The 56,329-nt window shown below is 48.5% G+C and carries 46 protein-coding genes, 1 riboswitch and 1 other annotated feature (1 of these 48 running past the window's edge); of the genes, 35 read left to right on the top strand and 11 right to left on the bottom strand.

The features are described from left to right. Positions 1-236: 236 nt before the first annotated feature. Positions 237-1,256, bottom strand: a complete 1,020-nt coding sequence (locus ACTCCX_RS01635; protein ID WP_463274420.1) for an NAD(P)/FAD-dependent oxidoreductase — start codon at positions 1,254-1,256, stop codon at positions 237-239. A 167-nt stretch (positions 1,257-1,423) separates the two neighbouring features. On the opposite strand from ACTCCX_RS01635, the gene ACTCCX_RS01630 reads away from it, so the two are divergent. Genes ACTCCX_RS01630 through ACTCCX_RS01615 form a run of 4 tightly spaced genes read left to right on the top strand, consistent with a single transcriptional unit; the run spans position 1,424 to position 5,172 of the window. Then, the gene (locus ACTCCX_RS01630) at positions 1,424-2,236 is read left to right on the top strand and encodes an ABC transporter ATP-binding protein (protein WP_463274419.1); all 813 of its coding nucleotides are present in this window, start codon (positions 1,424-1,426) and stop codon (positions 2,234-2,236) included. Then, complete coding sequence (locus tag ACTCCX_RS01625; protein WP_463274418.1) at positions 2,220-3,155, top strand: ABC transporter substrate-binding protein; 936 nt, start codon at positions 2,220-2,222, stop codon at positions 3,153-3,155. The genes ACTCCX_RS01630 and ACTCCX_RS01625 overlap by 17 nt, the downstream gene beginning before the upstream one ends. Positions 3,156-3,170: 15 nt before the next feature. Next, on the top strand, positions 3,171-4,175 hold the full coding sequence (locus ACTCCX_RS01620) for a FecCD family ABC transporter permease (RefSeq protein WP_463274417.1): 1,005 nt from the start codon (positions 3,171-3,173) through the stop codon (positions 4,173-4,175). A gap of 49 nt (positions 4,176-4,224) precedes the next feature. Further along, positions 4,225-5,172: a FecCD family ABC transporter permease gene (locus ACTCCX_RS01615; RefSeq protein WP_463274424.1), complete on the top strand. Its 948-nt coding sequence runs from the start codon at positions 4,225-4,227 to the stop codon at positions 5,170-5,172. A 180-nt stretch (positions 5,173-5,352) separates the two neighbouring features. Here the strand turns inward: ACTCCX_RS01615 and ACTCCX_RS01610 are convergent, their stop codons facing one another. From ACTCCX_RS01610 to ACTCCX_RS01600, 3 genes are read right to left on the bottom strand one after another with little or no spacing between them, the layout of a single operon-like run. Continuing rightward, positions 5,353-6,117 (bottom strand): ABC transporter permease, encoded by a 765-nt coding sequence (locus ACTCCX_RS01610; RefSeq protein WP_463274416.1) that lies wholly within the window; start codon positions 6,115-6,117, stop codon positions 5,353-5,355. Beyond that, the gene (locus ACTCCX_RS01605; protein ID WP_463274415.1) at positions 6,114-7,031 is read right to left on the bottom strand and encodes an ABC transporter ATP-binding protein; all 918 of its coding nucleotides are present in this window, start codon (positions 7,029-7,031) and stop codon (positions 6,114-6,116) included. The genes ACTCCX_RS01610 and ACTCCX_RS01605 overlap by 4 nt, the downstream gene beginning before the upstream one ends. Beyond that, positions 7,031-7,234, bottom strand: coding sequence for a PLDc N-terminal domain-containing protein (locus ACTCCX_RS01600; RefSeq protein ID WP_463274414.1), 204 nt, complete (start codon positions 7,232-7,234; stop codon positions 7,031-7,033). Before ACTCCX_RS01600 ends, ACTCCX_RS01605 begins: the two co-directional genes overlap by 1 nt. Positions 7,235-7,499: 265 nt before the next feature. Between ACTCCX_RS01600 and ACTCCX_RS01595 the strand changes: the two genes are divergently transcribed. From ACTCCX_RS01595 to ACTCCX_RS01585, 3 genes are read left to right on the top strand one after another with little or no spacing between them, the layout of a single operon-like run. Beyond that, positions 7,500-8,420: an alpha/beta hydrolase gene (locus ACTCCX_RS01595; RefSeq protein ID WP_463274413.1), complete on the top strand. Its 921-nt coding sequence runs from the start codon at positions 7,500-7,502 to the stop codon at positions 8,418-8,420. A gap of 44 nt (positions 8,421-8,464) precedes the next feature. Beyond that, positions 8,465-9,841 (top strand): condensation domain-containing protein, encoded by a 1,377-nt coding sequence (locus tag ACTCCX_RS01590; RefSeq protein ID WP_463274412.1) that lies wholly within the window; start codon positions 8,465-8,467, stop codon positions 9,839-9,841. Next, positions 9,841-10,506 carry a DUF6320 domain-containing protein gene (locus ACTCCX_RS01585; protein WP_463274423.1) on the top strand — a complete coding sequence of 222 codons (666 nt, stop codon included), beginning with the start codon at positions 9,841-9,843 and terminating at the stop codon, positions 10,504-10,506. Before ACTCCX_RS01590 ends, ACTCCX_RS01585 begins: the two co-directional genes overlap by 1 nt. A 72-nt stretch (positions 10,507-10,578) precedes the next feature. Here ACTCCX_RS01585 and ACTCCX_RS01580 read toward each other — a convergent pair whose 3' ends face one another. Beyond that, positions 10,579-10,920, bottom strand: coding sequence for a hypothetical protein (locus tag ACTCCX_RS01580; RefSeq protein WP_463274411.1), 342 nt, complete (start codon positions 10,918-10,920; stop codon positions 10,579-10,581). Between the two features lie 168 nt (positions 10,921-11,088). Between ACTCCX_RS01580 and ACTCCX_RS01575 the strand changes: the two genes are divergently transcribed. Further along, complete coding sequence (locus ACTCCX_RS01575) at positions 11,089-11,853, top strand: SDR family NAD(P)-dependent oxidoreductase (RefSeq protein ID WP_463274410.1); 765 nt, start codon at positions 11,089-11,091, stop codon at positions 11,851-11,853. 101 nt (positions 11,854-11,954) lie between these two features. Here the strand turns inward: ACTCCX_RS01575 and ACTCCX_RS01570 are convergent, their stop codons facing one another. Next, positions 11,955-13,046 carry a DmpA family aminopeptidase gene (locus ACTCCX_RS01570; RefSeq protein WP_463274409.1) on the bottom strand — a complete coding sequence of 364 codons (1,092 nt, stop codon included), beginning with the start codon at positions 13,044-13,046 and terminating at the stop codon, positions 11,955-11,957. 265 nt (positions 13,047-13,311) lie between these two features. On the opposite strand from ACTCCX_RS01570, the gene ACTCCX_RS01565 reads away from it, so the two are divergent. The 5 genes from ACTCCX_RS01565 to ACTCCX_RS01545 all read left to right on the top strand — a co-directional run bounded on the left by ACTCCX_RS01565 (position 13,312) and on the right by ACTCCX_RS01545 (position 18,915). Beyond that, a complete protein-coding gene (locus tag ACTCCX_RS01565) occupies positions 13,312-14,952 on the top strand; it encodes a peptide ABC transporter substrate-binding protein (protein WP_463274408.1) in 1,641 nt (546 codons plus the stop codon). 132 nt (positions 14,953-15,084) lie between these two features. Then, entirely contained in the window at positions 15,085-15,906 is an 822-nt protein-coding gene (locus ACTCCX_RS01560) for a serine hydrolase (protein ID WP_463274407.1), read from the top strand. Beyond that, entirely contained in the window at positions 15,884-16,993 is a 1,110-nt protein-coding gene (locus tag ACTCCX_RS01555) for a dipeptide epimerase (protein ID WP_463274406.1), read from the top strand. The genes ACTCCX_RS01560 and ACTCCX_RS01555 overlap by 23 nt, the downstream gene beginning before the upstream one ends. Before the next feature lie 39 nt (positions 16,994-17,032). After that, entirely contained in the window at positions 17,033-17,935 is a 903-nt protein-coding gene (locus ACTCCX_RS01550) for a C40 family peptidase (RefSeq protein WP_463274405.1), read from the top strand. After that, positions 17,932-18,915 (top strand): dipeptidase, encoded by a 984-nt coding sequence (locus ACTCCX_RS01545; protein WP_463274404.1) that lies wholly within the window; start codon positions 17,932-17,934, stop codon positions 18,913-18,915. The genes ACTCCX_RS01550 and ACTCCX_RS01545 overlap by 4 nt, the downstream gene beginning before the upstream one ends. Positions 18,916-18,969: 54 nt before the next feature. Here ACTCCX_RS01545 and dapA read toward each other — a convergent pair whose 3' ends face one another. Next, entirely contained in the window at positions 18,970-19,857 is an 888-nt protein-coding gene (gene dapA, locus ACTCCX_RS01540) for a 4-hydroxy-tetrahydrodipicolinate synthase (protein ID WP_463274403.1), read from the bottom strand. Positions 19,858-19,998: 141 nt separating this feature from the next. Continuing rightward, positions 19,999-20,145: riboswitch (Lysine riboswitch) on the bottom strand. Positions 20,146-20,434: 289 nt separating this feature from the next. Here dapA and ACTCCX_RS01535 point away from each other — a divergent pair. From ACTCCX_RS01535 to ACTCCX_RS01510, 6 genes are all read left to right on the top strand, one after another. Then, the gene (locus tag ACTCCX_RS01535) at positions 20,435-20,815 is read left to right on the top strand and encodes a VOC family protein (protein ID WP_463274402.1); all 381 of its coding nucleotides are present in this window, start codon (positions 20,435-20,437) and stop codon (positions 20,813-20,815) included. A 93-nt stretch (positions 20,816-20,908) separates the two neighbouring features. Continuing rightward, positions 20,909-22,273 carry a rhodanese-like domain-containing protein gene (locus tag ACTCCX_RS01530; protein ID WP_463274401.1) on the top strand — a complete coding sequence of 455 codons (1,365 nt, stop codon included), beginning with the start codon at positions 20,909-20,911 and terminating at the stop codon, positions 22,271-22,273. A 235-nt stretch (positions 22,274-22,508) separates the two neighbouring features. Continuing rightward, entirely contained in the window at positions 22,509-24,752 is a 2,244-nt protein-coding gene (gene helD, locus ACTCCX_RS01525; protein ID WP_463274400.1) for an RNA polymerase recycling motor HelD, read from the top strand. 171 nt (positions 24,753-24,923) lie between these two features. Continuing rightward, on the top strand, positions 24,924-25,616 hold the full coding sequence (locus tag ACTCCX_RS01520) for a hypothetical protein (protein ID WP_463274399.1): 693 nt from the start codon (positions 24,924-24,926) through the stop codon (positions 25,614-25,616). Then, the gene (locus ACTCCX_RS01515) at positions 25,601-26,338 is read left to right on the top strand and encodes a cytochrome c biogenesis CcdA family protein (RefSeq protein WP_463274422.1); all 738 of its coding nucleotides are present in this window, start codon (positions 25,601-25,603) and stop codon (positions 26,336-26,338) included. The genes ACTCCX_RS01520 and ACTCCX_RS01515 overlap by 16 nt, the downstream gene beginning before the upstream one ends. A gap of 12 nt (positions 26,339-26,350) precedes the next feature. Then, positions 26,351-26,923 carry a TlpA family protein disulfide reductase gene (locus ACTCCX_RS01510; RefSeq protein ID WP_463274398.1) on the top strand — a complete coding sequence of 191 codons (573 nt, stop codon included), beginning with the start codon at positions 26,351-26,353 and terminating at the stop codon, positions 26,921-26,923. 66 nt (positions 26,924-26,989) lie between these two features. On the opposite strand, the gene ACTCCX_RS01505 is transcribed toward ACTCCX_RS01510, so the two are convergent. Further along, positions 26,990-28,423, bottom strand: a complete 1,434-nt coding sequence (locus ACTCCX_RS01505; protein ID WP_463274397.1) for a bifunctional metallophosphatase/5'-nucleotidase — start codon at positions 28,421-28,423, stop codon at positions 26,990-26,992. 214 nt (positions 28,424-28,637) lie between these two features. Between ACTCCX_RS01505 and ACTCCX_RS01500 the strand changes: the two genes are divergently transcribed. Next, a complete protein-coding gene (locus ACTCCX_RS01500; protein WP_463274396.1) occupies positions 28,638-29,561 on the top strand; it encodes an AEC family transporter in 924 nt (307 codons plus the stop codon). Positions 29,562-29,872: 311 nt separating this feature from the next. Here ACTCCX_RS01500 and ACTCCX_RS01495 read toward each other — a convergent pair whose 3' ends face one another. After that, positions 29,873-30,370, bottom strand: a complete 498-nt coding sequence (locus ACTCCX_RS01495; protein ID WP_463274395.1) for an ECF transporter S component — start codon at positions 30,368-30,370, stop codon at positions 29,873-29,875. A gap of 337 nt (positions 30,371-30,707) precedes the next feature. Then, positions 30,708-31,775 carry an IS30 family transposase gene (locus tag ACTCCX_RS01490; RefSeq protein ID WP_463274394.1) on the bottom strand — a complete coding sequence of 356 codons (1,068 nt, stop codon included), beginning with the start codon at positions 31,773-31,775 and terminating at the stop codon, positions 30,708-30,710. Between the two features lie 192 nt (positions 31,776-31,967). Here ACTCCX_RS01490 and ACTCCX_RS01485 point away from each other — a divergent pair, with 192 nt between their 5' ends. The 8 genes from ACTCCX_RS01485 to ACTCCX_RS01450 all read left to right on the top strand — a co-directional run bounded on the left by ACTCCX_RS01485 (position 31,968) and on the right by ACTCCX_RS01450 (position 39,850). Then, complete coding sequence (locus ACTCCX_RS01485; RefSeq protein ID WP_463274393.1) at positions 31,968-32,831, top strand: pyridoxamine kinase; 864 nt, start codon at positions 31,968-31,970, stop codon at positions 32,829-32,831. 45 nt (positions 32,832-32,876) lie between these two features. Next, a complete protein-coding gene (locus ACTCCX_RS01480; RefSeq protein WP_463274392.1) occupies positions 32,877-33,794 on the top strand; it encodes a ketopantoate reductase family protein in 918 nt (305 codons plus the stop codon). A gap of 415 nt (positions 33,795-34,209) precedes the next feature. Next, positions 34,210-36,018, top strand: coding sequence for an oligoendopeptidase F (gene pepF / locus ACTCCX_RS01475; RefSeq protein WP_463274391.1), 1,809 nt, complete (start codon positions 34,210-34,212; stop codon positions 36,016-36,018). A gap of 13 nt (positions 36,019-36,031) precedes the next feature. After that, on the top strand, positions 36,032-36,235 hold the full coding sequence (locus ACTCCX_RS01470) for a YwbE family protein (protein WP_463274390.1): 204 nt from the start codon (positions 36,032-36,034) through the stop codon (positions 36,233-36,235). Positions 36,236-36,377: 142 nt separating this feature from the next. Then, positions 36,378-36,608, top strand: a binding site (T-box leader). A 73-nt stretch (positions 36,609-36,681) separates the two neighbouring features. Continuing rightward, entirely contained in the window at positions 36,682-37,332 is a 651-nt protein-coding gene (locus ACTCCX_RS01465; RefSeq protein WP_463274389.1) for an amino acid ABC transporter permease, read from the top strand. Then, positions 37,325-38,047 carry an amino acid ABC transporter ATP-binding protein gene (locus tag ACTCCX_RS01460; RefSeq protein WP_463274388.1) on the top strand — a complete coding sequence of 241 codons (723 nt, stop codon included), beginning with the start codon at positions 37,325-37,327 and terminating at the stop codon, positions 38,045-38,047. The genes ACTCCX_RS01465 and ACTCCX_RS01460 overlap by 8 nt, the downstream gene beginning before the upstream one ends. Positions 38,048-38,075: 28 nt before the next feature. Continuing rightward, positions 38,076-38,924: a transporter substrate-binding domain-containing protein gene (locus ACTCCX_RS01455; RefSeq protein WP_463274387.1), complete on the top strand. Its 849-nt coding sequence runs from the start codon at positions 38,076-38,078 to the stop codon at positions 38,922-38,924. An 89-nt stretch (positions 38,925-39,013) separates the two neighbouring features. Continuing rightward, positions 39,014-39,850 (top strand): transporter substrate-binding domain-containing protein, encoded by an 837-nt coding sequence (locus tag ACTCCX_RS01450; RefSeq protein ID WP_463274386.1) that lies wholly within the window; start codon positions 39,014-39,016, stop codon positions 39,848-39,850. A 503-nt stretch (positions 39,851-40,353) separates the two neighbouring features. Here ACTCCX_RS01450 and ACTCCX_RS01445 read toward each other — a convergent pair. Further along, positions 40,354-41,358: a permease prefix domain 1-containing protein gene (locus ACTCCX_RS01445; protein ID WP_463274385.1), complete on the bottom strand. Its 1,005-nt coding sequence runs from the start codon at positions 41,356-41,358 to the stop codon at positions 40,354-40,356. A 248-nt stretch (positions 41,359-41,606) separates the two neighbouring features. On the opposite strand from ACTCCX_RS01445, the gene ACTCCX_RS01440 reads away from it, so the two are divergent. The 7 genes from ACTCCX_RS01440 to cas9 form a co-directional block, all read left to right on the top strand. After that, entirely contained in the window at positions 41,607-42,206 is a 600-nt protein-coding gene (locus tag ACTCCX_RS01440) for a DUF1819 family protein (protein WP_463274384.1), read from the top strand. Continuing rightward, a complete protein-coding gene (locus tag ACTCCX_RS01435) occupies positions 42,203-42,784 on the top strand; it encodes a DUF1788 domain-containing protein (protein ID WP_463274383.1) in 582 nt (193 codons plus the stop codon). Before ACTCCX_RS01440 ends, ACTCCX_RS01435 begins: the two co-directional genes overlap by 4 nt. Before the next feature lie 12 nt (positions 42,785-42,796). After that, on the top strand, positions 42,797-46,402 hold the full coding sequence (gene brxC, locus ACTCCX_RS01430; RefSeq protein ID WP_463274382.1) for a BREX system P-loop protein BrxC: 3,606 nt from the start codon (positions 42,797-42,799) through the stop codon (positions 46,400-46,402). Between the two features lie 33 nt (positions 46,403-46,435). After that, positions 46,436-49,915 (top strand): BREX-1 system adenine-specific DNA-methyltransferase PglX, encoded by a 3,480-nt coding sequence (gene pglX, locus ACTCCX_RS01425; protein ID WP_463274381.1) that lies wholly within the window; start codon positions 46,436-46,438, stop codon positions 49,913-49,915. A gap of 159 nt (positions 49,916-50,074) precedes the next feature. Further along, entirely contained in the window at positions 50,075-52,618 is a 2,544-nt protein-coding gene (pglZ, locus tag ACTCCX_RS01420) for a BREX-1 system phosphatase PglZ type A (RefSeq protein ID WP_463274380.1), read from the top strand. 236 nt (positions 52,619-52,854) lie between these two features. Next, positions 52,855-53,976, top strand: coding sequence for a Fic family protein (locus ACTCCX_RS01415; RefSeq protein ID WP_463274379.1), 1,122 nt, complete (start codon positions 52,855-52,857; stop codon positions 53,974-53,976). Positions 53,977-54,099: 123 nt separating this feature from the next. Next, positions 54,100-56,329, top strand: the 5' portion of a protein-coding gene (gene cas9, locus ACTCCX_RS01410; protein ID WP_463274378.1) for a type II CRISPR RNA-guided endonuclease Cas9. It continues 1,097 nt past the right edge of the window; only the first 2,230 of its 3,327 coding nucleotides appear in the window; its start codon is at positions 54,100-54,102; its stop codon lies beyond the right edge, outside the window.

Here is a 56,329-nt window from a genome sequence, read left to right as displayed (position 1 = left end):
GCAAATGTGTCGGTAGTTGTCGGATAACCGGAAAGAATCCGACAACCGGAAAGCAAATGTGTCGGTGGTTGTCGGATAACCGGAAAGAATCCGACAACCACAAGTAAAAACAGCAAGCAGCCGATGGGACGCCCCGCCGGCTGCTTTTCTACAAATCTACAAATCTACAAATCTACAAATCTACAAATCTACAAATCTACAAATCTACAAATCTACAAATCTACAAATCTACAAATCTACAGACTATACTGTTTATTCTTCTCTGCGAAGGCTTCGTTGTGCGAAGACACCATCGCCTGTTTTTCGGCGGTCGGGTTCAGGTATTGTTTGGCGCTGTTGACAGCGTTGACGGCGTCCTGGAAGGCGCCGACCAACAGATTGATTTTGCCTGTATAGGCGATGGCGTCCCCGGCCGCGAAAATGCCGGCGCACCCCAGCGTGCTGTCGGGGCTGCCTTCGATGAAATTATGCTCGTTGAACTGGAGCCTCAACGTATCCCCAAAAGCGATGGCCTGTTTGCTGGCGAAGCCGTGATTGACGATGACCGCATCCGCAGCGACAGTACGGTCCTCCCCGGCGACGGTTAAGGTCAAAGCTTCGATTTCGCCTTGGCGGTTGGAGCGGAAGGAGCGGATCTTTGTTTCCAGCAGCAGCTTTCCGCCGTTGTTGCGGAAAGTCTCTACACTGTGCTCATGCGCGCGCAGTTCATTGCTGCGGCATGCCAACGTCACACCGTCAGCGATGGCCAACAGTTCGTTCGCCTGTTCGATGGCTGTGTTTCCGCCTCCCGAAAGGAAAACGTTCTTGTTTCGGAATGCATGCAGGCTATTCGGGATGTAATGCAGGTTGGTCCGTTCAAATTGCTCAGCACCGGCGATATCCAGCTTGTTTGGCGTGATGATCCCACTGCCGTACGCCAGAATCACCGCTTTCGTGTAATGATGGTCGCCGTTGCTGGCGCGAATATCGAAAATGCCTGCCGTTTTGGTGATCTGGCTGACTTCGGTATTCAGGCAGACGGTTGGATGGAAGGTCAGTCCTTGCGTAATGCAATTGGAAAGGAACTTTTTGCCGGTGATCGGCGTCAGACCGCCGACATCCCACAAGATTTTGTCCGGGTAAAGATTGACTTTGCCGCCGAGAACGGACTGCGATTCGATCACTTTCGTCTTCAGATTGCGCAACCCGCTGTAAAAAGCACTGTAGAGACCGGAAGGGCCGCCACCGATTATCGTTACGTCATATACTTCGTTCAAAAGACCACCTCAATTTCTGTTGACTAATTGGTTGTTATGAATGATAATAGAATAAATTATAAATGAGAATGATTCTCATTATCAATTAAATAATTTTTATTCGGAAATGTCAAGAGCGATTCACAAACGGATCGCATCAGCAAGGATATAGAAAGGGGAATGAAGGCATGTGCAGCCTGAAAGTTGAGGAGGTGCAAATCAAATACGACAAGCAGATCATTGTGAAAAATATCTCAGTCACTATCGAGCCGCAAAAAATCACGACGATCATCGGGCCGAACGGGTGCGGCAAGTCGACCTTGTTGAAGGCGATGTCGCGCATCCTGACTTGCTCAAGCGGCGACATTCTGTTGGACGGGGTTTCAATTTTTACGATGGATACGAAACGGTTGGCGAAACGGATCGCGATTTTGCTGCAGCGTCAGGAAAACCTGTCCGGCATCACTGTGGAAGAAATCGTCTCTTACGGCCGCTTCCCGCATCGGAAAGGCTTAAGGGGACTGGGCAGCGAGGACAAGGAAATCATTGATTGGGCGATCAAGAAGACCCAAATCGACGAGTTGCGCTACCGTTTCATCGATGAACTGTCGGGTGGGCAGCGGCAACGGGTCTGGCTGGCGATGGCGTTGGCACAGAAGACGGACATCATCTTTTTGGATGAACCGACGACCTATCTGGACATCAGTTACCAGCTGGAGATTTTGGAACTGCTGAAGAAACTCAACGAAGAGGAAGGCTATACGATTGTAATGGTGCTGCATGACATCAATCAGGCTTCGCTCTATTCCGACCATATCGTTGCGCTTGCGGACGGAAAAGTCGTCTGCCAAGGTGGAGCGGAGGAAGTCGTCACCGAAGCGAATATCGCGTCCATCTTCAACATCCGTCCGACCATCCAGCCGGACGAAAAGACAAAAAAACCCGTCATCATCGGGTATGAACTGATAAAAAAGGAGAATGAATATGAAAAAAATGAATAAGCTATCACTGACAATGCTATTGAGTGCCGGATTGATCCTGGGAGCCTGCTCCGCAACGGATACATCTGATGAAACGAGCGAAAGCGCGGCAACTGAGACGGAAACAGTGACTTACACAACAGTCGACGGCGAGGAAATCGCGGTTCCGGCCGATCCGGAACGGGTAGTGGTGCTTTCTTCCTACGCGGGTGACCTCATCAACTTCGATGTCAACATCGTCGGCGTGGACGCTTGGTCTGCCGGCAACCCGAATTTCAGTGAAGGGCTCAGCGGAGTCGCAGTCGTATCGAATGCCGAAGTGGAAAAGATCCTCGAATTGGAGCCGGATCTGATCATCGGCTTGGACAACATCGAAAATGCTGACCAATTGTCGGAAATCGCGCCTACGGTATTATTCACATACGGAGAACTCTCCTATTTGGATCAGATTGTGGAAATCGGGAAAGTAGTCAACAAGGAAGAAGAAGCTGTCGCGTGGGTGGAGGAATTCCAGACCGAAGCGCAGGTTGTTGGAGAAGAAATCAAGGCAGCAATCGGCGAAGATGCAACAGTTACGGTTGCCGAGAACTTCGAAAAACAGATGTACATTTTCGGCGATAATTGGGCACGCGGCACGGAAATCCTTTATCAAGAAATGGGCCTGAATATGCCTGAAACGGTCAAAGAGAGCGCACTGGATGCAGGCTATTATGCTATTTCGGAAGAAGTGCTTGGTGATTACATCGGCGATTACTTGATCCTGAGTTTGGCTGCAACCGATCCGGAATCGAGCTTCCTGGATGCCGAATGGTTCCAGAATATTCCAGCTGTGCAAAACAACCAAGTTTTTGTGGCAGATGCCGAGACATTCTATTTCAATGATTCGCTATCGTTGGACTACCAACTGGACTTCTTCGAGGAATCCTTTTTAGCGGAATAAGAGGGGACGATTGCAGTGACTAAACGGAAACGAAATGCCTTCGGAATCTATCTGGCTGGCACGATCCTACTGGTGATCGCGGCAGCGATTCTGGCGCTTTACACAGGAGCGGCGGAAACCGATTGGTCGGACCTGATCGAGGCGATCATCGGGGAAGGCGGCGGAGATTATTACCTTGTCCTTAGGGGCATCCGTTTTCCGCGCATACTGGGTGCCTTCTTCGTGGGCAGTTCCTTGGCTGTAGCCGGAGCGATCATGCAGGCGCTGACGCGGAACCCGCTGGCCGATCCCGGGCTTTTGGGGCTGACCTCCGGAGCCAACATCGCGGTGGCCTTGGTCTATGCCTTGGCTCCGCAGAGTTCCTATCTGCTCGTTTCTGTTGCCTGTTTTATTGGAGCTGGTTTGGCGATGTTGTTCGTCTACGGCCTCAGCAATGCGACAAGGAGCGGGCAGTCGCCGTTGAATCTGATCCTGATCGGAGCGGCCGTCTCGTTCTTTTTCCAAGCCATCGCGGACGGCATCGCGATCTGGTTCCGCATCTCAAAAGACGTTTCGATGTGGACATCGGGCGGACTGATGGGCGTAGACTGGAATATTTTGAGCATCACACCAGTCGTCGGACTGGCGTTGCTTTTGAGCCTCGTCTTCAGCGGCCAGTTGACGGTGCTGAGTTTGGGCGAGGAAACGGCCATCAGCATGGGGCAACGGACCAATCTGATCCGGACTGTCCTGATCCTGTTGATCACCTTGCTTGCGGGCAGCGCGGTTGCCATCGCCGGCAACCTGGCCCTGATCGGTCTGATGATTCCACATGTCGTGCGCAAAATGGTCGGGCAGGATTACCGCAAAATCATCCCGTTGTGCATCACGGTCGGCGGGACCTTTATGATCATGGCTGACTATTTCGGCCGCACGATCGTCAGTCCCTTCGAAATTCCGGTAGTGGCGATCGTTTCCGTGATCGGCGTGCCTTTCTACGTGGCGATCGCCAGAAAAGGGGGGATCAAAGCTGTTCAATGAATGGAATCCGACTTATCGGAAAAAATTGTGGCTCTGTATCCTTTTGTTCGTGGCGGCTTTCCTCGGCGCTTTGTCCATGGGTTATTCCTCGCTCCCGGTGGACCGCATCCTGCAGGTGCTGTCAGGGAACGGGGCTTTCAAAGAAAACTACGTATTTTACCAGATCCGCTTGCCTAGGGCCCTGGTGTTGGCGATGGCCGGGGCCTGCCTGGCAGGAGCCGGCATCATTCTGCAGACACTGAGCAACAACGACCTGGCCGATTCGGGACTGCTGGGCATCAATTCCGGAGCCGGGCTGGGTGTGACGATTTTCTATCTGTTCGCGGGCGAAGGCATGTTGCAGTTTTCGGCTGTCTTGCCTCTTGTCGCTTTCTTGAGCGCGCTAGTGGCGGCCACCACTGTTTATCTGCTCAGTTACAGCCGCAGCCACAAGCAGCATGCGATGCAACTGGTCGTCATCGGAGCGGGGATCTCCTCCGCCTTTTCGGGGCTGATCGTTCTGCTGATGTCCTCCTCTGACCGAACCGACGTCAGCTTCATCACCGCTTGGATGTCGGGAAACATTTGGGGCTCGACCTGGCCGTTCGTGCTCACGATCCTGCCAGGCTGGCTGTTGGCGATGGGGATCCTTTTCCTGAAGGCACAGACGCTGAACATGCTTGCGCTGGGGGAGGAGACCGCTGTTGCGCTGGGATTGAAGCTCCGGAACGAAAAAATGATCCTGCTGCTTTGTGCGGTCGCCATTGCTTCAGCGGCAATTTCATTGACGGGCAACATCGGCTTTATTGGCCTGATGTCCCCGCACATCGCCAAAAAACTGGTCGGCAAACGGCATGAACGCTACAGTTGGATCGCTCTGCTGATCGGCAGCAGCATCCTGCTGGGCGCCGATGCGATCGGACGCACAGTGATGGATACAGCTTTTCCGACAGGTATCGTCGTTTCCCTAATTGGGGCGCCTTATTTCCTGTATTTGCTGTTGGGGAGGATGCGCTGAGAGGACGAATACATCCTCAGCGGGTTCGTCAGCTCCGGCGAGTTCCGGTTGTCGGGTTCTTTCGGGTAATCCGACAACACGGCCTTCGCCGGCACAAAACCACGAAACCGGACTCGAATCCATACGAAACACGCAAAGCCGCAAGGAGATGATTCTCCTTGCGGCTTTGCGTGTTTTTGACTATAATTTCGCTTTTTTAAAGATCTGCAACGCCACAATCAGAGCCAATCCGCTCATCAGCCCCGTTACCAACAGCGCATTCCGAAGGTCCTCAAGCAGCAGCGTCCCCTGCAACAAGTCCATGTTGCGTGAAGTCAGCATCAATGGATTCCATTCGGCTGCTTCCGGGAAGAGATTCCATAAAAACAGCACCATCAGGAAGGCGCCGGTGAACAACAGCGGTCCGTAGGCGTTTTTGAACAGAACAGCTCCGAGCAGCAGAACGGCGATCAAGAGGATACCGAACAGATAGAGGCTGATGACGGACAGCGACAAGTTTTCGGTCGTACCTTCAGGAAAGTAATAAAGCGTGTACCCCAAAGTGATGAAAAAACAGAGCCAAAAGCTGATCGTCCAAATCAGCAGCGCGCCGGTGAATTTTGAAAAGAGGATGGTCCGGCGCGGAAGACCTTTCGTAACCATATTGATGAGCGTGCCTTTTTCGTATTCCTTCGCCATCATGCCGCTCAAGAGGATGACGATGATGAACAGGCCGGTTTGGGTGCCGTTCTTGAAGAATTGGATCCAGGAATCGAGGTTTGTCGGCTCTGCAATCAGGATCGTGATCCCTTCTGGCATAAAATTACCCAGCAGATCAGGCAAAAATTTGGCCGTCAACGGATTCATGACGCCCAACAGCGCAAACAAGGCGATCGCCAGAAAAAGCTTGAAGTTGCGGACATACTCGGTCAGTTCCTTTTTGGTGAAGGCAAGATACGCTCTCATCGGACCACCTCCAGGAAGATATCCTCCAATTTGGGTTCGGCTGTTTCCAAGCGGAGCGGAACCAGTCCGGTCTCACCTAAAATCCGGATGATCAGCGCCATGGCCTGTTCCGGCTCATCGGCGTGGAGGGTGACGGAGAGATCTTTGGCATGCAAAACTGTATTCAGGGCACTCATCCGCGGATCTTTCCGGAATGCAACGGTATCCGCCGGCGTCCGGAAAGTGACCGTGCATGAATGTCTCGAGTGCGTGTTTTTCAGTTCGGATACCGATCCGGTCAGGACAATTTTCCCTCTATCAAGGATGCCCACCCGATCGCAGATGGCTTCCACATCCGTAAGCACATGCGTCGAAAAGAGCACAGTCGTCCGTTCCTTGACTTTCAGCAGGATATCCAGTATTTCCCTACGGCCGATCGGATCCAGAGCCGAAGTCGGTTCGTCGCAGATCAGCAATCGCGGTTCGTTCAGCAGAGCCTGGGCGATCCCCAGCCGCTGCTTCATGCCGCGGGAAAAGGTGCCGATGCGTTTTTTCACATCTGCCAGCCCGACCAGATCCAACAGTTCATCAATATTGGTTCGGATAAGCGCGGTCGGCATGCCGGTGATTTCGCCGCAGAACCGCAGATATTCCTTTGCAGTCATGAAGCTGTAGAATTCCGGGACATCGGGCAGATAGCCGATGAAGCGGTTCGTCCGGGTATCGCCGTAACGCACTTTTTGACCGCAAACGCTGATTTCACCGGAATCCGCCTGAAGCAAGCCCAAAATGATCTTCATGGTCGTCGTTTTTCCGGAGCCGTTTTTGCCGATGAAACCGTAGATCGAGCCTTCAGGTACGGAGAAGGACAGGTCATTGAGAACGCGTTGGCTCCCGAATGTTTTCCCCAAGCCGGCGATTGTGAGGATATCCATCACTCATCGCCCCTTCCGATCAGGAAATACAGGACCGGACCGACGATGTTCAGGAAGATGATGAGGAAGATCCACAGATTTTTGCTGCCTATTTTTACTTGGGGATGCTTGTTCAGATGGATCAGCGCCGTGATCAACAAAATGATCTGGATCACGACCAATGGAATCAGGATGGGTAAGTAGGGTTGCAGTTCTGCCATCATAAAAGTTCGCCTTCTTTCTTTGTTTACGCCTATTTTCTCATTTCTCCGTTTTGCGCGTTCAAAGGGTTATTCACAGTTTTGACCTCGCATTCGTTATATAACAAGTATAACAAAGAGCGCGGGATTTGCAAGCCGGAAGTGCGTCCAGACACTCTGGCAGGGAGGTCTCTCAAAGGTTCGCGGTGATATGGGACTGGCGCTGTCCTGTGTTATAATGAAGGAAACATACCAGAACAGCCACAGCTGTAAGAGGAAGGACAATCGGATGAATCCATTTTTTAAATTTGTGCTGAAGTTGATGTCGTCTCCAAAAATCAACATGCAGGAAGACTATGCCCGTGTCCGCAAAGTACAGCAGATATTGGCTCCCAAGCCGAAGAAGGGCTACATCATTATGGACCACAAAATCTATTCGGAAGACCGTTCCCATGATATCCCTGTGCGGGTCTTCTATCCGAAAGAGCGCCTGCACAAAGAGCCGTTGCTTTTTTTTCATGGCGGCGGGTGGGTCATCGGTGACATCGATACTTATACGAATGCCTGCATCAATATGGCGGATCTGACCGGCAGGACAGTCTATTCCGTCGATTATCGTTTGGCTCCGGAGCATCCGTATCCGGCCGGTCTTTACGATTGTTACCGGGTGGCGGAAGTGTTGCTGAAGCATCTGGAAATGAGCGGTCTATCAGATGAAACCGACTTGATCCTGATCGGCGATTCCGCGGGCGGCAACCTGGCTGCAGCCGTTTCTTTGCTGCTCCGCGATAGAGGCCAGGCGATTCCGCTCAAACAGATTTTGCTGTATCCTGTCACCAATTGGGATCATTCGGAAGCATCGCAGTTCGAATCGATCCGCACGAACGGGTATGATTATGGGCTGACTGCAAAAAAAATGGAGGAATACATGGCGCTGTACCAACCTGATCCCGAGCTGCGCAAGAATGGGTATGTTGCACCTTTGATGGCGGAAAATCTGTCGGACCAGCCGGAAACATTGGTGATTACGGCCGAATTCGATCCATTGCGGGATGAAGGCGAAGCCTACGCGGAAGCGTTGCGGAAAGCCGGCAACAAAGTGCAGGTCCATCGCGTGGACGGCATCGTTCATGGCTTCATCACCTATCCGAAGACGGCCGAATCGGTTGTGGAAGCCTACGAAGTCATCAATACGTTTCTGAATGCATAGACCAAGCGGACTGTTCGACAAAACGAGAGGAAGGGGGAGCAACAGTGAACCGAAAAAAGTGGGTGCGTTTGGACAATGCCTCCAATATATTTTTGGCAGCCATGACGAACAGCGATACGAAGGTCTTCCGCATGAGCGCGGAACTGACGGATGAAGTGGATCCGGTGCTGCTGCAGCGGGCGCTTGATGAAGTCTATGAGAATTACGTGCTGTATCACAGTGTGCTGCGGCGCGGATTTTTTTGGTACTATCTGGAAGAAAGCGAACTGAAGCCGAAAGTGACAGAGGACGTGTTGCCGCCTTGTGCGCAGATCTATCATTTTGACCGGAGAGAGCTTTTGTTCCGTGTTTTCTATAACCAAAATCGGATCCACCTGGAGCTGTTCCATGCCTTGTCGGATGGAACCGGTGCGCTCTGGTTTTTCGAAGACCTGCTGAAGGCCTACATCATGTTGCGCCATCCTGAAGCCTTTGAAGGACTGAAGGCCGCCGCGCATGATCGCTTGAACCACCAATTGGAGGACAGCTTTGCGCACTATTTCCGCAAGGGCAAGACTCAGAACTTTACGGATGCGGCGCAATCCGCCATTCGCTCTGTCGCGAAAGTCAGCCAATTGACTGGAAAAAGCCACTCGCAAAAAGGCTCTTTGTCTGAGGAAACTAAGCAGAAGCAGCGGGTGCATCAGTTCCGCGGCAATAAGACGCCGGATAACCGGCCGCATGTCATCGAGCTGGAAATGCCAGTCAAGGACGTGCTTGCCTTGGCCCGCGAACAACAAACTTCTTTGACCTTGTATCTGACTGCAGTTTTTATGCTGGCTGTGCGCAGAGCCAGTCCCGATTTTAAACCTGGATCGGCTATGGCCGTGTCTGTACCCGTCAATTTAAGGCAGTTCTTCCCATCCAATTCTGCCAGAAATTTTTTCAGCACGACCCGTCTGATCTATACGACAAATGAGAATCAAGAGGCGGATAATCTTGCCACGATCGGTCGCATGCTCAAGGAGCAGTTTCAACAACAGATTACGCCGGAAAGTCTGGAGGACAAGCTGAGGACGCTGATTGCCTTTGAATACAGCCCCTTCACGCGGATGGTATTCCGGCCGATAAAAGACTTCGTTCTGAAGCTCGTCAATTACATCAGCAACCGGAATTTGACGATCGCAATCTCCAATCTGGGCAAGGTTTCCTTTCCTGAACCGATCGACAGCTACATCGGGAAAATGTATTTCCATACTTCGGCCGTCCGCCCGCAATTTTGCGCCATCAGTCACGGGGAACAGCTGACTGTCAGTTTCACTTCTCCTTTTGTCGAGTCCACGATCGAGGAACAGTTCGTCAGGGTATTGACCGATGCGGGAGTGGCCGTCACCGTTGCGGCAAACAAAGTAACCAGTGAAGATTTGGAGGTGGAAGGGTGATGAGACACTGTCCGCATTGCAACGCGGCTATCAAGGGAGACTGGGAACAATGTCCCTTGTGCCAAACGACCTTGGATGAAGCCACCGAACCTGTGCTGGCGGATCCCTACCCTAAGATTCCGCTGCGGTTCAATAAGGAGGTTGTCTGGAAATATTTGACCTTGACTTCTTTTGTGCTGATCATCGCCTTTCTGCTGATCGAACTGATCTGGATAGGACGGATGGCAAATGTTCAGCTCGCCCTGTTCGGGATCATGAGCATGTGGCTTTCGGTTTTGATCCTGATCCGAAAAAGGCGGAACATCGCAAAAGGCATTGTTTATCTGATCGTCTCCTTATCGCTCCTGTGCATTTATTTGGATTATCTGTCCGGATGGAGCGGCTGGTCAACAACCTATGCCGTTCCGATCATCTGCAGTTTTGCGATCGTATCCTTGTACATCGCCGTGCGCCTCGTCAAATTGGGAGTCCGTGACTATGTATTGTACCTTTTGACGGCGGCCTTGCTGGGACTGTTGCCGGCGCTGTTCCTGACCTTGGATTGGGTCACGAATTCATTGCCTTCAAGCTTGTCTGTCATGATGAGCGCAGTCACCTTGGTCATCATCCTTCTTTATCATGGCGGAGAGATATGGCGCGAGTTGGAGAAACGAATGCATGTATGAAACAACAAAAAGCTCAAATATCCCGGCTGGAGCTAGCCGAGGCATTTGAGCTTTTTTTCATGGATGATAGGCTCATTCCGTTGCGTAGTATTCGTCCCAATAGCCATAAACGTAGGTGTTTTTGATGCGCCATTGCTGGAAGCGGATGGGCACGACAAAAGAATACAGTCCCAAAGTCAGGATCGAAAAGACAGTCCATTTCAGCAAGGAAAGCCACAGATCAAACGCCTTGCCGACAAAGTGCAGCTGGTGTCCTTCTATGTAGGTATGCTTGGCGACCCATCTTTCCCGATAACAGAAAGCCCAAGGAGCAGCCAATCCAAAAGTGAAAAAGCTTGCGAGAAAACTGATAAGAATAATACCGAAATACTCCAACAGCGTTCCGTTAAAATAAGAATCATTATGATGGCGCAAAATATCACTCCTTTATTTATGCTTACTGATATAATACGAAAATTGTTTTAAATTACTCCTATAAATATACTGATATCATTTCGCGGATATGCCTAATTATTGCCCTCGACGCGCAAATGCGATACGCTAAAGGCAGCAATCATTTTGACGAAACGCGAGGGAAAAATCATGACAAACAAACTAGCGCTCATCACAGGCGCAAGCTCCGGCATCGGCCAGGAGTTCGCCAAAAAGCTGAGCAAACAAGGGTACGATCTGATCCTGGTTGCGAGGCGCGAGGATCGGCTCATCCAAATCAGCAAACAGTTGCCAACCAAAAGCGAAATCATCACCGCGGATTTGGCAAAGGCGGAGGAATGCTTCCGCTTGTATGAGGAAACGAAGGACAGAAAGATTTCCATCCTGATCAACTGCGCCGGCTTCGGGGATTTCGGCGCCTTCACGACGACCAGTCTCGACAAGGAACTGGAGATGATTGACGTGAACATCAAGGCGGTGCACATCCTGACCAAGAAATTTCTGCCGGATATGCTGAAACGGGACGAAGGTTACATCCTGAATGTGGCTTCGGTTGCCGGACTGATGCCGGCCGGGCCTTATATGGCGACCTATTACGCGACCAAGGCCTACGTCACGAGCTTCACTTCCGCAATCGCCGAAGAGCTAGAAGAGAAGAAGAGCAACGTTTACGTCGGCTCGCTCTGCCCAGGACCGGTCGATACGGAGTTCAACCGGGTGGCGGATGTGAAGTTCAATCTGAAAGGGATCACCTCCGAATACTGCGTCCATTATGCCTTGGACAAAATGTATAAACGCAAGAAAATCATCGTCCCGACGATGCTGCTGAAGGGAGCGCTTTTTTCGTCGAAGTTGGTGCCGCGTAATTTGGTTGTGCGCCTGACCAGCAGGCAGCAAAAGAAAAAACAGGGCTGATGATTTTTAAAGGGGCGCCGCCGCAGCCCTGTGCACCAAAAAAAGAACGCTCAAGCGACCAGTTAAGTGTAACAACGCTGCTGGCAGCTTGGGCGTTTTATTTAATTGACGCCGAAATGCTCAAGCGCATCCGGGAGGGAAAAGACGTGGTGACCGTCCAGTCCGGTCAAGGATTCGGCATGGAAGAGGGAGCTGATGACCGATTCCTCCACGCAATCGATGACTGACCGGAAAGCGATGTCCAGATCATCTTCCGCGATGTAGTCGAACGTGATTTTGAAGGGTTCCGCCTGCCGATAATGTGGGATGCGGATGGCGTTGCTGAAGGCCAGCACGATTTCGCCGCTGCCGTTGCCGGAAATGCAGCCGGTTTTTGCCAATCCGGATTGGGCCCGTTTGGTCAGCCGTTTCAATTGCTTGGTCGTAAATGGGGCATTTGTCGCAATCACAACAATGGCGCTGCCGCGGTCATGCCTGTCGCTTGAGATTTTATTTTTTGGGTCGGTCGCATCGCACTGCTGATAATGCTGAAAAAGCTGATCGCCTATCGGGTTCCCTTGGATGATCAGATCCTCCAAGATGCCGAAATTGCTCAAGAGCAATGTGCCAAGGACATATTCTTTCCCGTTCAAAGGAAGGATGCGGGAGGCTGAACCGATGCCACCTTTCAAGGAATAACAGCACATGCCGGTCCCGGCACCGACACCTCCTTCTTCAAAAAAACCACCGTCAACTTTCGCCAAGGCTTCCGGAACCATCTCCTTCGTTATGGCCATGGCGCGGATGTCGGACAGAAAGCCGTCGTTGCATTCCATCACGATCGGGTTTACGGTGGAAGTGGTCCGCCCAATGTCGGTATGGCTGTCCAGCATATGCTTCACCAACCCGGTCATCATATCCCCGACCGAGAGGGTGTTGGTGAGCAAAATCGGCGTTTCGAGCGTACCCAATTCATCAATCTGGACCAATCCGGCGCTTTTCCCGAAACCGTTGATGACGTGGCTGGCGGCAAGGCATTTGTCATGGAAGACATCGCCGCTGCCCGGGATGATGCACGTGATGCCGGTATGCGACTTTCCCTCATGGAGCGTAAAATGGCCGACCTTCACTCCGGGTACATCAGTGATCAGATTCCGCTCCCCTTTTTTCAATTTGCCGAACCGCATTGCGGAGCCGGATGTTTCCATTCCCATAAGGTCACCAGCTTTCTATTTTTTTAATAATATAACACAATTTTCTGTCAGGTTGTGAATCATTTGTTATCAATTGCCTTTAGGCATATTAATCGTACCTATTGCCAAAAACGTGACATTTCTTGTCAGTATCGATTTGATACGACAGATTAAATATTATAAAATGATTAGAAATGGCAATCGATTTCTAATAATGCTAGCGATATTGCCGAAATATAGGTCGTTCGTCTGAAAGGATGCGCGGAAATGGAAAAGGGGAATTGCTATGATAAACAGCAAGAAACGATTACAGTCACTTATGGTTTTACCGTTGGCTGGATTGATGGTTGCCTGCGGAAGTGCGGCAGGCGACGGGGAATCTTCTGCAACGGTATCGGAACAGGTCCTTAGGCTGACTGCAACATCGGATATTCCGTCGATGGATATTACGGCAGCTACAGACTTGGTAAGTTTTACGGCCATGAACAACGCCTTCGAAGGGCTGTACACGCTGGATCTGGACGGTAAGGCCATCCCGGCGGCAGCTGCCGATATGCCGGAAATCAGCGAAGACGGTCTGGTCTATACGTTCACGATCCGCGATGATGCAGTTTGGTCGAATGGCGATCCGGTTACCAGCTCGGATTTTGTTTATGCTTGGCAAAAAATGGTCGATCCGATCGTAGCGGCCGGCTATGCCTATATGTATGACGGCCTGATCCAAAATGCCACCGAAATCATGGCAGGCGAATTGGATCCTGCCGAACTGGCCGTTGAATCCATCAGTGACAAAGAACTTCAGGTCACCTTGGTTCAGCCTGCCCCGTACTTTCTCGATATCCTGGCTATGCCATTCTTCTTTCCGCAGCATCAAGCCTATATGGAGGAGCAGGGCGATTCCTACGGTTCCGGTTCGGACCATCTGATCTATAATGGTCCTTTCGTGATGACTGACTGGGATCAGGCAGTCGGCGGCAGCTGGACATTTGTGAAAAATGATTCCTACTGGGACGAAGAGAATGTCCGGCTCGAAGAAGTGGATGTCCAGGTCATTAAGGAGACTTCGACAGCCGTAAATTTGTATGAAGCGGATGAACTTGAATTTGCGGCCTTATCAGGCGAGTATGTATCGGATCACAAGGAAGATGCAGATTTCCATTCGCAATTGAACACGGCGTCCAGCTTCATCGAAATGAACCAGGAAGTAGCCACTCTGGCAAACGAAAACATCCGTGAGGCCTTTACAAAAGCCATAAACAGCGCGGAATACACCGATAGTGTGCTCAAGAACGGCTCGATTCCGATCTATGGCTATGTGCCGAACGGATTGGCAACCAATCCGGCAACGGGAGCCGATTTCCGCGAGGATGCCGGCGATTTGACAAGCTTTAATATAGAAGAAGCGCAGGCGGCCTGGACTGAGGGCCTAGCGGAACTTGGTGTTGAGTCGGTTTCCTTGGAATTGATGACGTCTGATACCGAAGATGCTAAGAAGATGGCTGAATTTTTCCAAAGCCAGATGCAGGCAAATTTGCCGGGCTTGACGATCACCATCCGCCAAGTGCCATTCAGCGTAAAGCAGGACAGCCTGCGCAACGGCACTTATGAAATGGCAACATCCAACTGGATTGCCGATTTCGCCGATCCTGTCAATTATGTGGAACGTTTCCACACCGACATAAATCGAGGCAATTACTCTTTCGCGGATGTGGATGAACTGATCGACAGCGCCAAAGCGGCCTATAACGACGAAGAAGCACGTTGGGATTACCTTGTGGAAGCCGAGCAAACGGCCATCGGTGAACATTATGTGCAGATACCTACCTACCAGTCCGCGGGGACATACCTGCTGAAGGAAGATGTGAAGGATTTGTTCATCCCTGTGTTTGGGCCGGACAGCTATAAATATGCCTATATCGAGGAATGACAGTCCTGAAGCGCTCTGCCATTAAGGCGGAGCAGCAAAGCCGAGGAGGCGACGGCAAGACACCCTGCGGACTACGGTCCCGTTGGTGCCTTGCCGTTTTTATTGGTAAAATAGAACCAAGGGAGTGATGGAATGGAGCCAACACAAAAAGACGATCTTCTTTCCCGGCTGGAAAGCTTGCCGGGGAAAATCAGCTGCTACTACAAGGATCTCGTGGATGGGGATACGTTCAATTATAACAGCGTTGAACCGATGCATGCGGCGAGCATCATCAAGCTGTTCATCATGGTGGAGGCGTTCCGGCGTTTCGAGGAAAAGAGCCTTGATCCGAAGCAAAAGATAGCCATCCGGGATCATGATCGGGTGCCATCCTGCGGTGCGCTGACCTATCTCCATGACGGCATCGAAGTGACTCTGATTGACTTGGTCACACTGATGATCATCTTGAGCGACAATACCGCCACAAATGTGTTGATCGATCTTTTGGGGTTCGCCGCCATCAACACGACCATCCATCAGTTGGGGTACAGTAAAACCGGCCTTCTCCGAAAAATGTACGATAGGGAGAAATCGGCAAAAGGCATCCAGAATCTCATTACGGCCGAAGAAGCGGGCGACCTGCTGGAACGGCTGCATCGCGGCAAAATCGTTTCCGTCCAAGCGAGCGCGGAGATGCTGGCGATCCTGGCGAACCAACGTCTGAACAGCAAATTGCCGTTCTATCTTAAGCCGATGCAACCAACTCCGAAAATCGCCCATAAAACGGGCGAAGATGCTGGCATCACGCACGATGTTGGAGTCGTGTATCCGCCAGCAGGCAATCCCTTCGTACTGTGTTTTTTGGGGAACGAAACGGATGTCTGCCGCTTTGAACGTTTCATGTCAGACAGTACGCTGGAGATCTACCTTGCCGGCGAAGAGAGGGGTTTTGATGATGAAAATCGACAGAATTGAAATTGGTGAAGTGGCAATCCCTTTACGGACACCATTCAAGACAGCATTGCGCACGGTTGATGCCGTGAATGACATCCTGATCCGCATCGTGACCAATGACGGCACCTCCGGTTATGGGGAGGCGCCGCCGACTGCTGTCATCACCGGCGAAACCAAGGCTTCCATCCGCGAAGCCATCATGCAATACATCGCTCCGAGCATCATCGGGATGGAAATTTCCGATCTGGATTCCATCATGCGCAGGCTGCATGCCAGCATCGTCAAGAACACATCGGCTAAAGCCGCCGTCGACATGGCTGTCTACGATCTGTACGCTAAAGCGCTCGGCCAACCCTTGTATAAAGTATTGGGCGGGGCGAAACGGAAAATCGAGACGGACCTGACCATCAGTGCCAATCCCGTTGATGAGATGGTGCGTGACAGTCTGCAGGCCGTCCAGGACGGCTTCAGCATCCTGAAGGTGAAGGTCGGAAAGGGTGGAATCAAGGATGTGGAGAGCCTGCTGGCCATCCGCAAAGCAGTAGGACCGGACATCCTCATCCGGGTCGATGCCAATCAGGGGTGGAGCCCCAAGGAGGCGGTCCGCATCATCCGCTGGCTGGAAGACAAGGACATGCAAGCGGAGTTGGTGGAACAGCCGGTAAACGCACATGATTTGGCCGGCCTGAAATTTGTTACGCAACAGGTCCAAACGCCGATATTGGCTGACGAGAGCGTCTTCTCCGTGAAGGATGCGCTCCACATCATCCAGACTCAATCAGCCGATCTCATCAACATCAAATTGATGAAGACCGGCGGCATTCATGAGGCTCTCAAAATCTGTGCTGTTGCGGAAACCTATGGAGTCGATTGCATGATCGGCTGCATGCTGGAAAGCAAGATTTCGGTCAGCGCAGCTGCCCATCTGGCAGCCGCCAAAAATATCATCACGATGGTCGACCTGGACGGGCCGTCGCTTTGCAGGATGGATATTTATGAAGGCGGTCCGCTGTTCAGCGGGAGCAAAATCAAGATGGGTGATGCGAACGGCATCGGAATCAACGCTTTTCCGAAGGCCCACTTTAAGAAACTCGGAGTCGTGAAATAAGCGGCATCCATTATGAATAAAAAAGGGAGGAAACGATAGATGGACTATGCGCTGATAAGCCGTTCCACCGTTCCGATTTATACTTTGCCCGGAACGAAGATCGTAAAGGAGGGACGCAGCTTCACCGCGATTGCGGATGAAGGGCTGTACGGCATGGGCGTCCGCCTTACTGGAGAGGAGCAAAATGGTTATTTGCCGATCCTGACCCATTACGGTTATCCCGGTTATATCTGCGCTGAGGCCGTGATCAGGAAAAACTTGGGGGAGATGAAGTCGCGGGAGGAAAAACGGCTCTGCGCTGTGGATGCCACATTTGCAGATATCACAAATGAGCCTTCCGTAGACGGCGTGATCCTCATTAGCTTGCCGAAGGGCGCACTGGTGCAGCTGAATAGATTCGATACCGGGACAGCGTGGGCGGAAATCAGTTTATTGGACGGTCAGCGCGGCTACATCCGCAAACAGTTCCTGCAGGAAAAGCTATTCAGCCAATGCGGACTATGGGAAACCGCGCTTCCTCAGCGACCGGCCATTATGGATGAGGCAAGCTTCCGCGCCGGTGTCGTGAACGAGGCGAAGAAATACTTGGGCGTTCAATACCGCTGGGGCGGGAAATCGACGCTGGGATTGGATTGCTCCGGTCTCACTTCCATGTGCTACATGCTGCATGGCGCTCTGATTTATCGGGACGCCAGCATCGAACCAGGCTTTCCGATCCGGGAAATACCGCTTGCGGACAAACTGCCGGGCGATCTGCTCTATTTCCCTGGGCATATCGCCCTCTATATGGGAGACGGCCGCTATATCCACTCCACCGGCTTGGAAGGCAGCGGCGGAGTGGTCATCAATAGCCTGGAACCGGGTGCCAAAGACTACCGCGCCGATTTGGCTGAAAACATCTATGCTGCCGGCAGTCTGTTTGCAGGGGAGGAAAAGCTATGAAGATGATCGATTGTCATTGCGACACCTTGATGGCTCTGAACGATGCCCGGTTAGCTGGAACTGAGAAATCATTTGAACGAAACGACCTGCATGTCGACCTCGAAAAACTGGAAAAGGGGGATTACCTGCTCCAGTGCTTTGCGGCATTCGTCAATTATGCAGAGAGCCCCGTATCGCCATTATTGGAAGTAATCCAGGAAATCGATGTGTTCCACCAACTTATGGCGCTTTATCCGGATCGTATTGCGCCGGTCTATCGGTTTGCGGATATCGAGCGTAATCGCCAAGCCGGGAAAATATCCGGCTTATTGACCATCGAGGATCTTGGCTGCTGCTTCGGCGACCTTGCCGCTTTGCGCACGCTCCACCGGTTGGGGGCCCGGATGATGACGCTGACTTGGAACTATGAAAACGGTCTGGGATTCCCAAACAATCCGGTCCTTGCCGATCCCGGCATCGATTATCCGGGCAGCGGGCTGAAACCTGCAGGCATCGCTTTCGTGGAGGAGATGGACAGATTGGGCATCATCATCGATGTCTCTCATCTTTCGGATGCTGGCTTCTTCGATGTCGCGGCGCATTCGCAACGGCCATTCATCGCCAGCCATTCCAATGCGCGCAGCCTATGCAGCCACCCGCGCAATTTGACGGATGAGATGCTGCGGGTGCTGGCCGACCGGGGCGGCTTTGTGGGTATGAACTACTGTCTCGCTTTCCTTGATGATGATCAAGAACGGCTGAAGACCAGAGGGACCGCGGAAGCAGTAGTCGATCATATTGAGCACATCCGCAAAGTCGCAGGGCTGGACATCGTCGGGTTGGGCTCGGACTTCGACGGCATCGATGTGACGATGCAACTGAAGGATGCCTCTGCGATGGGGCTGCTTGTCGAAACGATGGAACGGCGCGGCTTCACGACGACCGAAATCGAAAAGGTCTGCCATCAAAATGCACTACGGGTATTCAAGGAACTCCTATAACATAAAAAATCCCTCCGAAGCATCAAGCATCCGGAGGGATTTTTGGTTCTGTTCTTAGATCAACCCAACTTTTTTCATTGCTGCGGCCAAACGGTCAATGACTGCTTGATCGGCACCCGTCAAAGGCAGACGCATCGGTCCTACGTTGAAGCCCAACAGTTGCATTCCGGCTTTTACGGGAATCGGATTCGGCTCAACAAACAGGCAGTCAATCAATTCTTTGTACTCGGCTTGCATTGCGGCTGCCTTTTTGATGTCGCCATCCAGAAAAGCATGCGTCATTTCAGCTGTTGCTTTCGGTGCGATATTCGCCAAGACAGAAATGACACCTTTCGCACCCAAGCTCATCAAGGGGATGATGGTGTCGTCATTCCCGGAGTAGATATCCAGACGATCGCCCAAAAGACGCAAATTATCCACAGCCTGGCTGAAGTTTCCGGTAGCGTCCTTCAAGGAAACGATGTTGTCGATTTTCGCCAGTTCCACCAAAGATTCCGGGGTAATGTTCTGGCCAGTGCGGCCCGGCACATTGTAAAGGACGATTGGAACTTTCACGCTGTTGGCGATGGCTTTGTAATGTGCAATCAAACCTTTTTGCGATGTTTTGTTGTAATACGGAGTGACGCTGAGAATCGCATCCACACCCGTTACCTCTACAGCGCGCGTCAATCCTACTCCGTGGCGTGTGTCATTGCTTCCGGCACCGCCGATGACCGGGATGCGGCCGTTCACTTTTTCGACAGTGAAACGAATGAGATGAAGTTGCTCTTCATCCGTCAGCGTTGAAGCTTCACCGGTTGTCCCTGCGATGATGATCGAATCGGTGCCGTTCGCAATCTGGAACTCGATCAGTTCTTCCAGTACCTCATAGTTTATTTCTTGGTTTTCCGTATCTTTAAACGGCGTGACGATCGCAACGCCTGATCCTTCAAAAATAGCCATGCTTATTTTCCTCCTGAATTATGTTTTTTTATTTATGAATAGACAAAAAACGACTATGAGCAAATGGTCTCATAGTCGTTCAAAACAGGCTGCATAAGCTGAAGCGTTGCATCCGTATAGTGAATTCCACCAATTTGCCCCAACGTGAGAAGCTCACCGAACAAAGCTGGGCGGCTTTGTCCGACAGTGCCAGATTTATTCAACCTTGGCCCCAATACAGAGTATTTCGGCAGCAACACCTTTCAGGAAATCCCCTACTGATTGTTAACCGCGACCTCTTCATCACATCGAATCGTATTTTGTTAATTCCACACTATCAAATACAACTCAGTCTGTCAATCATATTCTGAGTGGATGCTGAGAAAATGCTATGAAAAAGATGGCAAAAAAGACACAGAAGCTGACCGGGCAGGCGGATGCTTAGGGAACGCATATGAGCCTACGATGTGATAAAATCAAATTGAGGAAACGCTTTTACTTCAATTCGAAAAAGGGATTCCCGGATTTTTTTGCAAGCCATCCGCGCAGAGATTATCTCCAGCGCACCGGCGACGATGATGAGAGGACGTGAATAGCGATGAAGATTGAACATGTTGCAGTGTGGGTGGACGATTTGGAGCTGATGCGCGATTTTTATGTTCGTTTTTTTGACGGCAAGGCTAATAAATTATACCGTAATCCCGAAAAAGACTTCCAATCTTACTTTATTACTTTCCGTGAAGGAGCCCGTTTGGAACTCATGAAAAGGATGGATGTCAATGAACGCTATCCACTCGATATGCTGGGATGGGCGCATCTTGCCATTTCGGTCGGCAGCAAACAGAATGTCGATTATTTCACTGACAAACTCATCAAAGCAGGGTACTCATGCAAAAGCCAGCCGCGCATTACAGGAGATGGCTACTATGAAAGCATGTTCCTCGATCCGGAAAAAAACGTCATCGAAATAACCATCTGAAAGAACAGTCAGGCAGAAGTTTTCGGTACTGCCATCATCGCCACGACGATCAATTTTGTTGCAAGCCTAAGCAGATAAAGGAGGAATTTATGCATGTTTTTTAAATCATTTTTCGATCCGAAAGTAGCGCAATTTTCCTATTTGGTGGGGTGCCAAAAAACAGGAGAAGCCATCATTATCGATCCTTTGCGCGCGTTGGATGACTATATCAAGGCAGCCGAAGACGAAGGTCTTATCATCACTGCGGCAACGGAAACGCATATCCACGCCGATTACGCGTCTGGACTGCGGGAAGTTGGGAGGCGTTTGGGAGCCAAACTGTATGTATCGGACTTGGGCGGGGATGACTGGCGCTACCAGGATCTTCCGGAAGGGAGTGTGCTGCTGCAGGATGGGGACATCCTCTCCGTAGGAAAGGTCAAACTGGAGGTGCTGCACACGCCTGGGCATACGCCGGAGAGTCTGTCGTTTCTGTTGACGGATATCGGCGGCGGTTCGGACATTCCGATGGGATTGTTCACAGGTGATTTTATCTTTGTAGGTGACGTCGGCCGGCCTGACTTGTTGGAAGAGGCTGCGCATATGCAAGGAACAACCGAGATCGGAGCCAAGGAAATGTTCCGCTCGCTGCAGAAAATGGCTGATTATCCGGACCATCTGCAGATCTGGCCAGGCCACGGTGCCGGCAGCGCCTGCGGGAAATCGTTGGGCGCCGTTCCGATGACCACTTTGGGCTACGAAAAACACAACAACTGGGCTTTCCAATATGACGAAGAAACAAGCTTCATTGAGGCGTTGACGGAGGATCAGCCTGAGCCGCCGACCTACTTTGCCCAGATGAAGAAGATCAACAAGTCGGACAGCGGCGCCTATGTACCTTATCCGGTCTTCCCACTTCACCAGGCCGGTCCGAATGACAGGGTGATCGATCTGCGCGCGAAAGAAATTTATCAAGCTGGACACATCGAAAGAACGCTTAACATTCCGCTGAACAAAAAGTTTTTGACTTACGCCGGGTGGTTCCTGGATTATGAAGGGCAAGTAACCCTCATCGGAACCAAAGAAGATGCTGAAACGGCAGCCCGCCAACTGCAGCTGATCGGGTTCGACAAAGTCAGAGGGTATCTGGATGCCGGTCAGATTGAGGATGACAAGTTGACGGAAACCATAACGGCAGCCGCCTTCAGCGCACTTCGCCAGGAAAAGGATCTGCAGATATTGGATGTGCGTTCGAAGAGCGAATGGGACAAAGGGCACTTGTCCGATGCCAAGCGTGTGCTCCTCGGCAAACTCTTGGTTGATCCATTGCCTTTCAATCGGGATGAACCGTTGTACGTCCATTGCCAATCCGGAGTCCGTTCCGCAGTTGCCATCGGTGCATTGGAGGAGCGGGGATTCAAAAAGATCGTCAATATCCTGGGAGGATACACCGCGATCGAAACCATCCTCAACAAATAGACACAAATGTGCCTGGATTTGTAGAATGCGAACGGCACCACAAAATGAGCTGGATGGAAGATCCGCAACTGCGCCTTCCTTCCGGTTCATTTTTTGATTAGAATCATTTCTGTCAAGATACAGTACGGGGAATGAATAGCCAGAATCCCTCTACGATGGTATACTGATAAATGTCGCATTTAGTGAAGTAGACCGAAAAGTCCATGTGTTTTCTTAAGAAAGAGGTGTCTGCTGGTTGCATAAAGATTTAATGAAAGAACAGGAACGGGTCCATCGCGTCATTGAAGTCATCAACAATGAAAGAACGCGATTGGCCGAGCAAGTTGAAGTAAAAAGTGAAAAACAAAGACAGCAATTAAAGGAATCCAAAGAGATCAAAATCAGCCAAGGGTCCTCAGAAAGCGTCTGGGAATCATCGGCGGAACTGCGGGCTTTCGAGCAGGAACTGATGATCCGCAACAATGAATTGCAGAACAGCGCCGAACGTGTCGCTGTACTGGATAAAATGCAGGATGAGCCTTATTTCGGCCGCATCGATTATCACGACGATTACGGCAATGAAACGATTTACATCGGGATCGGCTCCTTGTTCGAGAAGGACGAGAACCTGATCGTTGACTGGCGTTCGCCGATTGCATCGCTTTATTATGAAGGCAGCAAAGGCGAAAACGTCAAGCTGATGATAGCCGATCAGCCAATGACATACGGCGTTGACCTGAAACGCCAATTTCTGATCAGACAGGCGGAAATCGTCCGCATGATGGACACGGACAATGTCATGGGCGATCCGTATTTGCTGGAAGTGCTGGAGGGGCCTTCATCCTATCAGATGGGCACGGTCGTATCCACTTTGCAGAAAGAACAGAACCAGATCGTCAGGGAAACAAAGGCAACCGTGACGCTGATCGAAGGGGTGGCCGGTTCAGGGAAAACCGTGGTCCTGATGCAGAAAATCGCCTATCTGCTGTATGCTTTCCGGGACCAATTGCAGTCGGAAGAAGTCGTCCTGTTTTCCCCGAACAAAATATTCCAGGAATACGTTTCTCAAGTGTTGCCTGCACTGGGTGAATTGAATGTGGGGAATACGACATTCAGCGAATTCATGGAGCGGAAAGTGACCGGGTTTGCTTTGCGCACCGAGCAGGAGGACAGATTGGCGAAGGTTACGGTACTGAAGGGCAGTCTGGCCTTTTATGAAGCATTGCAGAAATATGGCATGCTCCTGAAGAAACGCTACCTGAAATTCACGGATATCCGTTTCCGCGATGACATCATCCTTTCGCAAAAGGAAATCGAATCGGCCTTCTACAGCATCGATAGCCAAGGTTCGTTGGCCAGCAAGTTGGATATTCTCCAAAGACACTTGCTGCAGCGCGTCGAACGCATCAAACAGTCGCAAAAAGGCAAGCCGTGGGTCGAAAAAGAGATGATCGCCATGTCCGATCTGGATCTGTACCGCTACGAAAAAGAGACTAAAAACCAAAAAGCGATGGAAGAGGCGATGACGGCGGATATCCTGGAGGACGCTTTCGAACCAATCGTCGCGAGGATTGAAGCATTGGCCTTTGTCCGTTACAAGAATCAATACATCCATTTCCTGCGGGCCGTCCCTAAGTTGCTTTCATTGACTGCGTTCGGCTTGGATGAAGACGAATGGCGCACCCACATCGCAGTGGTCGCGAATCATATGGCTGAAAAAAGTGTGCTGCTGGAAGATCTGGATGCGTATTACAGTCTGCGCTTGTTGCTGAAGGGACCATCCAGCGACATGAAATACCAATACATCTGTCTGGATGAAGTGCAGGATTTTTCACCTTTCCAATTGCAGATGCTGCAGCATGCCTACCCGAGCGCACGCTTTATCATGAGCGGCGACTTGAACCAAAATATCCTGAACAGACGCCTTTCCTTTGATGATCTCCGGACCATCTTTTCCGAAAGCACATTCCGTTCCTACCGTCTGCTGACCAGCTACCGATCGACGAATGAAATCGTCCGTTTCTCGGAAAGCTTCATTGAAGGCGAAAAGCCGGAAGGAACCTATATCCGCTCCGGCAAGAAACCGGAAGTGTTGCTGACTGATGCTGGCAAGCTCGACATGGATTATATCAAAGAGAAGGTGGAGTCGAGTGTCGCGGCTGGCATGCGCGTGGCTTTCATCAGCCGCAATGCCGAAGATGCGGAGCGCATCAGCCAAGATTTGACCCTAATCGGCATCGGTTTCAAACTGGTGCAGCAGGATACCGACAATAGCCATCACCCAGTATTGATCTTGCCGGCCCATTTGGCTAAAGGTCTGGAATTCGATGTCGTTTTTGCGATTTGCCATTATCCGGCAAAAGCTGTCCAAAATGAGCTGCAGATTCTCTACACCATCTGCACCCGCGCGATGCACGAACTCTATCTGACCGTTTCCGAGCAGGAAGCAGGCCTGTTGGAGCGCATCGATCCGAATCATTATGATGTAAGAAAAATGTGAAACCTGAACGTGAATAACCGCGGCGGAATCTGCATGTAGACTGCAGACTCCGTCGGGGCTATTTTTGTTTGATGCTGCATCAGCCGACTGCTGACAATTCAGATACAACAGTCGAAATGAAAATACCCCCGGGAGCATATTTGGTGCTTGAGAAAAAGATCCATGCTATGCTTGAGGTACTTATTTGGCTGGAAAGCTGCTGCCAAAAAAAATCAGGAAAGGGGTTGTCCTATCATTAACGTCTTATCGAATCCGGTGGTCATTCCCGTCCTGCTGCTCTTGCTCGGGTCAGCTATCTGGTGGTTCTTGGCCACGCTCGATAAAAAACAGAAAGTCAAGATGCTATCCAAGTTTAGCGACGAACTCTTCCGGCTTCTGGCTCTTGCGTTCATCAGCAACGCATTGTTTCATTTTTCCGAAGTGATGCGCGCGCCCTATCAGGCTCTGCTGCTGACGAAAGAAGCTGTCTTTGTGGCTGTGATCATCACCGGAATTTACAATCTTTGGAAACAGTTGCCGAAATTGTTGGTAAATCGTGCGCTTTTGGTCGCACTCCTACAGCTGCTTCTGTTGCAGTTTTCGGTCAATCATCTTTTCTATTACAACCTTTATGAGAGTTCGACTTCGGTAGGGTTAGCCGGTTTGAGCTTGCTGCTGTTGTTTGCAGTCACGTTCATTACAATGCGGACTAGTATGCTAGGCATTTTGCTTCTGTCGGGCGCGATTGTCCATTTTGTGCTGATGGACGGAAAAAGTGTCCTCTACTTTGGTTTGGTTGTGACGCCGGAGCTCATACTGGCATTTGCATTTGCTTTTGTTTCCATCATCTTGCTTAGGGGGAAAATACCATCGACACAGATCTGACCACATGGGTAGCTTTCGCGGCAGGCGCCTTGTCATTCTTATCGCCGTGTACGCTGCCATTGTTGCCGTTGTATATTTCCTACATAACCGGCTTGAATGTGCAGCAAATAAAAGAGGATTCCTCACTTTCCGTCAGACGCAACATTATGCTGCATTCGCTCGTCTTTCTGCTGGGCGTTTCTGCTGTGTACGTCACTTTGGGATTGGGCGTGAGCTATCTGGGGAATCTTTTCAGTTCCGTGCTGACTGGTCCGGTGAGTGTTTTGCTGCAGCGGCTAGCGGGATTGCTCATCATCCTGATGGGGTTGACGACAGTAGGCTATCTGAAGATTCCGCTTCTGTTGGGGAACCACCGAAAGCTGAAGATGACAAGAGGCGTCAGCTTTCTTTCGACATTTTTGATCGGACTGGGCTTCGCTGCCGGCTGGACACCATGTATCGGCCCGATTTTTTCATCGATCCTGCTGCTTGGGAATGCGATGGGGTCACCACCCCTGCTTTATCTGCTGATGTACGTGCTTGGCTTTTCGGTGCCATTCCTCTTGGTAACTTTTTTCATCGGCAGGCTCAAGTCCCTATTGAAGTACAGCGAAGCGTTCATGAAAATCGGTGGTTGGCTGATGATCCTGTTCGGTCTGTTGTTGCTGATGGGCAGGCTTGAAACTTTGTCGATCGCTATCTTGAATTTATTGGAAGGAACGCCATTTGAGCGTCTCGGTTAGGGGGATTTGTTTGTGCAGAAGAAAATAATTTGGTTTTTATTGGGGGCCGTTTTTTTGTGGGTCCTGTACGATTTCGGGAAAAGCTACTTGCCGGGGAATGCTACGAACGGAAAGGACGCAGTATTGCTTGAAACAGCAGCGCCTGAGGCATCGGAAGCCCAAGCAGGCATCAACATCGGGCAGATTGCTTATGATTTCGAGTTGGAGGATATGGATGGCAATACGGTGAAGCTTTCCGATTACAGAGGGAAAAAAGTCTTTTTGAATTTTTGGGCCAGCTGGTGTCCACCTTGCAAGGCAGAGATGCCTCATCTGCAGGTATTTTCGGAGGAACAGGAAGATACGGTGGTGCTTGGCGTGAACGTCACGACCTCGGAAAGTCATCCCGACAACGCAGCCTTGTTTTTGGATGAAAACGAAATCAGCTTCCCGAATCTCTACGGCACAGAGGAAGTATTCAGTCAATACCAAGTGCAGTCGCTGCCGACCTCATATCTGATCGGATCGGACGGCAAGATTTATGAACGCATCATCGGGGCCGTCACAAAAGATATTCTTGAAGCCAAATTTTCGATGATCAAGTAGAAAAAAGATAAAAAAATGACCCAATCTCGCTCATGCGGTTGGGCCACTTTTTTTGTGTAGAATTGGTCAGATGATATGGTAGGTTCCGCGTAGCTCTTTTTCATACGGTCCTGTTTCGGCCAAATAGTCCATCATCGCTTCGACTGCGTGTTTTTCCAGATTTTTGTGGTCTTTTCCGAATTTTTTCGGTACACCCTGGTTAGTCACATAGCTGACTGTGTATTCTTTATCCGGGATGACTTCTTCTCCGCCGATGAAGAGTTTTTGGACACGTGTTCCTTTCGGATTTTCAAGTTTAACGTAAGCATGCAAGCCCATCGCTCGTTTCAGATAGCCGCCCATCTGATTGAAAGGGTCTGCAGCATAGGTGCTCTCCATGTTCTCTTCCAACAGGGACAATATTTCCGTGCCTGTCAGGATGACTGTGGATATCGGCGGATCCATCGGGATGATCTGGTATAGCTCTCTTAAAGTCACCGGGCCTTCCAGAATCGGAACGCTATAACGCCAACCGTTTGAAAATGCCAACTCTGTTTTTGTGTGGTAGCGGATGGCATCCAAGAGGAAATTATCCATCGTTGTTTCGACACTCCAACCACGATGCAGTACCATTTTGGTTTCGCCGACTTCCCGGTCCAATTTCTCGCGGTAAGGGGAGAGGGCATCTTCTATCAACATTTTCATTTCGGCATCTTCCGGGATGTCTTCCGTCACCGGAATCAGTTGGTGATTGATTTCTTGGATTGCGCCATCCTCAACGCTAAGCTCGAGAGCGCCTAGAAAAGAGCCGTGCGAACCGGATTGGATCACTGCTGTTTCGCCTGCCATGACGATGTGTTCCTGTCGGTTATGGGTGTGACCGCTCAGACAGACGGCCACTCCTTCAACTTCACTCATCAATTTCAAGTCTTGCGGGAATCCGAGATGGGAGAGGACGATGATCAGGTCGACCGCTTTTTCCTTCAGTTCCGCCACATAGCCGGGCAGCTCCTCGCGTCCCAAAGTGAAGGAGAGTCCTTCGCTGAAATGCGGTGGCATCGTTTTGTCGATAATGTTGCAGGCGATGCCGATCACGCCGATCGAAAGGTTGCCGACGGAAAGGATTTTGTAAGGGTCGAAGGCCAATTTGCCGCTTTCCTTCTCATAGGCATTGATTGCGAGAATCGGGTAATCCAATTGCTCTCCGATTTCTTTCAGGTTGGCCGGACCGAAGCCGGTGTCCCAGTGAAATGTCATGGCATCAAAGCCGATTTCGTTCAGGACCGGCAGCATGTGCCAGCCTTTCGTAGCGATTGCTTCGTAGGTACCATGGATCGTATCGCCATTATCGAAGACAAGGGTCGGGTTTTTGCTGCGGAAATCTTTGATCAGACTTTGAATGCGGGCGTAACCGCCTGCTTTACGGAACGCCAAAGTTTCCTTTTCATAGAATAATTCATTGTGCAATTCCAAGTAGCTGTGGGTGTCGTTGATCTGTAGAATCGTCAATTTTTGTGCCATTTGCCTCGTCCTTTCTCCTTATGAACTGTTGGGTCGTGATGCACTGTTATCATTATTTTAACATTTGCAACAGATATAAGGGACCGATATGCTTAGACGGCAAATCCGTAACGGCTTTCCAAAATCAGCAAACGGATTCGAAATAGATTCAAACCGACAGAACTGTGTTAGAATTTGTATATAAATAGGGATAGTTAGGGGAGGCGTTCGGGTTTTGGATGTTGGGGTTGTATTTGGTAGGATGATCATGCTGGTGCTGATTATGTTTGTGGGGTATCTCGCGACGGTCATGAAGGTTTTCAACAAACACGCGAACGCCAATTTTGCGGCGCTGATCACGTATGTCACGGTGCCGGCACTCGTCATCGCCTCGGTGGAAGGGGCGGGGGAGGTCGGCACGAAATCGGACACGCTCTTCGTCTTGCTGACCGCGACGCTGATGTATCTGTTCACGGCCGCTTTAGCCAAGCTCAGCCCCCGATTGTTCAAGGCAAATGAAGAAACAGAAGGCATCATCGAGTTCCTGACTATCTTCACGAACAACGGCTTCATGGGTCTGCCGGTCGTGCAGGCCATTTTCGGCACCGGCGCGCTTTTTTATGCTTCATTGTACGGCATTCCCAACAACCTGCTGATCTATTCTTTGGGCGTCTTTCTGATCGCGAAAGGTTCGAAAAAATCACGGGCAAGCTGGAAAGCGATCCTGCTGAACCCGGGCAATCTCGCTTCGCTGTTCGCGGTTTTCGTCTTCCTGTTCGACATAAAATTGCCGGCGTTGGTGATGGATACCGCCACCAGCATCGGGAACATCACGTCCCCATTGGCGATGATCATCATCGGCGCGTCTTTGGCGGACATCGACATTCTCGGTGCCTTCAAAGAATGGAAAATCTATCTTTTTGCGTCTTACCGCATGATTGTGATTCCGCTGTTCCTTTGGTGGGCTACGAAGGGCATCTTGACGAATCCGACGATGCTGGGGATCCTCGTCATCATCGCGGCCATGCCCGGACCAGCTATGGCGGTCGCGCTGTCGATGCAGTATGGAGGCAATACGGCCTTCTCGACGCGGTACGTCTTCATTTCGACGCTGCTTTCGGTGTTCACGATCCCGTTGCTGGCTGCATTGCTTTTTTGAACGGAATATATGCTGAAAGGACGCCCAATCCGCGCGGCTCGCGGGATTGGACGTCCTTTTCGGATTCGGCTCTTTCCGATTTTTTTGGAATCCGGCTTGAGATTGTCGAATGCAACTGGACTATCCGACAATCTGTCTTTCGAAAGGGGCAAAATTGCCGAATGCATCGGACCATTCGGCAATTCGAGCTCAATGTTAGGCTTAAAAGTCGAATGCAGCCACCCCATTCGACAATTTGCCCCCCACTGAACAACAAAAAACGCGCAAGCGACGTAATCCAAATCGGATTTCATCGCTTGCGCGCACCTTCGTTACTTGAATTTCTTGGTGATGTAAGGACTTAACCAACGATACAGCAGGGTGGATAAGAAAGCACCCACGAGACCTTGCGCGATGTTCAGCGGTAATGAAGCGATCGCGGCACCGAAGTTGAAAAGGATCGTGTCCCCGATGGCGTACCCGATCGCCATCCACAAACCGGCGATCACCGTGGAAACCAACGGCTTTTTGTGATCCATTTTTTGGAAAAGCCAGCCGGCAAAAAATCCTTCCAAACCTTTCACGACAAACGTGATCGGCGCGTAGAAGGCGTAACCGGCGAACAGGTCGGCCAACATACTGCCGAGTGCGCCGACGAAGAAGCCCGCGCTGCCTCCGAAGGACAGACCTGCCAACAAGAGCACCATGTCTCCCAAGTTGACATAACCGTAAGGGATCGGGATGCGGAACAATAAGGTCATGACGACAGTAAGTGCCATAAATAAGGCCAAAACAACCAATCTATAAGTGCTGCTTTTTTCAGTTTTCATGCGACTCGCCTCCAAGCATTATTTTTAATTATAGCCCTTATGCAAAAGATTGCACTCTTTTTCTCATCGTTTTCATATTTTTTTCAAAAGCTTAATTGCAATATCAAATGCATAAAAAATTTTCAAAACCTTTATAGACAGCGATTTACTCAATAATCCAGTGTTACCAATGGTTTGAAGCCTTTGACGGCAGGGGGTGTTTCATCCCTTAGCATTTTTCAGGTGAGTTGTTGGTGGTTCTGACCCAAGAGAATAGGTTGGCTGAGTCAAGAGAAGAAGCGAAGCGGCTCTTGACTCAGCTAATCTATTCTCTTACCCTATGGAACCAACAAAACACCTAGGCTGCATGTAATACCACCAATTCTTCCTGAAGGCGTTCTGCAGGTGTTGTGTATCCCATTATTTTTCTTGGTCTGTTGTTGATTGTATCGGTTACTGCCAATAAATACGAATAAGTTAATGGACGCAGCGTGGCTCCCTTTGGGATAAATTCCCGAAGCATTCGGTTATGCCTTTCGTTTGTTCCCTTCTCCCAAGAAGCGTACGCATGCGTAAAGAAAACCTGAACATCAGAGGCGATTCCTTCGATAAGAGAAAGACTTGAAAACTCAGATCCGTTATCCGTTGTAAGGGTCTTAAACTGCTCCAACCCCTGTTTTTCCATCAAATCAAGTACGCCTTTTTGAACCAACGCTGCGCCTTTCCCCCAAACCTTTTTAGTCAGGAAGTAGCGGGTTTTCCGTTCAACCATAGTGATGATGACAGGCTCATTTTTTGTTTTCTTGCCTAACACCAAATCAACTTCCCAATGTCCAAAATCTTCCCGCGAAAGCACTTCCGGAGCACGTTCTTCGATACTGCGGCCTAAGTGTTTAGCGTTATGGCCCTTTGGCTCCGAAACAGTTTTCTTGCGCGGCCGCATCCTGGTCTTCATAGGCAAATCGATATTACGGATTGGAAGTACGGCAGCGTTGATCAAAGCGTAAACGGTTTTCGTGCAGGGTGCGCGTTCTTCGGGGTGTGCATTCCTATAGGAATGTACAAAAGTGTCCACACTGTGAATCCGCAAGCCATTCTTGGGCGCTAAATTTTCCGGTAAGGCAGCAAGGAAAGCCGCAGAATATTTATGGTGATCCCGTGCATGTGCATTCTCGCGATTTTCTTTATAGACCCTTGCGCCGGAGGTGGCAATATACTGTTCGTAATAATTGCGCTGATAGTCAAGTTGGCGTGTCCTTCCGCGCTTCAGCTCACGAGAAACAGTCGGTTGGCTGACGCCTAATTCACATGCCATTTCCGCCTGTGTGTAGGTACCACTTTTGACCATCTGTTCAAGCTTTCCACGTTGAATGTCAGTAAGATGTTTGAAGCTACGATTTTCTGTGATACAATTGTTTTTAGTCATGTAGATACTCCTTATACTTTTGGTTTCGACGCTAACAAGTATATCGTATCTACATGATTTTTTTGTTTATTTCCTTATGCATTTCATTTTACAATTTTCCTTTTTTTCAAAACGATGGAAAAATGAGGAAATCGACTGAAAAGATGATAGAATGGGAATAATTGAGTTTCAAAAGTAAAGGGGTGCAAGCATTTGAGTCAACCGAGAGTATTGATTATCCAAGATATTTCCGCCAGTTGCCGCATTTCGATGAACGTGGCGGTGCCTGTAGTGAGCTGCCTGGACAATTGGGTGAGCATCCTGCCGACAGCATTGTTGTCCACCCATACGGGTAATGAATTTGAAGGCTATACCTTTTTGGATCTGACCCAGGAAATGGAGGGAATCCTGCAGCATTGGCAATCATTGGGCATCAAATTCGACGGCATCCTGATCGGCTATCTGGGGTCGCACCAGCAAATCGACATCGTCCGCGGAATCATCCATACATTTGCTGCCGAGGATGCACACATTGTTCTCGATCCGGCGATGGGCGATCAAGGCGTGCTCTATCCTGGTTTCACGCTTGAATATGTGGAGGAAATGGCGGCGCTCTGCAAGGAAGCAACCGTGATCACACCGAATGTGACGGAAGCTTGTTTTTTGACGCAACGTCCTATGTTGAAGAAGCCGTATAAGGAAACGGAGGTCGCGGGACTGCTGGCTGCTTTGCGGGTACTGAATCCGAAGAGTATAGTGTTGACGGGAGTTTCATTGGACTCGGAAACGATCGGGGCTGTCTGCATCAGCCACAACGAGCCTGAAGCGCATTATGCTTTCGCGAAACATTTTCCCGGCCACTATGACGGTGCAGGCGATTTGTTCACAAGCGTCGTTGGCGGTCTGCTTTTCCAGGATCTGCAGCTGACCTTGGCAACTGACACGGCCGTTCGTTACAACAGCATGGTGATCGAGCGCACACTGAAAAGTGGACGGGAGCTGCACTACGGTGTCCAATTCGAGACGGATCTGCCGTATCTGATAGAACAATTGCGCAAATACAAACCGACAGAATGACCGAAGCAGCATCAATAATCTTTACTTGGAAAGAGGCGTGAAAAAATGAAGATACAAACTGTAGCCATCGTTGGATTGGGTGCCTTGGGAATCCCCTACGGACATCACTTTACGAAAGCCATCGGGAAGGATCATGTCCGCATCGTCGTCAATAAAGAACGGTTGGCGCGCTACCAGGAACAAGGGATTTCGTTTAATGGAGAAACATGCGATTTTCACTATGTCGATGAAACGGATGCCAGTCTGGCGCCTGCTGATTTGGTCATTTTGGCCGTAAAAGGAACCGGCTTGGATGGAGCGATCGAAACTGCCCGTAATCAGATCGGTCCGAATACGACGATCATTTCGGTCTTGAACGGTATCTCCAGCGAAGAAGTCATCGGCGCGGCTTTCGGCGGCGAGAAGGTCGTCCACTGCGTAGCCCAAGGGATGGACGCGCTCCGGATCGGCAACGATGTGAAGTCTGTCCATATCGGCGAGCTGCGGATCGGCATCGACGCTGCCGAAAAACAGAATCGTTTGGATGCAGTGGCAGCTTTCTTCGAAGAAACGGCCTTGCCGCACGTGGTCGAAGCGGATATCCTGCACCGCATGTGGGCGAAATTCATGCTGAATGTCGGCGTGAATCAAGTGCTGATGGTGAAGGAGGGCACTTTCCGCGACATCCACAAAGAGGGACCAACCCGCGACCTGATGATTGCCGCCATGCGCGAAGTCCTGCCGATCGCCCAAAAGGAAGGCGTCAATCTGACGGAAACCGACCTGGAGAATGATTTGGCGATCATCGACGGATTGACGCCGCTGGGGATGCCATCGATGCGCCAGGACGGTTTGGCGAAACGGCCTTCCGAGGTCGAGCTATTTTCAGGTACCATTCTGAAAAAAGCCAAAAAATATGGATTGCCTGCGCCGACGAACCAATACCTTTATGATCAGGTTAAAGCCATCGAAGCAACTTACTGAGAGAATGGATTACCGGCCTTCGCGGGCGAAGGCATCAAGCCCTCGCAAGCGGGGGCTTTTGCGTCGGTGCTGAAGGTTCATGCAGCTCCGGAAGGTTTTTGGCGCGTCCAGCTCCGGCGTGGGCATCGTCGTCGGAGCTGATGTGATCATAAATTTTTCACCTCCGAGGAACCCTCGCTCGACGGAGGACAGCCTGCGATTCCGCGCCCAGCTCCGGCCAGCGTTCGCTCACAGGAGCACAACAAATCACCGGAACCCCAACTCCGACGAGAAAGGCGCTCATCGGGGGAAAGCGTCAACTCCGGTGAACCTACCGCTCACCGGAGAACAGGCCGACGCCGGCAGCATTTTTTTGTTATAATGGAAGCATTCATTCTACATTCGTCAAAAAGCACGAATAAAAGGAGCAAAAAACATGATACAAGAACAACTGAAAAACCGCGCGGATATCCCTGAAGCATTGACTTGGGATGTGACCGCACTCTATAAAACGCGAACTGACTTCGAGACAGCCTTGTCAGGACTGAAGCAGGCTACCGCAACCTTTGCAACGACCTTCGAAGGCAAACTCACGGATACAAAAACAATCCTGGCGGCGATGAAGGATTACGAAAAGATCATCGAATCGGCGACATTGGCGGATCACTACGCGATGATGCCGGAAGCGACTGACCTGACCGATCCGGACAACGTTGAATTGTCCCGCCAAACAGCGAATACAATGGCGGACATCAGCGCCCAACTGACCTTTTTTGAATCGGAACTGATCGGTTGCGATACTGCTATCCTTGATCAGGTCGTTGCGGAAGAACCGCGTTTTGCTTCCTATATCCGCCACATCAAGAAAAACAAAAGCATCCAGCTGGCGCCTGAAGTCGAAAAGGCATTGGCCCAGTTGGCTCCGACTCTGGATGTGCCTAGCGCCATCTATGAACAGGCCCGCCTTGGCGATATGGACTTCGGCACTTTTACGGCCGACGGAAAGGAATATCCGTTGAGCTTCGTGCTCTATGAGGATTACTATATGTATCACGATGATACGGCGATCCGTCGGGCGGCATTCGACAAATTCTCGGCTGTCCTAGGTAATTACGAAAATGTCGTCGCAACGGCCTACTATACCCAACTGCAGAAGGAAAAGACGTTGGCGACGATGCGCGGTTTCGATTCCGTGATCGACTATCTGCTCTACGGCCAGGAAGTCACGCGCGACCTGTATGACCGCCAAATCGACACGATCATGAACGACTTGGCGCCCGTCATGCAGAAATATATCACCCATTTGAAAGAAGTCCGCGGCCTGGACAAGATGACTTATGCCGACCTGAAGATTGCGTTGGATCCGGAATATTCGCCGCAAGTATCGATCGATGAATCGCAAACAATGGTTCAGGATGCGATAGCAGTATTGGGCAAGGATTATACCAACAGGATCATGCAAGCTTATCCGGAGCGTTGGATCGATTTCGCCCAGAACAAAGGTAAATCGACAGGCGGATTCTGCACAAGCCCATATGGTACCCATCCTTACATCCTGATGTCATGGGCGAACCAACTTTCCGATGTCTATACGCTGATCCACGAATTGGGCCATGCCGGCCAGATGATCCTATCAAACGAAAACAACAGCATCCTCGGTTCGGAGCCTTCCTTGTACCTGATCGAAGGCCCATCCACTTTCAACGAACTGCTGTTGACGGAATCGTTGGCGCGCAAGAGTACGGATACGCGCATGCAGCGCTTTGCTTTGACGAAGATGCTTTCTGATACCTATTTCCACAATTTCGTCACACATCTGCTGGAAGCGGCCTACCAGAGGGAAGTCTATAACTTGATCGATGCGGGCAAGAGCTTCGATGCCGGAAAATTGAGCGAAATCAAACGGAATGTGCTTGAGCGCTTCTGGGGAGACGCCGTGGAAATCAACGCCGGAGCCGAGCTGACATGGATGCGCCAGATCCATTACTACATGGGTCTGTATTCCTACACCTATTCGGCCGGACTGACGATCGCGACGCAAGCCTTCCTGCGGGTCAAAGCGGAAGGGGAACCGGCCGTCGAAAAATGGCTGGAATTCTTGGCACTCGGGGACAAATTGGAGTCCGCGGAAGCCGCAGCCCTAGCCGGCGTGGATATCAAAACCGATCAGGCGCTGCAGGATACGATCCACTATCTGGACGAAGCCGTCGATCAAATCATCACACTAAGCAAAGAGCTTGCTTAAGAAAGAGGAAATCATGGACGGAAAACTGAGAAAAAACATCAAAATCGGCGCGTTGGTCGATATCGTCTTGAAAAAAGACCAACGCACTGGCAAACTGACAAGAGGGCACGTGAAACGCTTGCTGACGAACAGCCCCAATCATCCCCACGGCATCAAAGTCATGCTGGTTGAAGGCGATCAGGTCGGACGCGTAAAACAGATTGTGGATGAGGCATAAATTGGATCGAAAAATGAGAAAGGGATTGCTCGATTGCTTCTTTTCACAGAAAATAAGAACCAAATGAAAATTCGGTGATAGTTTTTTTGTTGACAGTTCTTTTCAAATCTTATATTATGATTCCATACCACAACTGAATAGAACAAAGTCAGTGATGAAGAGAGTAGATTTGAATATTTTCTCCAGCGAGCCGGGACAGAGTGGAAGCCCAGCAGTGAAATATCAGATTGAAGCGCACTTCGGATGACGAAAAGGTGAACGTTGAGTAGCCTTTTACGCAATTTATGCGTTAATTTAATCGAGGTGGATTTGTTGTTTCACAGCAGATCAACTAGAGTGGTACCGCGGAATCAAACATTGACCCGTCTCTTGTAGCAATACAAGGGGCGGTTTTTTAGTACCCAGAGTACCACCAGCAAAAACATAAAAAAGGGGATTATATACAAATGGATTTAAATTTCTTTGAGACCTATCTGCCGATCTATTTTCAAGGGGCCGGCTACACGATTGGCCTTTCGATCAGCTCAATCGTATTGGGCGTCATTTTGGGGACAGGCTTGGCATTGATGAAAATGTCGCCCAACAAATTCCTCAGCAAATTATCGAATGGCTATATCCAAATTGTGCGGGGTACACCACTGTTGGTGCAATTATTCATCATTTATTATGGTCTGTACGTCATCAATATCGAATTGCCCGACTTCCTATCCGGAGTCATCGCTGTATCCTTGAATTCGGCAGCCTATATCGCCGAAATCATTCGTTCCGGTATCCAAGCGGTCGACAAAGGTCAAATGGAAGCTGCTCGCTCAATCGGGATGAGCAAATCGATGGCGATGCAAAAAATCATTTATCCGCAAGCTATCAAAAATATTCTTCCGGCTTTGGGTAACGAATTCGTGACGCTGATCAAAGAAACATCCATCGTTTCCGTCTTGGGCTTGCGCGACTTGATGTTCGCAGCCAATACGGTGCGTGGTGCGACCTTCTTGCCATTTGGCCCGCTAGTGGTCGCTGCCGTGATGTACTTTATCATGACATCAATCGTCTCTAAATTAGTGGACATTCTAGAAATGAGGTTGAAACAAAGTGATTAAGACAGAAAAACTGACGAAATCTTTCGGTGATAAGCAAGTTCTGAAAGGCATCGATGAACAAATCAACGCCGGTGAAGTGGTCGTTATCATCGGACCATCCGGATCGGGAAAAAGTACGTTCTTGCGCTGCATGAATCTGCTGGAAGAACCGACAACCGGTAAAGTGATTTTCGAAGGTCAGGAAATCAACAAAAAAGGCGTGGACATCGATTCCATCCGCACAAAAATGGGCATGGTGTTCCAGAGCTTCAATCTGTTTCCGCATCTGACGGTATTGGACAACATCATGATCGGACCACAGCAGGTTAAGAAAGTACCGAAAGACAAAGCCGAAGCGATTGCCAGAAAATTGTTGGCACGCATGGGCATGTCCGAAAAAGCCGACGTCTATCCACAATCCTTATCGGGTGGACAGAAACAACGGATTGCGATTGCACGGGCCTTGGCAATGGAACCGGATATGATGCTGTTCGATGAACCCACATCCGCGCTTGACCCGGAAATGGTCGGCGAAGTATTGCAGGTAATGAAGGACCTTGCGATGGAAGGTATGACGATGGTAGTCGTTACCCACGAAATGGGCTTCGCGAAAGAAGTCGGCGACCGCATCCTTTTCATGGATGACGGCCAAGTGATGGAACAAGGCACACCGGATGAGATTTTCAATCATCCAAAAAGCGATCGGACAAAGGATTTCTTATCGAAAGTCCTATAAAATAAAAAACATATTTGGAGGGGTTAAGATGAAAAAAGGATTATTGAAATTAGCTTTGGGTACAATGAGCATTCTGGCTTTGGCGGCATGCGGCAATACAAGCGAGACAGCGGACAGCTCCGCAACAGATTCAGCAGCTACAACTACTGATAAATTGCAGGAAATCAAAGACAGCGGCAAATTGGTGATGGGTACGTCAGCGGATTATCCTCCATACGAGTGGCATCTAGTCAAAGACGGAAAAGATACTGTAGTCGGTTTCGACATCGATATCGCACAAGCCATTGCTGATGAACTGGGCGTTGAGTTGGAAGTCAAAGATATGGACTTCGACGGCTTGATTCCAGCATTATCCACAGGCAAGATCGACATGATCATCGCCGGCATGAACCCGACAGAAGAAAGAAAACAAAGCGTTGACTTCACTGACATCTACTACACACAAAAAGACGTATTGGTGATCAGAAAAGAAGATGCTGCAACAATCACTTCTGAAGATGCATTGAAAACAGCAGCATTGTCGACTCAAAAAGCGACGATCCAAGAAGATTACCTATTGGAAAACTTCCCGGATGCTGAAATTCAATCCGTTCCTAAGTGGAACACAGCCATCATGTCTTTGACAACCGGAAAAGTGGATGCTGTATTGATGGTTGAAACAGTTGCGAAGCAGTTCGTAACGCAAAATGATACGTTGATGATCGCTGAATTCGACGTAAACAGCGAACTGAACCAGTCTGCAATCGCGGTTGCCAAAAACGGCGGCGAATACCTGGGAACAGTGAACGCTATCTTGAAAGAAATGACAGACAGCGGCAAGATTGAAGAATTGATCCAAATCAATACACAATTGATGGAAGACAACACAGCAGAATAAAAGCAGCAACATACCAATAAAAGTGCAAGGATGCTCTGAAAAGGGCATCTTTTTTTTTGAGACAATGAAGGAATGCGGGGGAATCAGGATTGAAAAACGGGTTTATGAAAATGATTTTTGGGATGCTGGGCTTCTTGATTTTGGCGGCATGCGGAAACACGAGTGGGACAGCAAATAGCGCTGCGACGGATGGGAGCAGCGCCTTGCAGGAAATCAAGGACAGCGGCAAGCTGGTCGTCGGAACGTGTGCCGATTATCCCCCGTACGAGTGGCATCTCGTAAAGGATGGGGAAGACAAAATCATCGGCTTCGACATCGACATCGCCCAAGCCGTTGCGGATGAGCTTGGCGTCGAGCTGGAAGTCGTGGATATGGACTTCGATGGCCTGATCCCGGCCTTGTCCACCGGCAAAATAGATATGGTCATCGCCGGCATGAACCCGACCGTGGAAAGAAAACAGAGCGTTGATTTCTCGGACATCTACTATACTCAGAAGGATGCCTTGGTGATCAAATCGGAGGATGCGGAGGATTTTCGGTCGGAGGACGATCTGAAGAAGGAAAGTCTGGCTACGCAAAAGGCGACGATCCAGGAAGCGTACCTGCTGGAAAATTTCCCGGATGCTGAGATCAAGGCCGTGCCGAAATTAAATACGGCCGTCCTGTATTTGGTGACCGGCAAAGCGGATGCGGTCTTGATGGTGGAGACTGTTGCGAGGCGATATGTTGAAGAGAATGAAGGCCTTGAGATCGCTGACTTCGATGTCGCCAGCACGCCGAACGAATCAGCCATCGCCGTTGCGAAAGACAGCGAGGATTTTCTGGATGCGGTGAACGACATTTTGGATGAAATGGAAGACAGCGGCAAAATCGAGGAACTGATCCGTACAAATATTGAGATTATGGATGAGAACGCCGTAGAATAGTTGAATGTATGTATGTAGGGCCGTCTCGAAAAACGAGGCGGCTTTTTGTCTGGCGTTTCGACCTGAATGCGGGGTGGAAAGTCGAAAGATAGCCTTACCGTCGGGATTTCCGGATAGAATGTGACGCAAAAAGACGAGAGATGGGCTTACCGTCGGGATTTCCGAGCAAAATGTTATGCAAAAAGTCGAGAGATCGCCTGATCGTCAGGTTTCCTGAGCAAAATGTGATGCAAAAAGTCGAGAGATTGCCTGATCGTCAGGTTTCTCGAGCTGAATGCGACGCGCAAAGTCGAGAGATTGCCTGATCGTCAGGTTTCCCGAGCTGAATGCGACGCACAAAGTCGAGAAATCCCGTAATTGTCGCCTGTTCATCCGCCGTGACCATCTTAATACCCGACACCAAACTATTCTAGGCACAAAATAATAATGGGGCCGGTTCATTTAACGCAATGAACCGGCCCCATTATTGTTTATGCATACTTTTTTACATTGTTTCCAGTATCTTACTTTTTCTTCTTCAGATCCATATAACCATTGTACACAGTCGCGAAGATGCCGAAGAGGATGCCGACGATCGGGAAGATGATCCAGGCAGTCGCCCAGGCGTAATAGACGAAACCGGCAATCAAATAGACAGCTGCCGCCAGCGGGAAGACGACGCCGGCGACGATGCCGACAACTTTATTTTCCTCAGCTTTGTCCTTCGCAAATTCGCCGATCGCCAGCAGTTTTTCGTAGGTTTCATTTTGGGTGCCGAAGTAGATGAACAGGAAGACGCCGATCGCGATGAAGCTTAGCAGGAATACAAGCGACAAGCCGTTGTTCTCGCCGAGCAGGACAACGGCAAGCAGCATGGAGACGGGCGCAAGAATGCAGAGCGCGACCCCAATCGCCACAGCAGTCGCCAAGCGCGGACGGAAGGCTTTGTGCTCAGCTTTCAGCCGGGCATACGTGGTCGAGTCGAGCTGGACGCGTTTGTTTTCCAATTCAAATTGCTCCTCGCGCATGCCGAAGAGGATGAAGAGCGCGACACCCGCAGCAATCAGGACAAACAGCGGCACCATCGTCAGCACGCCTACGAGGTCACTCGAGCGGCCTGCCCTGCGGAAATAGGACTCCACCAAATATTGCCCGAGGAACATGCTGGCCGGGCCCATGATGCACAAGAAAACGCCCGTCGCCATCGCCCATGCAAAACGGTGGCGATGATCGATGTATTCGTCGACTTGTTCGGGTGACAGGAATACCTGCTGTTCATTCGTCATGCCGGCGCCAGCTTCCGGAACATCTTCTGGAGTGCCCGCTGCCGCAGCAGCCCGGATGGCATCAACGTCCCCGAGCTCCGCAAACACCATCCCGATCGCCTCATGTTCACTTTTGCCTTCAGCCTTCAGTTGATCGAAGCGCTGTTGCATCCTGTCGAGCAGTTCCTGCTTTTGCCGCAACATTTCCGCCGTTTTCGGCAGATCAGCAAAAATAGAATCCACATAGTTTCGCAGCGTATCCATTTTCTTTTCCTCTTTTCCGATGCCAAGGGTGTTGTGAGATGATCCAATTAGTGCTTTTGAGTCAAGTAAAGTGTAGCACCTTGGGATGATTTAATGAAATGATATGAGTGGACAATATACCAGTTTTATTGGCAAATCCTCTCCCAAACTGTTCTTTTTGAACAAATCTGCGGTATAATTAATTTGTTATTAATAATTGGAAGAACACAGAATTGGCAACATTATACAAGCACAGAAGAAGGTGGCATATGAATAAATATCGGACGGCATTGATGAATCGTCCCTTTATGTATATTGAGAGTAAACGGATTGCCGAAATGATGCTGCAAGGAAAGACGGAAGAAGAGCGACGTTATGAAGCGATCGAATTGAATGCCATCCAGATGCCTTCGCTAGACCGAAGAAAGACATCATACAAGGAAATCAGTCATCGTCTGTCGTTTCTGGATGAGTTTCTGTTGGGAAAATTTATAAGCAGTGATGCAGACACATCCAAAGCTATATTGGCTTTCGCAATCCTGCAGGCTGATCAGCTTTATTATGAATTTATGCGCGAAATCTATCTCGAAAAGATTTTGTTGCTTCAAAAAGATTTGGCGAAAAAAGAAGTGATAAATTTTTTGTACAAAAAGGGCGAACAGAGCGAAGTCGTCGCCAAGTGGGCTGACGCTACTAAAGAACGTTTGGCTGTCGGATTCATCCAAATGATGCGCGAATCCGGTTTTATCGTGAGCAATCACGAAGATCATCAAGTCAAACGGCCGCTGATCAATCAAGGTGTGAGAGAATATCTGCGGAAGAACGGCATCAAGCCTGTCGTTGAGATCCTGTTGGGAGAATTACTATGAAACAAATTATTGAAAGACTGAACGATTTACAGGAAATCATTCTGGAACCTGACTTCACAAGCAAAAAAGGACTGGGCGGAGAAATTGGGTTTTACATCTTCGATTATGATGCAGCTGACGAACTGATTGTCCGTCAGGCGATTCCGGACATCATCCAGTACGGTCAAAAGCGAAATGAGACGTTAAAGTTCCAAGTATTCGATTTATACGAAATGATGATCGCATTTTTTGAAAAAAGAGGGTACATCGAAAAAAACATCAAGATGGAACAGGAGAAAAGCAGCGAAGAGCTGTTCAGCGTTATGCGCAAAGCCCTGAAAATCGCAACCAATCGTGATGTGTTCGTGCAGACTATCAGGGAAGAATTGGAACCGGGGGCGATCATTTTCATCACCGGCATCGGCAAAATCTATCCGATTCTGCGTTCGCATGTGCTATTGAACAACCTACAAATTGTCGTCGAAGAGCAACCCTTGATTTTATTTTTCCCGGGAACCTACGAAGACAACAAAATGCAACTTTTCGGCGAGTTCAAGGACGATCATTATTATCGTGCCTTTCAGTTAGTAGGCAGATAGAGGAGGAGCAAAATGAAGATAAGGCAACTATTCAAGAAAGATATCGCCCGTGAAATTAAAGGGGTCATCAAAGTCGGACAAGAAGCAGAAAACGATGTCCGCCAAGAATTGGATGAATATGTCGTAACCGACGAATTGCAGGCGCATTTGGTTTATTTCTTTAAGCAATACCTGAAATCGTTGCAAGTTCCAACGGATCAGATGGGTGTCTGGATTTCCGGTTTCTTCGGTTCCGGGAAATCGCATTTTCTGAAAATATTGTCCTATTTGTTGGATAGCAATTTGGAAGTCGACGGGAAAAAGGCGGTCGATTTTTTCCGGGAAAAGCTGCAGGATCAAGCCTTGCTGGATCAGATGCAGCACGTGGCGGATGCGCCGAGCGACGTCATTCTGTTCAACACGCCTTCGAAATCGGAAGATGACAACGGCGACAGCAAGCTTTCGATCGTCAAAGTCTTCAACAAAGTCTTCAATGAAAAACTGGGCTATTCTGCCAGCATCCCTTGGGTAGCACAAATGGAAGAAATCCTTGATCAAAACGGCCAATATGCACCTTTCAAACAAGTCTTCCAAAAGAAGTCTGATTTGGCTTGGGAAGATGCCCGTGAAGAGATCTATTATAATGAAGATTTGATCGTAGAATCCCTTGTAGAAGTCGCCAACATGAGTGAAGAAAGCGCCCGCCGCTGGATAGACAACGGCGAAGAAAGCTATGAAATCAGTGTCGACTCCTTTGCTAAACGCATAAAGAAATATGTGGATAAGCAGCCTGCTGACTATCATTTGGTTTTCTTGGCTGATGAAATGGGGCAATTCGTCTCCGATGATGTCCATCGCATGCTGGATCTGCAAACCATCGTTGAAGACTTGGGGAAATATACGTTCGGAAAAGTTTGGGTCATCGTAACGAGCCAACAAGATATCGATGAACTTGAAAAAGATATCCATTCTTCTCAGGACTTCTCCAAGATCCAAGGCCGTTTCAATACGCGCTTGAGCCTCAGCTCCGCCAATGCGGATGAAGTCATCAAAAAGCGTCTATTGGAAAAGAATGACACCGGCAAAGATGCGGTGCAGCTGTTGTACACAAGCGAAGTACAAGCTTCATTGCGCAACAAAATAAACTTCTCCGATGGTACCATTTCATTAAAAAAATATGATACACTAAAGGATTTCAGTGAATTTTATCCGATGATCCCGTATCAATTGGATCTGCTACAACAAGTATTCACGAAAATCCGTGAGAATAGTTCAGCCGGAAAGCATTTTGCCAGCGGCGAACGGAATTTGTTGGGGGCGGTCCAATATGCCGCATTGGAATACGCCGAAAAGGATTTGGGCATTCTGATCCCATTCCAAACCTTCTATGGTCATCTTGACCAAGGCTTGGATCACTCTGTCCGCGCGACCATCATCAAGGCACAGTCCACACCGACGTTGCAATCTTTTGATGTTGATGTGCTGAAAGTACTCTATCTGATTCGCTATTTGAAATCCGTTCCGAGCACAGTCGAAAATATCACGACTTTGATGTTGGATGAGCTGGATGCGGACCGATTGAAATTGACGGAAAACATCACAGCTGCCTTGGACCGCTTGACGAAGGAGTATTTGGTGCAACGGACGGGATTGGAGTATCTGTTCTTGACGAATGAGGAGCAGGACATCAACCGTGAAATCAACCACATGGATATTCCTACTTCGAAGATGCAATCCTATATCGGTGAAATGATCTACGACACCGTATTGGAAATGAAAAAATATAAATTCGTACCTTTTGCTGAGAAAAAGACTGTCGCGTATGACTTTGACTGCGCCAAATGGATCGATGAATCCGCACGCGGCAATGCGACGGCCGAAATCGGGATTCATGTGGTAACGCCATATAGCGATGATTACCGGACGCGCGAAGAACTGCAACAATTATCGTCGCGTGAGAGCCGACTTGTCATTGCTCTAGGCGATTCTGGCACATTTTATGATGATACGATGATGCTGTTGAAAATCAATGAATACTTGCGCAGCCAATCAAGCAAGCAAAATTCAGGCATAAAACGCGAAATCATCGACCGCAAATCCAATGAACGGAACGATCTGATGAAGTCGGTTGAACGCCAAGTACGCGAAACCGTTCAAAACGCCACCTATTACATCAACGGCAGCGAAGTATCCCTCTCAGGAAATCCGACCACAAAGGTGGATCAAGGACTGCATGACGTTGTCGAAAATGTGTACCTGAAAATTAAATACATCAATAAGTTCTACGACCGTGATGACTTCAGCGGGGTCATTTCACAAGGACAGATTAACTTCCTGCACGACAATTCAGATGATCCAAACCGCTTGGCGACTGATGCCTTGGAACAATATATCCAACAGCATACAGAGCGCAGGATGATCACGTCCTTATTCGAAATCGTCCAAGTGTTCGGGAAAGCACCATACGGTTGGCGCGAGGACGACATTTTGGTCAGCTTGATCCGCTTGTTGAAGGACGAAAAAATCCTGTTCAAATCCAGCGGCAACACGATGAATATTCATGATGCCATGTTCCCAAGAACCATCAAACAAAATCCATCGCAAGCGAAGATCATGGTCGAGAAACGCAAAGTCATCGGTGAAGAACTGATCCGCAATGCGAAAGTAATTGCGAAAGAAATGTATGGAAAAAATCTGGTATCCGAAAAAGAAGACGACCTGAAAGAGGAAACAGCACGGTTGCTGTCCGGGACCCAGAAAGAGCTGGCGAACTTGCTTGAAGAATACCATCACCGCCATTATCCGGGAGAAAATGAAATCAACGAAATGCTGCAGTGTATCAAGGAAATCCTCAAGTATCAGGATGCAGACCAATTTTTCCGATGCCTATACGACAAGCGTGATGAACTGCTGGATCTATACGATGACATCCAGCCAGTCAAATCCTTCTTCGAATCGCAAAAACCGGTCTTCGACAACAGCTTCAAGCTACGCAAACGCTACGAAATCGATCAAGATTTACTGCAGACTGCCGAAGCCAAAGAAGCCGGCAAGCGCATCTCGGAAATACTGGCCATGAGCATGCCTTACGACTTCATTAAAGAATTGCCTGATTTGAACATGCAGTATGAACAGGCCTTGATTGCCGAATTGGATCAGAAATCCGAACCTTTGCTGGAAGCAACCCAACAAAAAGTAGGCACTTTGGAAGATACGATTGCCTCAATAGCCGAAGTCAGAGCCAAATTTGAGCCACTGATCAAAGACCGTTTCACCTTACTGAGGAATAAGATTCTAGGGGCGGAAACGTTGACCGATCTTTATTCCTACAGTTCACAGATCGATCATCTGACGCAGCAACTGAGTACGCAAATCAATGAGTTTATCTCGAAAATACAACCTCCGAAACCGGATCCTGTAATCGATCCTGTAGTAGTCATAGGTCCGGATGTAGTTCCTATAGTAATAGATCCAGTAATTCCAGTAACCAAGACGCCGGAATTTGTGCATAAAAATAAACTCATTCCACTAAACTACGAAAAAATCGAAACGGAAGCAGAGTTGAATGATTTATTGGCTGCCATCCACGACGAACTGGAAAAAGTCCTCGAACAAGGCAAAACCATTCGTTTCATTTGATGAATACAAAATCGCAATAAAGTGAGGGTAATGATGGATAATACAGTTTTAAAGAAATTTGCAGTTAGTGCCCGTCACAAAATAGCAACTGGTGTCCGCAACCGTGCGGCACAGTTCGGCATCACTGTCGAAGGGATTGCGCCTGTTCAATCTCTTGCTGATGGTTTTATCGTGAATGGACACATCTTTGATAACAAGACACAAATGTTATATGACCACCTGCGCAGAAGAGTGGAGATTGATGGCTATGAAGCGGTCATGGAGACGGCAACCTACACCTGGTTTAACCGTCTGGTCGCATTGCGGTTCATGGAAGTCCATGACTATTTGCCGATAAGAACACGCATTTTATCTTCTTTGAAGGCGAATAAAGTGGAACCGGACGCCGTGACGGAAGTGCTACAGTTGGTAGGAGAGTTATCGCTTGATAAGGAATTGATCTATCACTTACAAGATACGCATAACGTTAATGAATTATTTAAATATATTATCGAGAAGCAAGGGATGCAACTGGAAAAAATGTTACCGAATGTTTTTTCTCCCGTAGAAGGAGACTTTTATCTGCTTCTGCCTAATGACTTGTTGCAGGATAATGGCATCATCAGGGATCTGGTTACGCTTATCCCTGAAGAAGCATGGGATGATATCGAAATCGTCGGCTGGTTGTATCAATTCTATGTTTCCGAAGAAAAAGATCAAATCTTTTCGGACTTGAAAAAGAACAAGAAAATCGGCAAACAGTCGATCGGGCCTGCGACGCAATTATTCACTCCTAAATGGATAGTGGAATATCTGGTTGATAATTCATTAGGCCGTTTATGGCTTGAAAATAATGCATCCAGCAATCTGAAGGATAAACTGCATTATTATTTGGATGCAGCCGAACAGACCCCAGAAGTGATGGAACAACTGGCAGCGTTAAAATATGAAAATTTGAAACCGGAAGACATCAAAGTGATGGATCCTGCAATGGGCTCTGGCCATATGTTACTGCATGCTTTCGATGTACTACGAGAAATCTACCTGGAAAGAGGCTATAGCCCGCGCGAAATCCCGCAATTGATTGTAGAGAACAATCTGTATGGTATGGATATCGATAAACGCGCAGCACAATTAGCTTCATTCGCAATAGCTATGAAGGCTCGTTCCTATGATAGACGTTTCTTCAGCCGAGAGGTTACGTTTAATCTGATCGGATTCGAGGAAAGCAATGGGTTGGCATTATTCCATAACACATCGTTGCCTAATGAAGATGCCGTCAATGCAGAGTTAGAAAACCTGTACTCCCAATTTTTTGATGCGAAGATTTACGGATCCATACTAAGACTTGAATCTATTGATGTGGATCTAATTGAAGAAGCTATCAAGCATTTAAGAACTAGCCGTATTGAAGATATCATTGAACAAGGTTATCTAAATTTTGAGGTTCCTATTGTTGAGCAGCTTAGTGTTCTGTATAAACTATTGACGATGAAGTATGATGTTGTTGTGACGAATCCGCCATATATGGGTGGAAGTGGTATGAATTCTGAATTATCTAATTATGTAAAGAAATTTTATCCAAATACCAAGTCAGATTTATTTGCTGTTTTTATGGAAAAAATGCAGGATATATGTAAAGAACGAGGATTTATTGCCAATGTCACAATGCAATCATGGATGTTTCTCAATTCTTTAGGGAAATTCAGGAAGAAATTAATTTACAACTATTCTATTGTCACAATGACTCATATGGGAAATATGGTAATGGGAATAGCCTTTGGTACAACAGCAACTATTTTCCGAAAAAAAGTTGAAGAATTTAATGGTATTTATACAAAAATCAATCAGATTGACATAACAAATAGCATTCCTAAAAATTTCCCAAATGAACTTCAGACATATCAAACAAATTCTGACAACTTTAAGATGATTCCAGGCATTCCTATTGCGTATTGGGTAAGTGATAAAATTTATGATAGTTTTAAATATGAAAAAATTGAAAAATATGCAATTTCTGATGGCCAAACAAAAACTGGAGATAATAATAAGTATTTGAGGCTGATTTGGGAAGTAGAACGTAATACTATAGGGAAAGGCAAAAAATGGGTAATCCATGCAAAAGGAGGAGGATATAGACGTTGGTTTGGAAATATAGACACGATAATTGACTGGTCAGAAAAAGCCAAAAATCATTACAGAAAAGACCATGTGGCAAGAATTGCTCCTGAGTATATCTGGTTTAGAAGAGGAGTTAGTTGGAATTTAATATCAAGTAGCGAGAGGTTCAGCGTTAGATTACTTGAAGAAGATTCAACCTTTAATTTAGCAGCACCATCAATCTTTTTTGATGATGAAAATTTGAATGATTATGTCCTTGCATTGTTGAATTCCAAATATGCTGAAAAAATTATCAGAATCCTAAATCCTACCCTTAATACTAACATTGGTGATGTGACATCAATTCCTTTGAAGATTTCTAGAGATAAAGAAATACTAGATTTAGCAAGGGATAATATTACTTTCTCAAAACGTGACTGGGATTCTTTTGAAACATCGTGGGATTTTGATAAACATCCTATATTAAGTGAGCTAGAGCATTATTCAAAAATTAGCGAAGCATATGCAAATTGGAATGTAGTTGCGGAAGCTCGATTCAAGCAACTAAAAGCCAATGAAGAAGAATTAAACCGTATTTTTATAGAGATTTATGGTCTGCAAGATGAACTGACTCCAGAAGTTGAAGATAAGGATGTCACGGTTCGTAAGGCAGATGTTGAACGTGATGTACGCAGTTTCTTATCTTACCTAGTGGGTGTCATCTTTGGTCGCTATCGTTTGGATAAACCGGGTCTTGCTTTTGCAGGCGGAGAATTTAATCTTGATGAATTTGGTTCGTACAAACCCGATAAGGACAACATCATTCCGATTACGGCAGAACATTACTTTGAGGATGATATCGTTTCGAAGATTGCTGAATTGGTGGCGATCATTTATGGTGAGGATACGTTGACTGAGAATCTGCAGTTCATCGCAACCACTTTGGGGATGAAGGAATCCGAAACAGCTGAGGATACCATTCGCCGTTACTTCATGAAGGATTTCTACAAGGATCATCTGAAGATATACCAAAAACGTCCGATCTATTGGCAGTTCAGTAGCGGAAAGAAGGGCGCCTTCAAGGGCTTGATGTACTTGCACCGCTATGATAAATACACATTGGCGCGCATCCGCACCGACTATGTCTTGAAGCTGACGACTACCTTGAACCAACTGATCGAACATGCGCAGGTCATCATCGACGGCAACATTTCCGCCAAGGAAGTGGCGCGTGCGCGTAAGGAAAGAGAAGCCTATGAAGCGCAGCTGCAGGAATTGCGCGAATACGATCTGATCTTGAAACAGCTGGCCGATCAGGAAATCGATTTGGATTTGGACGAAGGTGTGAAGGTGAACTATGCCAAATTCCAGGACATCCCGTTCAAGAAAGACAACGGCCGTTCCGAGAAAAAGAATTTGTTCGAAAAGATCTAAAAAATTACACGAGTTGTCAACACGGGCGAAAGTTTCCTGTTGGCAACTTTTTTGCGTGTGGCTAGGAAGAATGTTCCCTTTTGGCAACAATAGAATTGTGGTTCGTTCCCGTTTGCTTTAAGATAAAGAGAGAGTTTTTTTACTGAGGGGATAATGGACATGTATGAAGCAGAAAAAAGGTTGCGGGAAGTTTTTCAGCAGCCACTAAAGGACTATCAAAAGCGCCGTATCGTCTTCTGGTATGACAAATCCCAATCATTTGCGGATGAACTGAAGGATTATCAGATGGAGGATGTATTGGTGTTGCGCTGCGATGACCAACATTATTTTGAAACGAAGTATTTGGTGGAACAGGTGCACACCGAAAAGAACGTACTCATCTACTTTGAACAGGAACGGCCAGAGAACGAAAAGAATCCGTTATTGGATATGTATTTGTACAGCCAAGAATTCAAGATGGACCCGATGGAGAATCTGAAGGACGAATTGGGCATCACAATCGAGACAGGCGACGTGTTCTTCAAATCCTATCAATTGTTCTTCAACAATAAAAAGCGCCGCAATCAATTTGCGAACGTGTTGGCGGAGAAACAGGACATCACCGAAAATGACCTGGAACTTGCGATATTGTGCGTGTTGACGAAGACAAAGGAACTACATCCTTTCGGCGTCTTTCGCTCACTCTTCACGGAGTATGGAACCAGACAGGACAGCCTGTGGCAACAAGTGCTCAAATTCGGCAGACCGGACGCTTTCTGGCAATTGGCTAAATTATCCTTCGGGTACGTACAGGAAACGCCTAGCATCGCCACGTTGAGCCAAGCCGTATTCCAAACGAAGTTGGATGCAGAGTTCGAAGGGAAAGTTCCGGCGAATTGGGAGAAACAGCTGCTGAGCCAAGCGAATAACTGCGTGGTCTTCTTGAACCGCTGGATGAACCTGCGCGATGAACAGGACAGCTATAACCAACTGTCTGAGGTGCTGTTCGAAGACTTGCAGATCATTAAATGGATGAAAAACAAGCCGGCGAAATGGTTGGCGCAGTCGGATACTTTTCAAGCCTTCGACAAGCAGTTGGTGGAAGGGATCGCCGCGCAATTGGCGGAAGGCGCCGTGCTGTTTGATGAATTCGAGAGCATCGTCTTGAATCGCCGCGCGTCCTATTGGTTCGATTCCTTCGGCAATGAGTATGAAGCGTTGTTGGCGGCCTGCCGCTTGTTGAAGCAAATCCATCTGATCGAAAAGGAAGGCTTCCCTTATCAGAAAGAGGCATTCTGGAAAAGCTATGAGGAACGTTATTATCGATTGGATAGCTATTATCGCCAATTTTATGTTGCCTTTGACAAGGGGATCGCTTTGTCTGATGCCTTTGCGGACTTGCGCCAGACAGTAGAGAACTACTACAAAAATGGCTTCCTCGCCAAGTTGGCTGAGACCTGGATGACCTTCTTCAAAGATGCACCTGCTTTTTCGGTTGCGGACACATTGAAGCAGGAGCGTTTTTACAAAGATTGGGTCAGTACCTACTCCGTGAAAGAGAACCGGATTTTCGTGATCATCTCCGATGCGCTGCGTTATGAAGTGGCTGTCGAGTTGGGGCAACAACTGGAGGCAAGCACGCACTATAATGTGACAACGCATGCCTTGCAAGGTGTCGTTCCGTCCTACACCGAACTCGGCATGGCTAGTCTGTTGCCGCATCATCAGTTAAGCCTGTCCGCAACTGGCGAGGTTGTTGCTGATGGCATGGGCACAAAAGGCCTTCATCAGCGGAATGCCGTCCTGGAAGCAAAGTTGGGTGTGGATAGAGCGAAGGCTGTCGATGCCAAAGCGTTGCTGAACAGTTCCCGAAGCGAATTGCGGGAACTGTTTACGGGCAGCAATTCTGTCTACTACATCTATCACAATACGATCGATGCGATCGGCGACCATGCCGCCAGCGAGAGCCATGTCTTCGAGGCAGTTGAACTTGCGCAGCAGGAGCTGATACGTCTGATCGATAAGCTCTTCAATGGCGTCAGCGCGGCTCGATTCATCGTGACGGCTGATCACGGCTTCCTCTATACGCGCGATGCCTTGCATACACTTGATAAAGTGAATGCCGATCGAACGGATGTCATCGCAGCGAACCGCCGCTTCTTCACGAACCACGAAGCAGATAGCCAGAACATCGCTTTGCTGGACTTCAAAGTGGATGCCTTAGCCGAGGAAGATGTATATGTGCATATTCCAAAGGGGGCTTCACGCTTGGCTATTCAAGGCGGCGGGTCCAACTTTGTCCACGGCGGCATCTTGCCGCAGGAAGTGATGATACCAGTCCTGGAAATCACGACGGAACGCGGCAAGGAAATGCACAAGTCGGTGGACGTTCAGTTGATCAGCAACACCGACCGCATCACGAACATCGTTACCTATCTCGATTTCCTGCAGGTGCAAGCTGTTTCGTCGGAACGAAGGGCGAGAAAAGTCAAATTGTACTTCAGCGATGGGATGGATAACCTCATTTCCAACGAAGTCACGCTGTTGGCGGATTCGCCTAATGAACAGGCAAGCGATCGTATGGTCCGCGAGAAATTTGTCTTGATGAGTCAACCCTATGATCTGCTCAGCGAGTATAACTTCATCATGGTTGACCTGGAGACGGGAGAAGAAATCAACCGCAAGAAATTTGTGATTGATTTGCCGGACGCAGGATTATTCTAATAACACTTTCTAAATTTTCGGATAATAAAGTTTAAGAAAGTGTTTGCATTTTTTGAAATAGTAGGTTATAGTTTGTTTATAAAGTTTTAGCCGACTTTATAAGGAAATTATAGTAAGAGCTCCCTTCGGGGACTCTCGCAAAGCTCTAACCCCAGTTTCTTCGGAAGCTGGGGTTATCTTTTTGATTATTTTTGAAAGTTGATAAAGATGCGGATTCAGTTTTAAGGAGGGATACCATGGTAAAAAAAGGGATCGCCACATTACCCGTCATTGTATCGAATGATAAGGCACTGGAAATTTTCCGGTTATTGGCAGAAGTTAACAGAACGATAGGTGGCATGAAGAGCGAATTTAGCCACTCCATAGTGAAAGATGCCATGGTCAGTATGCTCTCCTTGAACGAATCTGTGCAATCCACCAGAATCGAAGGGACACAAGTGACTTTTCCGGATATGGTTGAAGCACGAGACAATGAGAATTTGAGTTGGGAAATTACAGAAGTGCTGAATTTTCAGAAAGCCTTGCAGCAAGGGGCATCAAGCATCAAAACTGGGAATCCAATCAGCATGGGTTTGATCAAAGTATTGCATCGGACGTTGATGGAGAATGCAAGAGTATCCAATGCATCCGGAGGAGAATTCAGGAAAAATCAGAATTTCATAGGACCAACAAACCGAATAGAAGATGCAGTCTATATTCCTGTGGACGCAAATGAAATTGATGGCTATATGGAGAATTTAGAATTTTTTATTAACGGAACCTCGCATAGTACTTTTAGAAAATTCAACAAAATGGACGGATTCGTTTTTGATGAAGAATGCGATCCAATCATTAAAGCTGCTGTCATGCATGCTCAATTCGAATCGATCCATCCTTTTTTGGATGGCAACGGCAGGTTGGGAAGAATCTTAATCGCCTTAATTGCTATAAAAGAAGATTTAGTGGATGTCCCAGTGTTCTTTGTAAGTGAAGAATTGGAAAAGGAGCGCGCTCGTTACTATGATTTGCTTAATGGTGTTAGAGGGGACAATCCTGATTGGTATGCATGGATTAAGTTCTTCATTACAGCATGTGCCCGAATGACAGACACGCTCTTAAGCAAATTGAAAGCTACAGAGGATTTGGCATTGAAAGGACTGAAATTATGTACGCTTGAGTCGGAGAAAAATATATGGTTATATACTTTTTCTGATCCTTATACAACTGCAGCGCGCGTTGCAGAGAATTTGAGCATGTCCCCTGCAACTGCACGAAAGGGATTGAAAGCTCTATCTGATGCAGGTCTTTTGTACTCGGATGAGAGCACAATCAGGAACAGGAAGTACCGTAACTATGATTTGATGCGGATTTTGGACTGAATATGTATCGATTTGGGCAACAGAGGCTTCTTCGGAGGCCTTTTTTTGTTGTGTAAAACGTTTTCTTTTGGTAAGATATTATTAAAATATTGACATGAATCGAAAAAAACAGGAGGCCTGTAAATGGGAATCAAAATAGGATTGGATGTGGGAATCACTTCAGTCGGTTATGCTGTCTTGCGGACGGATGAAGCTGGGGTTCCTTATAAAATAGAAACATTGAATTCGGTCATCTTTCCGGCTGCGGAAAATCCACAATCGGGCGAGTCTTTGGCAGCGCCACGCAGAGGCAACAGAGGTTCCCGAAGAAGGACACGGCGTACCAAATTCCGTAAATATCGGACGAAACGCCTGTTTATTCGTCATGGTTTATTGACGAGCGAAGAAATCGAGAATATTTTCAATCAAAAATTAGGGCACAAAACAATCTATGAACTGCGGACAGAAGCATTGGATCGGAAGCTTACAAACGAAGAGCTATTCCGGATACTCTATTTTTTTGCGGGACATCGCGGCTTCAAATCGAATCGTAAGGCTGAAATTGTCAATGCAGATGCTGAGACAGGGATGGTGTTGTCAGCCATCAATGAAATCAAAGCAGCATTGGAAGAGGGCACTTACCGTACTTTGGGCGAATATATGCATGCGCATCCTAAATACGAAGAACATAAACGCAACAAGGATGGCAAAGACCGTTATTTGGGTACCGCCCAGAGAGATTTAATCATTGATGAAATCAAACAGATCTTAAATGCGCAACGCGGATTCGGCAATGGGGCTCTTACGGACACGTTCGAACAAGAATTTATCGGTAAGAGTGAAGGCGAAACAGCAGGTATCTTTACTGCCCAACGCGATTTTGATGAAGGCCCGGGCAAAGGCAGTCCTTATGGGGGCGATCAGATTGAGAAGATGATCGGCTGGTGTACGTTCGAGAAAGAAGAACACCGAGCGGCAAAAGGTACTTATACTTTCCAATATTTTGAACTGTTAAGTAAACTGAATAATCTGAAAATTCAAGAATTTGCCGGGGATGACTGGAAGGAATTGAACCCTGATCAAAGACAATTGATCATCGACAAAGCCTTCAGCAAGGATAAGCTGCAATATGCAGAAATCAAAAAATTGTTGAAGTTAGAACCGGAAGCGAAATTCAATTTGTTGTCATATGGCAGCAAGACCGAACAGGACAAAACCGAGAAGACGAACTTCGTCGCCCTGCGCAGTTATGATAAAGTACGCAAGGCGCTCGGCAAGGAAGTCTACGAACCAATGCCAAACAGCCTTAAGGATGAAATCGGAACAATCTTGACCACTTATTCCAGTGACAAGAGCCGACGCAGAGTGTTTGCTGACAGGTTGAGTTTGACGGCTGAACAGGTTGAAGCACTCTTGCCGCTTACGATGACGCAATATGGCCACCTTTCCCTAAAGGCGATGAGAAATATCATCCCTTATTTGGAGATGGGCCTGACCTATGATAAAGCAGCAGAGTCTGCTGGGTATGATTTTAAACATAACGCCATAGACAGAGCCTTTATCCATGAAAATGTGTCCAATCCGGTCGTAAAACGCGCCGTCAGCCAATGTATTAAAGTCGTAAACCAGTTGACCCGCGAGTACGGCAAACCGGATGCGATCAATATTGAGTTCTCTCGTGAGCTCGGAAAAAACTTCGACGAACGAAAAAAGATTGAGAAGAACCAAAAAGAGAACATGGCGCGCAATGAGAGTATCGCCAATGAGCTACGCGAAAATGGCATTGCCGTTAACGGAGAGAACATTACCCGATTGAAGTTGTGGCGAGAACAGGGCAACATGGATCCTTACACTGGCCAATACATTCCTTACGCGGAAATTTTCTTTGGGAATTATGATGTCGACCATATCATTCCCTACAGCATTTCCTTCGATGACAGCTACGGGAATAAAGTGCTAGTAAGCTCTGCGGCGAACCGTGAGAAGGGTAACCGTATCCCGATGGAATATTTGGCTAATGATCCGATCCGTATAAAGAACCTGGAAAATATCGCAAGCACAATCCGCAATTACAACAAACGCGAGAAACTGCTGAAGAAAAAAATGAGTCCTGAAGATGTAGATGGATGGAAATCCCGTAACATCAATGATACGCGATACATCGCCAGACTATTGCGTAACTACTTCAAGCAGAATATCGAATTTTCCGAAAAGGAAAACATCAAAGAAAAAGTTGCCGTCAACAATGGGACTGTAACCGCGCGGATGCGGGCACGATGGGGACTCGGTCCAAAACACCGGAACAATGATAGGCATCATGCGATGGACGCCGTTGTGGTTGGCTGTATGACACCCACATTTGTTCGTAGAGTCA

The sequence above is a fragment of the Trichococcus sp. genome, from assembly GCF_055118575.1.
Note: the sequence above shows the minus strand (reverse complement) of the source record. Positions and strands in the feature narration are given on the sequence as shown.

What these genes read in the sequence shown, in the direction of transcription:
- ACTCCX_RS01495 (WP_463274395.1), bottom strand. Translation starts at nt 30,370, where the DNA reads ATGAAAACTGAAAAAAGCAGCACTTATAGATTGGTTGTTTTGGCCTTA.
- ACTCCX_RS01575 (WP_463274410.1), top strand. Translation starts at nt 11,089, where the DNA reads ATGACAAACAAACTAGCGCTCATCACAGGCGCAAGCTCCGGCATCGGC.
- ACTCCX_RS01555 (WP_463274406.1), top strand. Translation starts at nt 15,884, where the DNA reads ATGATGAAAATCGACAGAATTGAAATTGGTGAAGTGGCAATCCCTTTA.
- pglX (WP_463274381.1), top strand. Translation starts at nt 46,436, where the DNA reads ATGGATAATACAGTTTTAAAGAAATTTGCAGTTAGTGCCCGTCACAAA.
- dapA (WP_463274403.1), bottom strand. Translation starts at nt 19,857, where the DNA reads ATGGCTATTTTTGAAGGATCAGGCGTTGCGATCGTCACGCCGTTTAAA.
- brxC (WP_463274382.1), top strand. Translation starts at nt 42,797, where the DNA reads ATGAAGATAAGGCAACTATTCAAGAAAGATATCGCCCGTGAAATTAAA.
- ACTCCX_RS01585 (WP_463274423.1), top strand. Translation starts at nt 9,841, where the DNA reads ATGAGACACTGTCCGCATTGCAACGCGGCTATCAAGGGAGACTGGGAA.
- ACTCCX_RS01605 (WP_463274415.1), bottom strand. Translation starts at nt 7,031, where the DNA reads ATGGATATCCTCACAATCGCCGGCTTGGGGAAAACATTCGGGAGCCAA.
- ACTCCX_RS01565 (WP_463274408.1), top strand. Translation starts at nt 13,312, where the DNA reads ATGATAAACAGCAAGAAACGATTACAGTCACTTATGGTTTTACCGTTG.
- ACTCCX_RS01630 (WP_463274419.1), top strand. Translation starts at nt 1,424, where the DNA reads ATGTGCAGCCTGAAAGTTGAGGAGGTGCAAATCAAATACGACAAGCAG.
- pepF (WP_463274391.1), top strand. Translation starts at nt 34,210, where the DNA reads ATGATACAAGAACAACTGAAAAACCGCGCGGATATCCCTGAAGCATTG.
- ACTCCX_RS01595 (WP_463274413.1), top strand. Translation starts at nt 7,500, where the DNA reads ATGAATCCATTTTTTAAATTTGTGCTGAAGTTGATGTCGTCTCCAAAA.
- ACTCCX_RS01600 (WP_463274414.1), bottom strand. Translation starts at nt 7,234, where the DNA reads ATGATGGCAGAACTGCAACCCTACTTACCCATCCTGATTCCATTGGTC.
- ACTCCX_RS01550 (WP_463274405.1), top strand. Translation starts at nt 17,033, where the DNA reads ATGGACTATGCGCTGATAAGCCGTTCCACCGTTCCGATTTATACTTTG.
- ACTCCX_RS01535 (WP_463274402.1), top strand. Translation starts at nt 20,435, where the DNA reads ATGAAGATTGAACATGTTGCAGTGTGGGTGGACGATTTGGAGCTGATG.
- ACTCCX_RS01505 (WP_463274397.1), bottom strand. Translation starts at nt 28,423, where the DNA reads ATGGCACAAAAATTGACGATTCTACAGATCAACGACACCCACAGCTAC.
- ACTCCX_RS01570 (WP_463274409.1), bottom strand. Translation starts at nt 13,046, where the DNA reads ATGGGAATGGAAACATCCGGCTCCGCAATGCGGTTCGGCAAATTGAAA.
- ACTCCX_RS01435 (WP_463274383.1), top strand. Translation starts at nt 42,203, where the DNA reads ATGAAACAAATTATTGAAAGACTGAACGATTTACAGGAAATCATTCTG.
- ACTCCX_RS01415 (WP_463274379.1), top strand. Translation starts at nt 52,855, where the DNA reads ATGGTAAAAAAAGGGATCGCCACATTACCCGTCATTGTATCGAATGAT.
- ACTCCX_RS01490 (WP_463274394.1), bottom strand. Translation starts at nt 31,775, where the DNA reads ATGACTAAAAACAATTGTATCACAGAAAATCGTAGCTTCAAACATCTT.
- ACTCCX_RS01465 (WP_463274389.1), top strand. Translation starts at nt 36,682, where the DNA reads ATGGATTTAAATTTCTTTGAGACCTATCTGCCGATCTATTTTCAAGGG.
- ACTCCX_RS01560 (WP_463274407.1), top strand. Translation starts at nt 15,085, where the DNA reads ATGGAGCCAACACAAAAAGACGATCTTCTTTCCCGGCTGGAAAGCTTG.
- pglZ (WP_463274380.1), top strand. Translation starts at nt 50,075, where the DNA reads ATGTATGAAGCAGAAAAAAGGTTGCGGGAAGTTTTTCAGCAGCCACTA.
- ACTCCX_RS01480 (WP_463274392.1), top strand. Translation starts at nt 32,877, where the DNA reads ATGAAGATACAAACTGTAGCCATCGTTGGATTGGGTGCCTTGGGAATC.
- ACTCCX_RS01445 (WP_463274385.1), bottom strand. Translation starts at nt 41,358, where the DNA reads ATGGATACGCTGCGAAACTATGTGGATTCTATTTTTGCTGATCTGCCG.
- ACTCCX_RS01530 (WP_463274401.1), top strand. Translation starts at nt 20,909, where the DNA reads ATGTTTTTTAAATCATTTTTCGATCCGAAAGTAGCGCAATTTTCCTAT.
- ACTCCX_RS01545 (WP_463274404.1), top strand. Translation starts at nt 17,932, where the DNA reads ATGAAGATGATCGATTGTCATTGCGACACCTTGATGGCTCTGAACGAT.
- ACTCCX_RS01625 (WP_463274418.1), top strand. Translation starts at nt 2,220, where the DNA reads ATGAAAAAAATGAATAAGCTATCACTGACAATGCTATTGAGTGCCGGA.
- ACTCCX_RS01470 (WP_463274390.1), top strand. Translation starts at nt 36,032, where the DNA reads ATGGACGGAAAACTGAGAAAAAACATCAAAATCGGCGCGTTGGTCGAT.
- ACTCCX_RS01610 (WP_463274416.1), bottom strand. Translation starts at nt 6,117, where the DNA reads ATGAGAGCGTATCTTGCCTTCACCAAAAAGGAACTGACCGAGTATGTC.
- ACTCCX_RS01455 (WP_463274387.1), top strand. Translation starts at nt 38,076, where the DNA reads ATGAAAAAAGGATTATTGAAATTAGCTTTGGGTACAATGAGCATTCTG.
- ACTCCX_RS01440 (WP_463274384.1), top strand. Translation starts at nt 41,607, where the DNA reads ATGAATAAATATCGGACGGCATTGATGAATCGTCCCTTTATGTATATT.